57 protein-coding genes and 1 other RNA gene are annotated in these 54,043 nt (G+C 65.4%); 38 read left to right on the forward strand and 20 right to left on the reverse strand.

Annotated features, from left to right (window positions below):
* Nucleotides 1-267 precede the first annotated feature (267 nt).
* Nucleotides 268-855: a hypothetical protein gene (locus ASC68_RS07245; protein WP_055877077.1), complete on the forward strand. Its 588-nt coding sequence runs from the start codon at nt 268-270 to the stop codon at nt 853-855.
* Nucleotides 856-878: 23 nt separating this feature from the next.
* Here ASC68_RS07245 and ASC68_RS07250 read toward each other — a convergent pair whose 3' ends face one another.
* Complete coding sequence (locus ASC68_RS07250) at nt 879-1,793, reverse strand: LysR family transcriptional regulator (RefSeq protein WP_055877080.1); 915 nt, start codon at nt 1,791-1,793, stop codon at nt 879-881.
* Nucleotides 1,794-1,888: 95 nt separating this feature from the next.
* Between ASC68_RS07250 and ASC68_RS07255 the strand changes: the two genes are divergently transcribed.
* The 3 genes from ASC68_RS07255 to ASC68_RS07265 are packed head-to-tail and all read left to right on the forward strand — an operon-like array spanning nt 1,889 to nt 4,341.
* The gene (locus tag ASC68_RS07255) at nt 1,889-2,293 is read left to right on the forward strand and encodes a cupin domain-containing protein (RefSeq protein ID WP_055877082.1); all 405 of its coding nucleotides are present in this window, start codon (nt 1,889-1,891) and stop codon (nt 2,291-2,293) included.
* 32 nt (nt 2,294-2,325) lie between these two features.
* Nucleotides 2,326-3,342: a zinc-dependent alcohol dehydrogenase family protein gene (locus tag ASC68_RS07260; protein WP_055877085.1), complete on the forward strand. Its 1,017-nt coding sequence runs from the start codon at nt 2,326-2,328 to the stop codon at nt 3,340-3,342.
* A 21-nt stretch (nt 3,343-3,363) separates the two neighbouring features.
* A complete protein-coding gene (locus ASC68_RS07265; RefSeq protein ID WP_055877088.1) occupies nt 3,364-4,341 on the forward strand; it encodes an aldo/keto reductase in 978 nt (325 codons plus the stop codon).
* A gap of 31 nt (nt 4,342-4,372) precedes the next feature.
* On the opposite strand, the gene ASC68_RS07270 is transcribed toward ASC68_RS07265, so the two are convergent.
* The gene (locus tag ASC68_RS07270) at nt 4,373-4,858 is read right to left on the reverse strand and encodes an Lrp/AsnC family transcriptional regulator (protein ID WP_055877091.1); all 486 of its coding nucleotides are present in this window, start codon (nt 4,856-4,858) and stop codon (nt 4,373-4,375) included.
* A 91-nt stretch (nt 4,859-4,949) separates the two neighbouring features.
* On the opposite strand from ASC68_RS07270, the gene ASC68_RS07275 reads away from it, so the two are divergent.
* On the forward strand, nt 4,950-5,930 hold the full coding sequence (locus tag ASC68_RS07275) for a DMT family transporter (RefSeq protein ID WP_055877095.1): 981 nt from the start codon (nt 4,950-4,952) through the stop codon (nt 5,928-5,930).
* A gap of 25 nt (nt 5,931-5,955) precedes the next feature.
* Here ASC68_RS07275 and ASC68_RS07280 read toward each other — a convergent pair whose 3' ends face one another.
* The gene (locus tag ASC68_RS07280) at nt 5,956-6,438 is read right to left on the reverse strand and encodes a RidA family protein (RefSeq protein ID WP_055877097.1); all 483 of its coding nucleotides are present in this window, start codon (nt 6,436-6,438) and stop codon (nt 5,956-5,958) included.
* A 189-nt stretch (nt 6,439-6,627) separates the two neighbouring features.
* Between ASC68_RS07280 and ASC68_RS07285 the strand changes: the two genes are divergently transcribed.
* From ASC68_RS07285 to ASC68_RS07295, 3 genes are read left to right on the forward strand one after another with little or no spacing between them, the layout of a single operon-like run.
* The gene (locus ASC68_RS07285; protein WP_055877100.1) at nt 6,628-7,305 is read left to right on the forward strand and encodes a TetR/AcrR family transcriptional regulator C-terminal domain-containing protein; all 678 of its coding nucleotides are present in this window, start codon (nt 6,628-6,630) and stop codon (nt 7,303-7,305) included.
* A 45-nt stretch (nt 7,306-7,350) separates the two neighbouring features.
* Nucleotides 7,351-7,647 carry an autorepressor SdpR family transcription factor gene (locus ASC68_RS07290; RefSeq protein WP_055877103.1) on the forward strand — a complete coding sequence of 99 codons (297 nt, stop codon included), beginning with the start codon at nt 7,351-7,353 and terminating at the stop codon, nt 7,645-7,647.
* Nucleotides 7,644-8,027, forward strand: a complete 384-nt coding sequence (locus ASC68_RS07295) for a hypothetical protein (protein ID WP_055877106.1) — start codon at nt 7,644-7,646, stop codon at nt 8,025-8,027. Before ASC68_RS07290 ends, ASC68_RS07295 begins: the two co-directional genes overlap by 4 nt.
* Nucleotides 8,028-8,090: 63 nt before the next feature.
* On the opposite strand, the gene ASC68_RS07300 is transcribed toward ASC68_RS07295, so the two are convergent.
* From ASC68_RS07300 to ASC68_RS07310, 3 genes are all read right to left on the reverse strand, one after another.
* Nucleotides 8,091-9,647, reverse strand: a complete 1,557-nt coding sequence (locus tag ASC68_RS07300; protein ID WP_055877108.1) for a hypothetical protein — start codon at nt 9,645-9,647, stop codon at nt 8,091-8,093.
* Between the two features lie 148 nt (nt 9,648-9,795).
* Complete coding sequence (locus ASC68_RS07305; protein WP_055877110.1) at nt 9,796-10,737, reverse strand: DUF6384 family protein; 942 nt, start codon at nt 10,735-10,737, stop codon at nt 9,796-9,798.
* A gap of 24 nt (nt 10,738-10,761) precedes the next feature.
* Nucleotides 10,762-11,949, reverse strand: coding sequence for a hypothetical protein (locus tag ASC68_RS07310; protein ID WP_055877111.1), 1,188 nt, complete (start codon nt 11,947-11,949; stop codon nt 10,762-10,764).
* Nucleotides 11,950-12,186: 237 nt separating this feature from the next.
* Here ASC68_RS07310 and ASC68_RS07315 point away from each other — a divergent pair, with 237 nt between their 5' ends.
* The 9 genes from ASC68_RS07315 (at nt 12,187) to ASC68_RS07355 (ending at nt 22,089) form a co-directional block, all read left to right on the forward strand.
* Complete coding sequence (locus tag ASC68_RS07315) at nt 12,187-12,648, forward strand: SRPBCC domain-containing protein (RefSeq protein WP_055877114.1); 462 nt, start codon at nt 12,187-12,189, stop codon at nt 12,646-12,648.
* A 182-nt stretch (nt 12,649-12,830) separates the two neighbouring features.
* The gene (locus ASC68_RS07320; RefSeq protein ID WP_055877118.1) at nt 12,831-13,823 is read left to right on the forward strand and encodes a BMP family ABC transporter substrate-binding protein; all 993 of its coding nucleotides are present in this window, start codon (nt 12,831-12,833) and stop codon (nt 13,821-13,823) included.
* Between the two features lie 76 nt (nt 13,824-13,899).
* The gene (locus ASC68_RS07325; protein WP_055877235.1) at nt 13,900-15,471 is read left to right on the forward strand and encodes an ABC transporter ATP-binding protein; all 1,572 of its coding nucleotides are present in this window, start codon (nt 13,900-13,902) and stop codon (nt 15,469-15,471) included.
* The gene (locus ASC68_RS07330; RefSeq protein WP_055877121.1) at nt 15,468-16,604 is read left to right on the forward strand and encodes an ABC transporter permease; all 1,137 of its coding nucleotides are present in this window, start codon (nt 15,468-15,470) and stop codon (nt 16,602-16,604) included. The genes ASC68_RS07325 and ASC68_RS07330 overlap by 4 nt, the downstream gene beginning before the upstream one ends.
* Before the next feature lie 3 nt (nt 16,605-16,607).
* A complete protein-coding gene (locus ASC68_RS07335; RefSeq protein WP_055877124.1) occupies nt 16,608-17,573 on the forward strand; it encodes an ABC transporter permease in 966 nt (321 codons plus the stop codon).
* Nucleotides 17,573-17,980, forward strand: a complete 408-nt coding sequence (locus ASC68_RS07340) for a cytidine deaminase (RefSeq protein WP_055877127.1) — start codon at nt 17,573-17,575, stop codon at nt 17,978-17,980. The genes ASC68_RS07335 and ASC68_RS07340 overlap by 1 nt, the downstream gene beginning before the upstream one ends.
* Before the next feature lie 59 nt (nt 17,981-18,039).
* Nucleotides 18,040-19,062 carry a deoxyribose-phosphate aldolase gene (gene deoC / locus ASC68_RS07345; protein ID WP_055877130.1) on the forward strand — a complete coding sequence of 341 codons (1,023 nt, stop codon included), beginning with the start codon at nt 18,040-18,042 and terminating at the stop codon, nt 19,060-19,062.
* A gap of 159 nt (nt 19,063-19,221) precedes the next feature.
* Entirely contained in the window at nt 19,222-21,594 is a 2,373-nt protein-coding gene (locus ASC68_RS07350) for an aldehyde dehydrogenase family protein (protein ID WP_055877133.1), read from the forward strand.
* 60 nt (nt 21,595-21,654) lie between these two features.
* Nucleotides 21,655-22,089, forward strand: coding sequence for an endonuclease domain-containing protein (locus ASC68_RS07355; RefSeq protein ID WP_055877135.1), 435 nt, complete (start codon nt 21,655-21,657; stop codon nt 22,087-22,089).
* 13 nt (nt 22,090-22,102) lie between these two features.
* Here the strand turns inward: ASC68_RS07355 and ASC68_RS07360 are convergent, their stop codons facing one another.
* Together ASC68_RS07360 and ASC68_RS07365 are read right to left on the reverse strand one after the other, a co-directional pair.
* Entirely contained in the window at nt 22,103-23,131 is a 1,029-nt protein-coding gene (locus ASC68_RS07360) for an FUSC family protein (protein ID WP_055877138.1), read from the reverse strand.
* A gap of 23 nt (nt 23,132-23,154) precedes the next feature.
* A complete protein-coding gene (locus ASC68_RS07365; protein ID WP_055877141.1) occupies nt 23,155-24,414 on the reverse strand; it encodes an HlyD family secretion protein in 1,260 nt (419 codons plus the stop codon).
* Between the two features lie 109 nt (nt 24,415-24,523).
* On the opposite strand from ASC68_RS07365, the gene ASC68_RS07370 reads away from it, so the two are divergent.
* Complete coding sequence (locus tag ASC68_RS07370; protein WP_162247946.1) at nt 24,524-25,003, forward strand: MarR family transcriptional regulator; 480 nt, start codon at nt 24,524-24,526, stop codon at nt 25,001-25,003.
* A 26-nt stretch (nt 25,004-25,029) separates the two neighbouring features.
* On the opposite strand, the gene ASC68_RS07375 is transcribed toward ASC68_RS07370, so the two are convergent.
* Both ASC68_RS07375 and ASC68_RS07380 read right to left on the reverse strand, forming a co-directional pair.
* Nucleotides 25,030-25,425 (reverse strand): hypothetical protein, encoded by a 396-nt coding sequence (locus ASC68_RS07375; RefSeq protein ID WP_055877147.1) that lies wholly within the window; start codon nt 25,423-25,425, stop codon nt 25,030-25,032.
* Nucleotides 25,426-25,561: 136 nt separating this feature from the next.
* Entirely contained in the window at nt 25,562-25,993 is a 432-nt protein-coding gene (locus ASC68_RS07380; protein WP_055877158.1) for a VOC family protein, read from the reverse strand.
* A gap of 218 nt (nt 25,994-26,211) precedes the next feature.
* Between ASC68_RS07380 and ASC68_RS07385 the strand changes: the two genes are divergently transcribed.
* Nucleotides 26,212-26,952, forward strand: coding sequence for a helix-turn-helix transcriptional regulator (locus ASC68_RS07385; RefSeq protein ID WP_197421121.1), 741 nt, complete (start codon nt 26,212-26,214; stop codon nt 26,950-26,952).
* Here ASC68_RS07385 and ASC68_RS07390 read toward each other — a convergent pair.
* Complete coding sequence (locus ASC68_RS07390; protein WP_055877160.1) at nt 26,949-28,481, reverse strand: serine hydrolase; 1,533 nt, start codon at nt 28,479-28,481, stop codon at nt 26,949-26,951. The genes ASC68_RS07385 and ASC68_RS07390 overlap by 4 nt on opposite strands.
* 323 nt (nt 28,482-28,804) lie before the next feature.
* Here ASC68_RS07390 and deoA point away from each other — a divergent pair, with 323 nt between their 5' ends.
* The 3 genes from deoA to upp are packed head-to-tail and all read left to right on the forward strand — an operon-like array spanning nt 28,805 to nt 31,947.
* Nucleotides 28,805-30,124, forward strand: coding sequence for a thymidine phosphorylase (deoA, locus tag ASC68_RS07395; RefSeq protein WP_055877241.1), 1,320 nt, complete (start codon nt 28,805-28,807; stop codon nt 30,122-30,124).
* The gene (locus ASC68_RS07400) at nt 30,124-31,302 is read left to right on the forward strand and encodes a phosphopentomutase (protein WP_055877163.1); all 1,179 of its coding nucleotides are present in this window, start codon (nt 30,124-30,126) and stop codon (nt 31,300-31,302) included. The genes deoA and ASC68_RS07400 overlap by 1 nt, the downstream gene beginning before the upstream one ends.
* A 15-nt stretch (nt 31,303-31,317) precedes the next feature.
* Nucleotides 31,318-31,947 (forward strand): uracil phosphoribosyltransferase, encoded by a 630-nt coding sequence (gene upp, locus ASC68_RS07405; RefSeq protein WP_055877166.1) that lies wholly within the window; start codon nt 31,318-31,320, stop codon nt 31,945-31,947.
* A 176-nt stretch (nt 31,948-32,123) separates the two neighbouring features.
* Here the strand turns inward: upp and ASC68_RS07410 are convergent, their stop codons facing one another.
* The 4 genes from ASC68_RS07410 to ASC68_RS07425 all read right to left on the reverse strand — a co-directional run bounded on the left by ASC68_RS07410 (nt 32,124) and on the right by ASC68_RS07425 (nt 34,649).
* Entirely contained in the window at nt 32,124-32,741 is a 618-nt protein-coding gene (locus ASC68_RS07410) for an HAD family phosphatase (RefSeq protein ID WP_055877169.1), read from the reverse strand.
* Nucleotides 32,742-32,933: 192 nt separating this feature from the next.
* Nucleotides 32,934-33,485: a TadE/TadG family type IV pilus assembly protein gene (locus tag ASC68_RS07415; protein ID WP_055877171.1), complete on the reverse strand. Its 552-nt coding sequence runs from the start codon at nt 33,483-33,485 to the stop codon at nt 32,934-32,936.
* A complete protein-coding gene (locus tag ASC68_RS07420; protein ID WP_055877173.1) occupies nt 33,482-34,060 on the reverse strand; it encodes a TadE/TadG family type IV pilus assembly protein in 579 nt (192 codons plus the stop codon). The genes ASC68_RS07415 and ASC68_RS07420 overlap by 4 nt, the downstream gene beginning before the upstream one ends.
* Nucleotides 34,061-34,202: 142 nt before the next feature.
* Nucleotides 34,203-34,649 carry a pilus assembly protein N-terminal domain-containing protein gene (locus ASC68_RS07425; RefSeq protein ID WP_055877176.1) on the reverse strand — a complete coding sequence of 149 codons (447 nt, stop codon included), beginning with the start codon at nt 34,647-34,649 and terminating at the stop codon, nt 34,203-34,205.
* 357 nt (nt 34,650-35,006) lie between these two features.
* Here ASC68_RS07425 and ASC68_RS07430 point away from each other — a divergent pair, with 357 nt between their 5' ends.
* The 8 genes from ASC68_RS07430 (at nt 35,007) to ASC68_RS07465 (ending at nt 43,151) form a co-directional block, all read left to right on the forward strand.
* Complete coding sequence (locus ASC68_RS07430) at nt 35,007-35,222, forward strand: Flp family type IVb pilin (protein ID WP_055877178.1); 216 nt, start codon at nt 35,007-35,009, stop codon at nt 35,220-35,222.
* Between the two features lie 133 nt (nt 35,223-35,355).
* Nucleotides 35,356-35,868 (forward strand): prepilin peptidase, encoded by a 513-nt coding sequence (locus ASC68_RS07435; protein WP_055877181.1) that lies wholly within the window; start codon nt 35,356-35,358, stop codon nt 35,866-35,868.
* A 127-nt stretch (nt 35,869-35,995) separates the two neighbouring features.
* Nucleotides 35,996-36,847 carry a Flp pilus assembly protein CpaB gene (gene cpaB, locus ASC68_RS07440; protein WP_055877184.1) on the forward strand — a complete coding sequence of 284 codons (852 nt, stop codon included), beginning with the start codon at nt 35,996-35,998 and terminating at the stop codon, nt 36,845-36,847.
* 17 nt (nt 36,848-36,864) lie between these two features.
* A complete protein-coding gene (locus ASC68_RS07445; protein WP_197421123.1) occupies nt 36,865-38,355 on the forward strand; it encodes a type II and III secretion system protein family protein in 1,491 nt (496 codons plus the stop codon).
* 15 nt (nt 38,356-38,370) lie between these two features.
* Nucleotides 38,371-39,645 (forward strand): AAA family ATPase, encoded by a 1,275-nt coding sequence (locus ASC68_RS07450; RefSeq protein WP_055877190.1) that lies wholly within the window; start codon nt 38,371-38,373, stop codon nt 39,643-39,645.
* Nucleotides 39,646-39,659: 14 nt separating this feature from the next.
* Entirely contained in the window at nt 39,660-41,141 is a 1,482-nt protein-coding gene (locus ASC68_RS07455) for a CpaF family protein (protein ID WP_055877193.1), read from the forward strand.
* A 9-nt stretch (nt 41,142-41,150) separates the two neighbouring features.
* The gene (locus tag ASC68_RS07460; RefSeq protein ID WP_055877196.1) at nt 41,151-42,128 is read left to right on the forward strand and encodes a type II secretion system F family protein; all 978 of its coding nucleotides are present in this window, start codon (nt 41,151-41,153) and stop codon (nt 42,126-42,128) included.
* Nucleotides 42,129-42,137: 9 nt separating this feature from the next.
* Nucleotides 42,138-43,151, forward strand: coding sequence for a type II secretion system F family protein (locus ASC68_RS07465; protein WP_055877200.1), 1,014 nt, complete (start codon nt 42,138-42,140; stop codon nt 43,149-43,151).
* Between the two features lie 76 nt (nt 43,152-43,227).
* On the opposite strand, the gene ASC68_RS07470 is transcribed toward ASC68_RS07465, so the two are convergent.
* Entirely contained in the window at nt 43,228-44,013 is a 786-nt protein-coding gene (locus ASC68_RS07470) for a tetratricopeptide repeat protein (protein WP_055877203.1), read from the reverse strand.
* A gap of 162 nt (nt 44,014-44,175) precedes the next feature.
* On the opposite strand from ASC68_RS07470, the gene ASC68_RS07475 reads away from it, so the two are divergent.
* Nucleotides 44,176-45,519 carry a leucyl aminopeptidase family protein gene (locus ASC68_RS07475; RefSeq protein ID WP_055877206.1) on the forward strand — a complete coding sequence of 448 codons (1,344 nt, stop codon included), beginning with the start codon at nt 44,176-44,178 and terminating at the stop codon, nt 45,517-45,519.
* A gap of 35 nt (nt 45,520-45,554) precedes the next feature.
* Nucleotides 45,555-46,469 carry a helix-turn-helix domain-containing GNAT family N-acetyltransferase gene (locus ASC68_RS07480; protein WP_055877209.1) on the forward strand — a complete coding sequence of 305 codons (915 nt, stop codon included), beginning with the start codon at nt 45,555-45,557 and terminating at the stop codon, nt 46,467-46,469.
* Nucleotides 46,470-46,617: 148 nt separating this feature from the next.
* Here the strand turns inward: ASC68_RS07480 and ASC68_RS07485 are convergent, their stop codons facing one another.
* A complete protein-coding gene (locus ASC68_RS07485) occupies nt 46,618-47,565 on the reverse strand; it encodes a glyoxylate/hydroxypyruvate reductase A (RefSeq protein ID WP_055877211.1) in 948 nt (315 codons plus the stop codon).
* A gap of 73 nt (nt 47,566-47,638) precedes the next feature.
* A complete protein-coding gene (locus ASC68_RS07490; protein ID WP_055877215.1) occupies nt 47,639-48,346 on the reverse strand; it encodes a cytochrome c family protein in 708 nt (235 codons plus the stop codon).
* Nucleotides 48,347-48,750: 404 nt separating this feature from the next.
* Between ASC68_RS07490 and ASC68_RS07495 the strand changes: the two genes are divergently transcribed.
* Nucleotides 48,751-49,581 (forward strand): prephenate dehydratase, encoded by an 831-nt coding sequence (locus ASC68_RS07495; protein WP_055877218.1) that lies wholly within the window; start codon nt 48,751-48,753, stop codon nt 49,579-49,581.
* A 5-nt stretch (nt 49,582-49,586) separates the two neighbouring features.
* Here ASC68_RS07495 and ASC68_RS07500 read toward each other — a convergent pair whose 3' ends face one another.
* A complete protein-coding gene (locus ASC68_RS07500) occupies nt 49,587-49,808 on the reverse strand; it encodes a hypothetical protein (RefSeq protein WP_055877221.1) in 222 nt (73 codons plus the stop codon).
* A 247-nt stretch (nt 49,809-50,055) separates the two neighbouring features.
* Nucleotides 50,056-50,451, reverse strand: coding sequence for a hypothetical protein (locus tag ASC68_RS07505; protein WP_055877224.1), 396 nt, complete (start codon nt 50,449-50,451; stop codon nt 50,056-50,058).
* A 255-nt stretch (nt 50,452-50,706) separates the two neighbouring features.
* Between ASC68_RS07505 and ASC68_RS28605 the strand changes: the two genes are divergently transcribed.
* The 5 genes from ASC68_RS28605 (at nt 50,707) to recR (ending at nt 53,927) form a co-directional block, all read left to right on the forward strand.
* Complete coding sequence (locus ASC68_RS28605) at nt 50,707-50,883, forward strand: hypothetical protein (protein ID WP_156384506.1); 177 nt, start codon at nt 50,707-50,709, stop codon at nt 50,881-50,883.
* Nucleotides 50,884-50,936: 53 nt separating this feature from the next.
* Nucleotides 50,937-51,034, forward strand: an RNA gene (ffs, locus tag ASC68_RS28250) — signal recognition particle sRNA small type.
* An 82-nt stretch (nt 51,035-51,116) separates the two neighbouring features.
* Nucleotides 51,117-52,898 (forward strand): DNA polymerase III subunit gamma/tau, encoded by a 1,782-nt coding sequence (locus tag ASC68_RS07510; protein ID WP_082527992.1) that lies wholly within the window; start codon nt 51,117-51,119, stop codon nt 52,896-52,898.
* Nucleotides 52,895-53,215, forward strand: a complete 321-nt coding sequence (locus ASC68_RS07515) for a YbaB/EbfC family nucleoid-associated protein (protein ID WP_055877229.1) — start codon at nt 52,895-52,897, stop codon at nt 53,213-53,215. The genes ASC68_RS07510 and ASC68_RS07515 overlap by 4 nt, the downstream gene beginning before the upstream one ends.
* 118 nt (nt 53,216-53,333) lie before the next feature.
* Nucleotides 53,334-53,927, forward strand: a complete 594-nt coding sequence (gene recR / locus ASC68_RS07520; protein ID WP_055877232.1) for a recombination mediator RecR — start codon at nt 53,334-53,336, stop codon at nt 53,925-53,927.
* Nucleotides 53,928-54,043: the final 116 nt, after the last annotated feature.

The raw sequence follows: 54,043 nt of genomic DNA on the forward strand, positions 1-54,043 counted from the left end.
CTACGCCTTCGTCGACAGCTACAACAAAACCCGCCTCAAATGCCTCGACTACAAGGCACCCGCAGAGCTCCTCGCCAACCTCACGGGACACAACACGAAAGCAGGGACCCATTTCACAGCCCGAGCCGCAGGAGAGTTGGGTCCCTGCTTTCGCAGGGATGACACCGGAGCATGGGCTCGACCCATGTCCGCCACACCTCCACCATTCCCCCAAGCCCGGGAATCTCGTACCCATCGAACTACGCCCTGGGGGCAGGGGAGGGAAAGTTGATCCGCCGGACCACCCGTATTGCAGCTGCCGCCCTGGCGCTTGCCGCTCTCGCGGCCTGTTCCTCGATTCCCCTCGGCACTGCCGCCAAGCTTCGCGGTCTCGACTACCTTAACGACGATGTCGCGAGCTTGCTGCTGGCCTTCGACCTGCCCCCCTCGCTCGAGCCGGTGCAGGGCGCCTCCACCATCGGCTTCGACATCACCACGCCATCGAGCGGCGAGCGCCACATCAAGGCGACGCTGGTCGCGGCCGATGCCGGTGATCTCGCCGGCACGCTTCCGCCACCCACCGGCGAGCGGAACTACTATCTGTTCGGCTTCTCCGACCCCGACAAGCAGGCGATCCGCGAAGCCCAGGCCTGGGCCAAAACCCTGCCGGCCGGCAACAATGCGCTGTCCATCTCGCTGAGCCCAAAACTCTGCCGCACCGAGCCGATCGATCCGGCCAAAACCACCATCTCCGCCCTCATCGCGCTGCCTGGTGTCCCCGGTCTCGCCCCGCTGCTCAGCAACCAGCCGCTCTCGAGCGTCCTCGCCAGCGCCCCGATCAAGGATGTCCCGCCTTGTACCGGCCATTCGGGGTAGAGCGTTACTGCGCGTGAAGCAGTTCAGCCGGGCGTTTCAGACATCTGGCCTCGATAGCGCAGCGTCTCGACGAAGGCGGTGAAGGCCGGCGAAGGCTGGCGGCGGTTGGGGTAATACAGATGAAAGCCCTGCCAGAGCGGTGACCAGTCGGCCAGCACCTCGACCAGCTCACCACTCTCGATGTACCTGCGCGCCATGAACTCCGGCACGTTGCCGAGCCCATGCCCGTCGAGCGCCGCGTCCAGCACTGGCAGGATGGAGTTGAAGATCAACTGTCCTTCCACCCGCACGTTGAGCTCGCGGCCGTCCTTCCTGAACTCCCAGGCATAGAGGCTGCCGGCACTGGTCAGCCTGAGGTTGATGCACTGGTGCCTGGTGAGCTCGTGCGGCGTCAGTGGTGGCGGGCGCCGCTCGAAATACTCAGGCGTCGCCACCACGCTGAACCGCCAGTCCGGACCGATCCGCACCGCGATCATGTCCTTGGACAGCGCCTCGCCCAGTCGCACCCCGGCATCGAGCCGCTGCTCGACGATATCGACAAAGCCGTTCTGGATCGCCAGTTCCACCGTGATGTCGGGGTACTGCCGAAGGAAGGTCCTCAGCATCGGCCGGAACACCGACGCCACCACCGAGTCGCCGCACGAGACTCGGATGGTGCCGGCCGGCCGGTCGCGTAGCTCGCTGAGCGCCGCGATCTCCGCTTCGATCTGTTCGAAATGCGGCCCGACCGAGTTTACCAGCCGCTGCCCCGCCTCGGTCGGCGACACACTGCGCGTCGTCCGCGACAACAGCCGCAGACCCAGCCGCGCTTCCAGCCCCTTCACCGAATGGCTGAGCGCCGACGGCGTCACTCCCAGTTTCGCCGCCGCCCGGGTAAAGCTCTGCTCCCGCGCCACGGCGAGAAAGGCCTGCATGTCATCGATTGGGCTGCGCGCCATTGCTGAGCCGTGCTCACAACTTCATGGAGATTATTCATCCTAATCGACGGTAGGGCCGCTGGCTACATTGGCCCGTCAGCAAGGAGTGCACTGCCATGGAGATCTATCGCGCCGGCAGCCGGCCCTCGGGCAAGGGACCGACCGACTGGTTCACCGGAACGGTCCGGGTCGATCCGCTATTCAATCCGGCCGCGCCCGATCGCGTGCAGGGCGCCAGCGTCACCTTCGAGCCCGGCGCCCGCACCAACTGGCACACCCATCCGCTCGGCCAGACCCTGGTGGTCACGCACGGCGCCGGTCGGGTGCAGCGCTGGGGCGGCCCGGTCGAAGACATCCGCCCCGGCGATGTCGTCTGCTTCGCCCCCGGCGAGAAACATTGGCATGGTGCCGCCCCGCAAACCGCCATGACCCATCTCGCCATCCAGGAGGTGGCGAACGGCAAAGTCGTCGACTGGCTCGAGCCCGTCACCGAAGCCCAGTACGCGGCGATGACGCGGTAGCCCTGGCCCCCGATTTCCGAAGGACCCCGATCATGCTCGCCACCATCCTCCACGCTCCGGGCGATGTCCGCGTTGAACAGCGCGACGAACCGAAAATCCTCAAGCCCACCGATGCGATCATCCGCCTCTCGGCCACCTGCATCTGCGGCTCCGACCTCTGGCCGTTCCGCGGCGCCAACGAGGTTACTTCGCCCATGGCCATGGGCCATGAATATTGCGGCGTGGTGGTCGAGGTCGGCAGCGAGGTGAGGACCGTGCGGCCGGGCCAGTTCGTCGTCGGCTCGTTCGTCCTCTCCGACAATACCTGCCCGCACTGCCGGCATGGCTTCCAGTCCTCCTGCGAACAGCGCGAGTTCATGACCGGCGGCCAGGCCGAGTTGGCGCGCGTGCCGCTCGCCGATGGTACGCTGATCGCCACTGCCGAGATGCCCCCCGACGACCTGATCCCGAGCCTCCTCGCCGCCTCCGACGTGCTCGGCACCGGCTGGTATGCGGCTGATGCCGCCCGCGTGCAGGCCGGCTCGACGGTGGTCGTCGTCGGCGATGGGGCGGTAGGGCTGATGGGGGTGCTGGCGGCAAAACAGCTCGGCGCCGACCGCATCATCGCCATGAGCCGACACAGGTCGCGGCAGGATCTGGCGCTCGACTACGGCGCCACCGATATCGTCGCCGAGCGCGGCGAAGCCGGCGTGGCGCGGGTCCGCGAGCTCACCCAGCGCATTGGCGCCGACGCCGTACTGGAATGCGTCGGCACGCAGCAATCGATGCAGACGGCCATCGACTGCGCCCGCCCGGGCTCGATGATCGGTTATGTCGGCGTTCCGCACGGCGTGACCTTCGACGGCCAGTCGCTGTTCTTCGCGCAGCGCGGCATGATTGGCGGACCGGCCCCGGTGCGCCGCTTCCTGCCGCAGCTGATGGAGCTGATCCTCACCCGCAGGATCAACCCCGGAAGAGTGTTCGACCTTGAACTGCCGCTCCGCGATGCCGCTCAGGGCTATCGCGCCATGGACGAGCGCCGCGCCATCAAGACGCTGCTCCGTCCGTAACCTCATTCGAAGGAGATCAAGATGCAGAAGCGCAAACTCGGGCAGGGGCTTGAAGTCTCGGCCATCGGCCTGGGCTGCATGGGGATGAGCCAGTCCTATGCCCCGTTCCCGGAGAAATCCGCCTCGATCGCGCTGATCCGCGCGGCCGTCGATCGCGGCCTCACTTTCTTCGACACCGCCGAGGTCTACGGCCCCTTCGACAACGAGGAGATCGTCGGCGAGGCGCTGGCGCCGGTGCGCGACCAGGTGGTGATCGCCACCAAGTTCGGCTTCCAGTACCGGGACGGCAAGTCGAACGGCGTCAACAGCCGGCCCGACCACATCCGCAGCGCGCTGGAGGGTTCGCTACAGCGGCTGCGCCTCGACAGCATCGATCTCTACTACCAGCACCGCGTCGACCCGAACGTGCCGATCGAGGATGTCGCCGGCACCGTCCGCGACCTCATCGCCGAGGGCAAGGTCAGGCATTTCGGCATGTCCGAAGCGGGGCTCGAGACCATCCGCCGCGCCCATGCGGTGCAGCCGGTCACAGCGCTGCAGAATGAATACTCGCTGTGGTTCCAGCGCCCACCGGTGCTCGACCTGCTCGAGGAGCTCGATATCGGCCTCGTCGCCTATAGCCCGCTCGGCAAAGGCTTCCTCGCCGGCAAGATCACTGAGGCCACGACCTTCGAAGCCCACGACATCCGTAACACCATCCCGCGCTTCACCCCCGAGGCCCGGGCCGCCAACCAGGCCATGGTCGATCTCATGGCGCGCATCGGGGTTGGGCTCGGCGCCACGCCGGCGCAGGTGGCGCTCGCCTGGCTGCTGGCCCAGCGCCCCTGGATCGTCCCGATCCCCGGCACCACCAAGCTGCCGCGGCTGGAGGAGAACATCGCTGCCGCATCGCTCGAGCTGCCGCCGGCGACGCTCGCCGAGATCGACGCTGCCGCTGCTGCCATCGAAGTGCATGGCGCCCGCTATAACGAGCAGCAGGAGCGCGCCACCGGGCTCTGACCGTTCCCGCCGCCTTTCGTCGGGGACCGGACTACGGAACGATGATCTCCGCCCCGGTCTTCACCCGATCCAGCGCCACCAGGGTGCGAAAGCTCGCCACCGCCTCGTTCTGTGCGAACAGCCGCCGCGTCGTCGCCTCGTAGCTCACCATGTCGGGCACGACGATGATCAGGACGAAACTGGTGCCGCCGGTGACGTAGTAGCACTGCTGCACTTCCGGCGCGTCGCGGAACAACGTCTTCGCCGTATCCACCGTCTGCAGCCGCTCGTTGCCGAGGTGCACTTCGACGATCGCCGTGATTCCCATTGCCACAGCGCCTGTATCGAGCACTGCGATGTTCTTCTCGATCACCCCCGCCGCTTCCATCGCCGCGATCCGGCGCTGCACCGCCGCCGCGGAGAGGTTCACCGCCTCGGCAATGCTGCGCTGCGGGGTCTTGTTGTCGCGCTGGATGATCCTGAGGATGGCGCGATCGAAACTGTCGAGCTTGCGGGCCGGAACTTTGGCTTGGGTCATGGGTGAGTTTTTGTTGCATTTGGGGGCGCAATCAAGAGCGCAACGCTCGGCTGCCTGATGATATCCCTCGCGCAATTCTTGCGAGGCCAGTTTGAGCACCACCACCGCAGCACCGTCGGGCGCCTACCGGACCTCTCTCGGCCTCGCCTTCGGCGTCGGCGCCGGGGCGCTGTGGGGTCTGGTGTTCCTCGCTCCGGAACTGGTGCGCGGCTTCAGTCCGCTCGAGCTCGCTGCCGGGCGCTACCTCGCCTATGGCGTCATTTCCGCCCTGCTGATCCTGCCGCGCTGGCGCGCGCTGCGCCAGGTCCTCACCCACCGCGACTGGCTCTCGCTGTTCTGGCTCTCGCTGGCCGGCAACACGCTCTACTACATTCTCGTCGCCTCAGCGGTACAGCTCGGCAGCGTCGCCATGGCCTCGCTGATCGTCGGCTTCCTGCCGGTCACCGTCACCCTTATCGGCAGCCGCGATCGCGGTGCCGTGCCGCTGCGTGCGCTGCTGCCTTCGCTGCTGCTCTGCGCGGCCGGTGCCCTCGCCATTGGCTGGCAGGCTATCGGCGCGACCACCGCCGGTACCGAGCTGCTTGGCCTCATCTGCGCCTTCGGGGCGCTCGCCTCGTGGACCGCCTACGCGGTCGGCAACAGCCGCTGCCTCGCCCGGCTGCCGCATCTGTCGGCGCACGACTGGAGTCTCCTCACCGGGGTCGTCACCGGCGCCCAGGCCTTGCTGCTGGTGCCCATCATCGCCCTGATCCAACCGCAGCACGCGCCGGCCGAGTGGCTGCACTTCGCCGGCGTTTCCATCGGCGTCGCCATCCTGGCGTCGATCTGCGGCAACGCGTTGTGGAACCGGATGAGCCGGCTGCTGCCGCTCACCTTGGTCGGGCAGATGATCGTGTTCGAGACGGTGTTCGCGCTGCTCTACGGCTTTCTGTGGGAGCAGCGCTGGCCGCAGCCGCTGGAACTGCTCGCCGGTGCCTTCGTCCTCGCCGGCGTGATCTCGTGTCTCCGGGCGCATCGCGGTCACGGCGCCCCGGCTACGCACGCTGACGCCGAGCAGCGGGCGACAGGCTGAGACCCGCCGCCCTCTGCTTGTCGTCCTACTTCAGCACAACGATGGCTTCGACCTCGAACAGCATCGGATCGATCGCCAGCTTGGGCACCGGCACCAGGGTCTGCGCCGGCAGCGTCTCGCCGAACATCGCCTTGACGGTCTCGGTCAGCACGCCGAGCTTCGACATGTCGTGGCCGACCACGAAAATCGTCAGCTTGGCCACCTGGTCCGGGGTCGCCCCGATCCCCTCCAGCGCCGCACCAAGATTGACATAGGCCTGCTTCACCTGCGCGGCGAAGTCTGGGGACAGACCGCCGGTGCTGTCCTGCCCGCCCTGTCCCGAGATATAGGCGATCCTCGCGCCCGCCGGCACGATCACCGCCGTGCTGTAGCCGTTCGGGGTGGGGTCGAACAGGTTCGGTGGATTGACGATGCTGAGCCTGGTTTCGTCCGCCATCGTTGCGGTGGATGCGCCTGCGGTCATGATGAATAGCCCTCCGATAAGCAGCTGGGTGAGTGTGCGTGACATGGTGTTTCTCGTAGCTCCGCGGACCCGCGACAGGGTCGCGGCCGACAGGGGTTGAGCGTTGATCGATTTCGCCGTACGTGTACTCGTACAGTGTACGAGTGTTTGACATCGTACGATGTACGAGTCAATCGGGCAGGGTCGACATTTGTCGTCGGGCTCGCCTAGATCGACGCCGACAGCGAGGACCACATGCCAGCCAAACCCAGTGGCGCCCCACAGAGGCGCTCCCGCAGCACCGGCGCAGCGACCGCCTCGGGCGGGCCGCCGCTCTCGCTGGAGCGCATCATCGCCACGGCCGTGGAGTTGCTTGATACCCAGGGGGTTGATGGCCTGTCGATGCGCCGGCTGGCCGATCGGCTTGGCGCCGGCGCTATGAGCCTCTATTGGCATGTGGGGAACAAGGAGGAGGTGTTCGACCTCGCGTTAGACGCCGTCCTCGCCTACCACCCGCCTGAAGCTGAAGCCCATGTCTGGCGCGCCAATGTCGTCCACATGCTCGAGGATTGGCGCGCCGCCATGCTGCGCCATCCCTGGTCGGCCGCGCTGTTGCCGCGCCGCGCCCTCGGGCCGAGCATGCTGGGGCGCCTCGAACTGCTGAGCCAGACCCTGTCGCGCGCCGGCGTTGCCGATGCCGACCTGAACGTCGCGATCTGGTCGGTGTGGAACTACGTGATGGGCGCCGCCATCACCCGCGGCAGCTTCGAGCGCTCTCCCGATGACCTCGCTGCGGCGCAACGCCGTCTCACCGAGCTCGGCGAGCGCTACCCCAGCATCGACCGCTCCCGCCTGCTGCTCGACGGCGATTGGGACGGCGCCTTCAAGAAAGGCCTCGACCTGTTGCTCGATGGGCTGACCCCGAAGCGGTGAGGGGCCGACTTGACTTCAATTCGATGATTAGCTAATCATCGAATCATGAGTTTGGTGTTCAAAGCCCTTGCCGATCCGACCCGCCGCCGCGTGCTGCAACTGCTGCAAGCGGGGCCGATGAGTGCGGGTGAGCTCAGCAGACATTTCGACGTCTCCAAGCCCACCATGTCGGCGCATTTCGCCGTGCTGAAGGACGCCGACCTGGTGCATGCCGAAAAGGCTGGCAAGTCCATTATCTATCACCTGAAACTATCGGTGCTCGAAGAGGCGCTGCTGGGTTTTGCGCATTCGTTCGGCATCGGGACCGAGGCAACGCCGACAAAGCTGGAGACCGTGCGATGAAGAAGGAAATCCTCGTAGCCCTCGCCTGGGCAACCGCCATCGTAATCGTGGCGCTGGCCGCACGGTTCGCGCGCGAGCACGGCTACATCGATCAGGAAACGACGAAGCGGGTCGTCGCGATGAACGGACTGGTGATTGCCTATTACGGCAACCGGGCGCCCAAGGCGATCGCGCCCAGCGCACTGGCGCGGCAAGTCGCCAGGTTCTCCGGCTGGGTGCTGGCGCTGAGCGGTCTCGTCTACGCCGGCTTCTGGGCCTTTGCCCCGCTCCCCCTGGCCATGACCATCGGAACCGGCGGCCTCGCCGCCGGCGTGATCATGGTGATTGGCTACTGCATCGGCCTCAGGACCAAGCTCGGCAACGACGGCCGCGCCGCCTGAGGGGTCCGTTCTGACTGGATGCCAACCTTGCACCGGCGGCGCCGGTGCCCGAAGTGAGCTGCCTTAGAACCCGCCACCCGTCTTGAAGCCGCCGCTGGTGCGGTTGCCGCTGGAGCCGGTACGGGGGCGCGAGAAGCCGCCGCCACCACCACTGGAACCGCCGCCGCCAAAGCCGCCACCGCCGCTGCCGGGGAGCCGCCCCCAACCGCCGCCAAAACCGCCGTCGCGACGGCCGCCCGAAGCGCCGCCGCCGAAGCTCGAATCCGGCCAGCTGAAGCCGCCGCCCGAATTGCCGCCCCACGGCGAGTCCTGCCGCTGCTGTTGCGGCTGCACCCCGCCGGTCCAGTTCTGGCTGCGCCGCCACTGGCCCCAATAGTCGGCCGCGGTGATGCCGCCACGCAGAAAATCGTTGAGCAAATCGCCGACCAGCTTGTCCTCGCGGAAGGTCGAGCGCGGGTTATCGAAATTCTGCTTCTTGAACTCGTACTGGATATCCTCGAGCTCGCGCCGCCGCGCTGCCAGCGTCTTCAGCCGGGCTTTCTGCTCGCGGCTGTCGCCGTCTTCCTCGATGGCCCGCTGGCGGGATTCGTCGATCTGCTTGACGATGGTGTCGTCCTGCCCGGTCTCGGTGGCCCGCGCTTCGGCGAGCAGCGTCTGGATGTCCTCGCGGCCCAGCGCTTCGGCCAGCCCGCTCACCGCCGCGCTGAACGCCGGGTCGCTCCCCTGCGCCAGTTCGCGCTGCGCCCGGGCGCGCTCGTCGCGCTTGTCCTCGGCCCCGACCATCTCCTGGTCGATCGCGGCGATCCGCGCCTCGGCCTTCTCCAGCAGCTCGCGCGTCGGCCGCCCACCGGCCGCGTCCACCGCCGCCTTTTCGAGCTTGGTCACTTCTTCCTGCGCCGCCATCGCGATCTGCTCCTGGCGGTCGGCATGCTCACGCAGCCTGAGCGGGATCTCGTTCAGCATGGCGAAATTCGCCCGCGCCTCGGGGAAGCCGACCAGCCCGGCGATCAGGCCGTCGAAATACTGGATCAGGTTGTTCTCGCGGTAGTTCTTGGTCCCGAAGCCGCGCTCCCACAGATACATGAACAGCTGGTCGTCGCGGTAGGGCTTGCCCTTCTGCTCGCGGTCCGCCTCGGCCTGCTGGGTCTTGCGCAGGCTCTCTTCGGCGATGTGCGCCAACTGCTCGGCGGCCTTGCGCCTTTCCGCATATTCAGGGTTCTTCACCGCTTCCACGGCTACCCGGTCGGCCAGCGCCTTCAGCTCGGCCTGCGCCTTGTCGACTGCTGCCGCCTGCTCGGTCCGTTCCTTGGCGAGCGCCGCGATCTGCTTGTCGAGCCCCTTGAGTTCGCCTTCCGCCGCGCTGAGCTCCGCGCCGTGCCGGCTCAGCATCTCGCGTGCCTTTACCTCGGCCTGGCTCAACCGGCCGGCCAGCGCCGCCTGCGAGGCCGGGTCGAGCCGTACTTCGGCCAGCTGCCGCAGCAGCTCGCTCTCGGTTTCCTTGAACTTGGTGACGAGTTCAGCCGAGCGCGCCAGGCGCTTGGCGATCTCGTCCTCCTCGCGGCGGATGTCGCGCAGCGCCTCGTCGAGGGAGCGCAGGGCCTCGGGTCCGGAAAGGCTCATGACAGAACCTGCACAGTGACTCGCTGCGCCGAGTCAGATGGTGCGGAGCACCCGAGAACCGGAGCGGAGCGTATGCCAATACGTGAGCACCGGAAGCGCAGGGTCTCCGTGCCAGATAGCCGGCGCAGTAGCGTCGATGTGCAGGTTCTCACCACCGTGTCACCGCTCCACCCAGCACGGGCATGACGTAGTCGACGTCGAGGAAGCCGTATTCCTTCAGCCCGAGGATATTGCGCTGCAGGATGCCGTCATCCTTCTTGTCGCTCTCCACTGCGCGATAGGTGCTTTCCGGCACCCGCACACCCCAGACGGCGACGTTCTCGGTCTCGCTGTTTTCCTCGTTGGTGACCGGCAGCGTCAGCGGCTTGCCGTCATCGCCGATCGCCTCGACCACCACGTAGTAGTTGGTCGCCGCCGTATTGACCTCGGGGAAGGTCCAGAACCCGGTTTTCTGCCCCTCGCGGTTGACGATCCTCAACTGGTATTCCTGCCGGATCTGGTCGCGCAGCCCGGTGAGCGAGGCGATTGCCTGCTCGGCGCCGGCGCGGTTGCCTTCGGCCGCGGCGGTCTTGCCGCGCCCCCGTATCTGCTCGGCCTCGGTCACCGCCTGCTGCACCTTGGTCTCTTCGAAGATCGACTGGTACAGCGCATCCATCTCGGCCGGCAGCTTCTCGCTGAGCTCGACCCGCGCCCCTTCGACCTGCGCCTGTTGGTACGGCCGGTAGGCGAAGAAATAGCCGCCCAGACCAACCACCAGGATCAGCGCGATCGCCAGTGCCGCCGGGCCCCATTTCTTGCGGCCGACATAGAGCTTGGCGAGGCTGACCCCAAGGCTCGGCTTGGGCGGCGTGTAAACGAAGCGGCTCTCGTCGAGCGCTTTCACGCCCGCCATGAGCACTGCGTCGGTCACCTCGATGCCCTGCTGCTGATAGATCTCGCGCAGCTTTTCGATCAGCTGCTTCTCGCGGGCATCGCCCGCGAGTTCGCGTTCGACCAGGTCCTGCCGGTGACGGAGCGTGTCGACCACGTCCATCGCCAGCATCACCTCGTCCAGCGGGGCCTTCTCGGCGGTCGCCGTCGTCGTGCTCATGGTCGAGCCCGTTCGCGCTCCAAATTAGGCCTTCTTTTCTTCGAGGATCAGCGCGTTGCCGTCGGCAGCCAGCTGCGCCAAACGGCGCTTGCCGTCTTCGACCGCATCGCGGATCTCGGCCGAGTTCTTGGTCGCTGCATCGCGCATCTCGTTGATGATGACGCGCGACTTTTCCTGGAACGTCACCACCGAGTCGACCAGCTTCTTGACCGCATCGGCGCGGATGGTCGGACCGTACCCGGCCCGCACCGCCGCTTCGCCCACCCGGTCGCCGATCTCCGAGAGCGTTTCGAGGCTCTTGGACATGCCTTCCTTCATGGCGTTCAGCGTCTCGGTCGATTCATGCAGGCCGAACAGCCCGGTGAACGAGGCACTGAGCGCGGTGAACACCGTCTCGTTGGTCGAAAAGAACGAAATCGCCTGCTGGTAGACGCGCTCCTTGGCCTGCGTCGTCTGCATCAGCCGCGCCATTACCACTTCGGAAGTGGAGTAGGAGATGGTGAGGTTGTCGCTCAGGTCCTTGGCGATCTGGTAGCGGCGCTCCTCGTTCTGCAGGTCGCGCAGCTTCTCGTCGCGGTCCATCTCGAGCTTGGCGCGATCCGCCGGCGTGCCGGCGGTGAACGCCGCGAGTGCGTCGCCGGCCGCCTTCAGGATCACCTTCTTGTCGTCGAGCTTCTTGGTCGCGACGTCGAGCAGTTCGAGCGCCATCACTTCGGACTGCTTCAGCGCGCCGCGGAAATCGCGATAGGCCTCGAGGATGGTGTGCTCGCGGTCGACCTGGTTCTTGGTCTCCTTGGAGACATCGAGATAGATGTTGCGGATCTTGTCGAAACGCGAGGCGATGTCGCCGCGGCTGACCTTCATCCAGACGTTGGAAACCCGCTCCATCAGGTCGAGCTTGCCGTCGTCGAGCTGGTCGACCATGCCCTTGGCGTCGTCGCGGATCGAGTTGAAGCCGTTGGTGATGTCTTCGTAGCGCTCGCCGACATTCATCGCCGCGACCTGGCTGCGCACCACCTCGTTGAAGGCGCTCGCCTGGGTCAGCGTGCGGCCGATCAGGATGACCTTGTTTTCGTCGAGGCCGGTGATCTCGTTCAACAGCCCGGTAATCGGCTGCTCGCCCGTCTGCTCGGGCCAAATGCCGAGCTGCTTGATCGCCCCCATCGCCTTGTCGAGATACTGCAGGGGCTTTTCCATCACTTCAGTGGCCATTTGGATGCGTTTCCCTCTATCGGTCACCTTGGGGTGACATGATTCACGTTCTCGGCGTCAGTTGCCAATGTTGCTTATATCGGCCGCGCCTGTTTTGCGCGATATGGTGCTTAAAAGCCTCACGAAAAGGGCATCAGCAGAAGTTTGCGACAACCGTTGCAGCGCCGCCGCGGTTGTCCATCCCGATCCCGCGCACTAGCTTGGTTTCGGACGGCACAATGGCGAGGAAATGACGGCATGGAATTCGGCGGCAGGTACCTCGTTTCGGCGCCCCGGCTCGCGGTCTGGCAGGCACTCAACGACACCCAGGTGCTGAAGGCCATCATTCCCGGCTGCCGTCGCATCGACTGGACCGGCGAGACCACGCTGGAGCTGGAGATCGAGGTCAATCTCGGCCTGATGCAGCCGGTGTTTTCCGGCGACCTGGAGCTGCGCAACGTTGTACCGGCCGAGAGCTACACGCTTGCCGGCAAGGGCCGCGGTGGGCTGCTCGGCAAGGCCGAGGCGGCCGCCGACATCGTGCTTTCCGATGCCGGCGAGCACACCCAGTTGGTGTTTACTGCCAATGGCGGGGCCGATGGCGGCATCATGAAACTGGGCAAGTTGCTGATCGGCAACTCCGCGCAGAAGCTCATCGACGGCTTCTTCGAACGCTTCGGCGAAGCCATGGGCGTCGAGGTGAAGCCGATCTCGGGGTGAGGGTGTCATCACCTCGTCGCGCACGCGCGTAAACCTTCCCCGCACGAATTTTGCCCACTTGGTCAAAATTTGCGCAGCTCCCTCTTGCAGAGCGCCGGTTTGCAGGATTGTATTCCTCCCAACGCGCCGGGCTGTCAGGGCGGCATGTGCCGTTGCCGGACGCGATACAGGGAGACTGATCCATGAACTATTTCACCAAGCGCATTTCTGCGCTCGCGGCTGGCGTGGCGCTGTCGGTGCTCGCCGCTGGTGCTGCGCTCGCCGATCCGGCGGTCATTTACGACCTGGGCGGCAAATTCGATAAGTCCTTCAACGAGGCGGCCTATAACGGCGCCGAGGCCTGGAAGAAGGAAACCGGTGGCAGCTTCACCGATCTCGAGCTGCAGAACGATGCGCAGCGCGAGCAGGCGCTCCGCCGCTTCGCTTCGCAGGGCGCCAACCCGATCGTGATGGCCGGCTTCTCCTGGGGCACCGCGCTCGGCACTGTCGCCGCCGAGTTCCCAGATACCCACTTCGTGGTGATCGACGCCGTCGTCGATGCGCCGAACGTGCAGTCGATCATTTTCGACGAGCACACCGGTTCGTTCCTCGTCGGCGCCATCGCGGCGCTGAAGTCGGCTACCGGCACCGTGGGCTTCGTGGGCGGCATGGACGTGCCGATCATCCACAAGTTCTACTGCGGCTACGCCCAGGGCGCCAAGGCCGCCAAGGCCGACGTGAAGATCATCGAAAACTATACCGGCACCACCCCGGCCGCCTGGAACGACCCGGTCACCGCTGGTGAGCTGACCAAGGCGCAGTTCGACGCTGGCGCCGACGTGGTCTTCGCCGCCGCCGGCGGTTCGGGCCTCGGCGTGCTGCAGGCCGCTGCCGACGCGGGCAAGTTCTCGATCGGCGTCGACAGCAACCAGAACTACCTGCACCCCGGCTCGGTGCTGACCTCGATGCTGAAGCGCGTCGACGTCGCCGTGCAGAGCTCGCTCACCGACGCGAACTTCAAGCCCGGCCTTACCGTGCTCGGCCTCAAGGAAAACGGCGTCGGCTATGCTCTCGACGACAACAACAAGGCGCTGATCACCGACGATATCAAGACGGCGGTCGACAAGTTCTCGGCTGACATCCAGTCGGGCGCGATCACCGTCCACGACTACACCGCCGACAACACCTGCCCGTAAGGTCCCTCGCGTGACCGAACCCGTGCAGAACGGCGACAACCTTCAGCAGCGGCCTTCCGGGGCCGCTGCATCTGATCTGGCCCAGACCGATCTGGCGATCGAGCTGATCGGCATCAACAAGCGCTTCGGCGCCGTGCATGCCAATAAGGACATCGACCTGAAAGTCCGTCGCGGCACGGTGCATGGCATCGTCGGCGAAAACGGCGCCGGCAAGTCGACGCTGATGTCGATCCTCTATGGCTTTTACACTGCCGATAGCGGCGAGATCCGCGTCAACGGCACCCCCCATGCCATCACCGACAGCCGCCACGCGCTGGCGCTCGGCATCGGCATGGTGCACCAGCACTTCATGCTGGTCGACAATTTCTCCATCCTCGAGAACGTCGTACTCGGCGCCGAGGACAGCGCGCTGCTCGGCCCCAGCCTCGATCGCGCGAAGAAGGAACTGACCCGCCTCGCCAAGGAATACCGCCTCGACGTCAATCCCGATGCCATCATCGAGGACGTCTCGGTCGGCACCCAGCAGCGCGTCGAAATTCTGAAGGCGCTCTATCGCGGCGCCGATGTCTTGATCCTCGATGAGCCGACCGGGGTGCTCACCCCGGCCGAGGCGGACGACCTGTTCCGCGTGCTCCGCACCCTGCGCGACCAGGGCAAGACCATCATTCTCATCACCCACAAGCTGCGCGAGATCATGGCCATCACCGACTATGTGTCGGTCATGCGCCAGGGCGCCATGGTGGATACGCTCAAGACCTCGGAGACCAACCCCGAGCAGCTGGCCGAGCTGATGGTCGGCCGCCGCGTGCTGCTGCGTGTCGAAAAGACCGCCGCCAAGCCGGGCGATACCTTCCTCTCGGTCGAAAACCTCGTGGTCAAGGACGACCTCGGCGTCACCCGGGTCAAGGATGTGAGCTTCACCGTGCGGGCCGGCGAGATCGTCGGCATTGCCGGGGTCGCCGGCAACGGGCAGTCCGAACTGCTCGAATCCGTCTCCGGCATGCGCGACCAGGCGAGCGGCATTGTCCGCCTGAAGGGCACGCCACTGTCGCTCGAGGGCGATGACGGCGCACATCGTGCCCGCAAGGCCGGTCTTGCCCACGTGCCCGAAGACCGCCAGCGCATGGGCCTGATCACCGCCTTCGAAGAATGGGAAAACGCCATGCTCGGCTACGAGGATGACCCGGCCTATGGCAAGGGCATCATCCTCGACATCCCGGCAGCGCAGGCCCAGGCCCGCGAGCGCATCAAGAAGTTCGACATCCGCCCGGCCAACGAGCGGCTGAAGACCGCCAACTTCTCCGGCGGCAACCAGCAGAAGATCGTGCTCGCTCGCGAGATGGAGCGCAACCCGGACGTCTTGATCGTCGGTCAGCCGACCCGTGGCGTCGATATCGGCGCCATCGAGTTCATCCACAACCAGATCATCAAGATGCGCGATGCCGGCAAGGCGATCCTCGTGGTCTCGGTCGAGCTCGACGAAATCCGTTCGCTGGCCGACCGCATCCTCGTGATGTTCGATGGCCACATCGTCGGCGAAGCCGACCCCGCCACCGCCACCGAAGGCGAGCTCGGCCTGATGATGGCGGGCATCACCGACAGGAAAGCCCCCCAGGCGCGCGTCGCGGCCGAGGGAAAGACGCCATGAGCTCAGCCATCCTCAAACCGCTGCCGCGCTGGGCCGATGTGGTCCTGTTGCCGATCCTCAACCTGGCGCTGGCCTTCATCGTTTCCGGTCTCGTCGTCCTCGCCATCGGTCAGGATCCGCTGGCGGCGCTCAATGCCATTGTCACCGGCGCTTTCGGCAACGGCTACAATTTCGGCTACACGCTCTACTACTCGACCAACTTCATGTTCACCGGCCTCGCCGTGGCAGTCGCCGCGCATGCCGGGCTGTTCAACATCGGCGGTAACGGCCAGGCCTATATCGCCGGCCTCGGCGTCATCGCGGTGGCGCTGCCGCTGCAGTTCCTGCCCTGGTGGATCACCTTCCCGATCGCCATCGTCGCCGGTGCGGCGGTGGGTGGGCTGTGGGGCTTTATCCCCGGCTGGCTGCAGGCCAAGCGCGGCTCGCACGTCGTCATCACCACCATCATGTTCAACTTCATCGCCGCGGCGATCATGGTCTACATGGTGGTGAACGTGTTGAAGCCGGCGGGCATCCTCGCGCCGGAATCGGCGATGATCGCCCCCGAAGGCCGCATGCCGAAACTCGGCGCCTTCATCCCCTGGTTCAAGAATACCGACGTCAACTTCACGCTCGTGCTGGCGCTGATCTGCCTCGTCGGCGCCTATATCCTGATCTGGCATACACGCTTCGGCTTCGCCATGCGGGCGCTGGGCCAGAACCCGACGGCCACGCGCTACGCCGGCATGTCCAACAGCCGCATCATCATGATCGTCATGACCATGTCCGGCGCGCTCGCCGGCATGGTGGCGGTCAACCAGGTGGTCGGCGTGCAGTACCGGCTGGTGCTCGACTATGTCGCCGATGCGGGGTTTGTCGGCATCGCCGTGGCGCTGATGGGCCGCAACCATCCGATCGGCATCCTCCTCGCCGCCGTGCTGTTCGGCGCCCTCTATCAGGGCGGCAACGAGCTGCAATACGTCATCCCGGGGTTATCGAAGGAGATGGTCGTCGTCATCCAGGCGCTGGTCATCCTGTTCACCGGCGCCATGGAAGGGCTGTTCCGCCCCGGCCTGCAGCGCGTCTTCATGACGTTGTCGCCGCGCCAGAAGGCGGCCGCCATCGAAGCCAACAGCGTCAAGTCGGGGAGCTGAGCCATGGATCTCGGTCTCATTCTCTCCACCCTCGACGCGACGCTCCGGCTGTCGACGCCGCTGCTGCTCGCCTGCCTCGCCGGGCTCTATTCCGAGCGCGCCGGCGTGTTCGACATCGGCCTCGAGGGCAAGATGCTGGCCTCGGCTTTCGCCGCTGCCGCCGTCGCCGCGGTCACCGCCAATGTCTGGCTCGGGCTGCTTGCCGGCCTTGCCGTCTCGATCACCACGGCAGGGCTGCAGGGTGCTGCCGCCATCACGCTGCGCGGCAACCAGCTGATCGCCGGCGTCGCCATCAACATGCTGGCGGCCGGCCTCACCACCTTCCTCGGCATCCAGTGGTTCGGGCAGGGCGGTCGTACCCCGCAGCTCCCGGTCACCGGCCGTTTCCAGAACATCGACCTGCCGTTCGCCAACGAACTCTCCGGCGTGCCGGTGCTCGGCCAGATCTATTCCGAGCTGATCTCGGGCCATAACATCCTGGTCTATGTCGCCTTCCTCGCCGTGCCGATCACCTGGTGGGTTCTCTATCGGACCCGTTTCGGCTTGCGGCTGCGCGCCGTTGGCGAAAACCCCAAGGCCGTCGATACCGCCGGCATCTCGGTCATCAAGTTGCGCTATCAGGCGGTGCTGATTACCGGGCTGCTTTGCGGCCTCGCCGGGGCGTTCTTCTCGATCGCCCAGGGGTCGGGCTTCGGCAACAACATGACCGCCGGCAAGGGCTTTATCGCGCTCGCTGCGCTGATCTTTGCCAAGTGGAAGCCGGTGCCGGCGATGTTCACCTGCCTGTTGTTCGGCTTCCTCGATGCGCTGCAGATCCGCCTGCAGGGCGCCGAGATTTTCGGCGTCGGCGTGCCGGTGCAGGCCATCCAGGCGCTGCCCTACCTGCTGACGGTGATCCTCCTGGCCGGCTTCATCGGCAAGGCCGTCGGCCCCAAGGCCGGTGGTGTCGCCTACACCAAGGAACGCTGATGCCTCATCCGCTGGACCCGCAGCTGCTGGCTGCCGCCGAAGCCGTTCGCGCCAAGGCCTACGCGCCCTACTCGAACTTCCACGTCGGCACCGCCATCCTTGCCGATGACGGCAAGATCTATGTCGGCTGCAATGTCGAGAACGCCGCCTATCCGGTCGGCAACTGCGCCGAGCCCTCGGCCATTGCGGCAATGCTCGCCGGCGGCGCCAAACGCATCAAGCGCGTCTACACCACCGGGCCGGGCACGACGCCCGTCACCCCGTGCGGCGGCTGCCGCCAGCGCATCCGCGAGTTCGCCGATCAGGACGTCGTCGTCGTTTCGCACGGCATCGACGGCACGCCGCTCGAGCAGACCATCGCACAGCTGCTCCCGCACTCTTTCGGCCCCGAGTTTTTGGGCCGATAATGCCATTCAACGTACTGCCGCAAAGCCGGGCTAACCGGTAAGGCGCAAGGAGGCCATCCATGGAACTTCGCGTCGTCGACCCCGCTGCTGCAAAGCCCGCGAAATCAAAGCCGATCGAGGCTCCCGCCTCTTCGCACCGCAGAAATCCAGGCTTCCCACTCGATCTCGATTGGGTCGAGCGCGTCCGCATGAACCGTTCGGCGCTCGAGCGTCGCGCCGCGACGCTGCCGGCCCGCCGTACGGTGAAGAAGGACTGGCAGGCTGCCTGGCTGTTGAAGGCCATCACCCTGATGGACCTGACGACGCTCAACTCCGACGACACCCCGGGCCGGGTCGAGCGGCTCTGCGCCAAGGCCCGCCACCCGGTCCGGCAGGATATCATCGACGGTCTTGGCGTTGCCGACCTCGAGGTGAAGCCGGCCGCCGTCTGCGTCTACCACTCCTTCGTCAAGACCGCGGTCGATGCCCTCAAGGGCACCGGCATCAATGTCGCGGCAGTCTCCACGGCGTTCCCGCATGGCCTCGCGCCGCTCTCGACCCGCCTCGCCGAGATCGAGGCTTCGGTGGCTGACGGCGCCAACGAGATCGACATCGTCATCGAGCGCGGCATGGTGCTGCGCGGCGACTGGCAGGCGCTCTACGACGAAGTCCGGGCCATGCGGAAGGCCTGCGGCGATGCTCACATCAAGACCATCCTGGGCACTGGCGAACTGGCGACGCAGACCAATGTCGCCAAGGCCTCGCTGGTCTGCATGCTGGCCGGCGCCGACTTCATCAAGACCTCGACCGGCAAGGAAAAGGTCAACGCCAACCTCCAGACCTCGCTGTCGATGGTGCGGATGATCCGCTGGTTCCACGAGGAGACCGGCATCGAGGTCGGCTACAAGCCGGCCGGCGGCATCGCCACGGCCAAACTGTCGCTCGACTACATGGCGCTGATCAAGGAAGAGCTCGGCACCCACTGGCTGCAGCCGCATCTGTTCAGGTTCGGCGCGAGTTCCCTGCTGACTGACATCGAGCGGCAGCTCGAGCACACGCTGACCGGGCACTACGCCGCCGACTACCGGATGCCGATGGTGTGATGGTTCTGCCCCTCGCCCGGCGCTACGCGCCACCCTCTCCCTCAAGGGGAGAGGGGGACATGACTGAGAACTCTCGGCTCCTCCCTTCTCCCCTTGAGGGAGAAGGTGCCCGAAGGGCGGATGAGGGGCAGGCCACATACTCCCTCGTTGGAGAATGAAATGAACAAAATCCCCGAAATCTTCACCTCCCTCGACTACGGCCCGGCCCCGGAGTCCGCCGATGTCGCCCTCGCCTGGCTTGCCGCGCACGACAACACGTTCGGCCATTTCATCAACGGCGCGTGGACCAAGCCGGGCAAGACCTTTGCCTCCGAGAACCCAGCCAACGGCAAGGTCCTCGCCCAGGTCACCGATGGCACCGCCGCCGACGTCGATGCGGCGGTGAAGGCTGCCCGCGCCGCCTTCAAGCCCTGGGCCGCCCTCTCGGGCTACCAGCGTGGCAAATACCTCTATGCCATCGCCCGGTTGATCCAAAAGCATTCGCGCCTCTTCGCCGTGCTCGAAACCATGGACAACGGCAAGCCGATCCGTGAAAGCCGCGACGTCGATATCCCGCTGGTGGCGCGCCATTTCTACCACCATGCCGGCTGGGCCCAGCACCTCGAGCGCGAGTTCCCCGAGCACGTGCCCTATGGCGTCTGCGGCCAGATCATCCCGTGGAATTTCCCGCTGCTGATGCTGGCCTGGAAGATCGCGCCGGCGCTCGCTGCGGGGAACACCGTGGTGCTGAAGCCGGCCGAGTTCACCTCGCTCACCGCGCTGCTGTTCGCCGAAATCTGCGACAAGGCGCACCTGCCCAAGGGCGTCGTCAACATCGTCACCGGCGAGGGCGATACCGGCGCCGCCATCACCGGCCACCCTGACATCGACAAAATCGCCTTCACCGGCTCGACCGAGGTGGGGAAGATCATCAGGAGGGCCACGGCTGGCACCGGCAAGGGCATCTCGCTCGAGCTCGGCGGCAAGTCGCCCTACATCGTCTTCGATGACGCTGATATCGACTCGGCCATCGAGGGCCTCGTCGATGCCATCTGGTTCAACCAGGGCCAGGTCTGCTGTGCCGGCTCGCGCCTCTTGGTCCAGGAGTCGATCGAGGAGCGCTTCCTCGAAAAGCTGAAGAAGCGCATGTCGACCCTGCGTGTCGGCGATCCGCTCGATAAGGCGGTGGATATCGGCGCCCTCGTCGCCCCGGTGCAGGTCGAACGGGTCCGCGACCTGGTGAAGAAAGGCGTCGCCGAGGGCGGCCAGCTCTACGAGCCCGATATCGACGTGCCGGGCGGCGGCTGCTTCATCAAGCCGACGCTGATCACCAATGTGTCGACCGCCAACACCGTCGCCAACGAGGAAATCTTCGGGCCGGTGCTGGTCGAGATGAGCTTCCGAACTCCCGAGGAAGCGGTGGCGCTCGCCAACAACACCCGTTACGGCCTCGCCGCCACCATCTGGACCGAGAACGTCAACCTCGCCCTCGACATCGCGCCTAAGCTGAAGGCCGGCGTGGTCTGGATCAACTCCACCAACAATTTCGACGCTGCGGTCGGCTTCGGCGGCTACAAGGAATCCGGCTTCGGCCGCGAAGGCGGCCGGGAAGGCATGGCCTTCTACCTGAAGGCGAAGTGGGAGAAGGAGCTGAAACCCTTCGTCGCTGCGGCGGCCAAGTCCGGCAAGTCCGCCAATCCGCTCGACGATGCGGGCGGCATCGACCAGACCGCCAAGATGTACATCGCCGGCAAGCAGGCCCGTCCCGACAGCGGTTACTCCCGGCCGGTCCACGGTCCTTCGGGCGCGCTGGTCGGTGAAGTCGGCGACGGCAATCGCAAGGATATCCGCAACGCCGTAGAGGCAGCCCGCGCGGCACTGGGTTGGGCCACCACCTCGGCGCACAACCGGGCGCAGATCCTCTACTTCCTCGCCGAGAACCTCGAGTATCGCGCTGACGAATTCGCCGCCCGCCTCAGGGCACAAACCGGCGAGGATGGCGCCGCCGAAGTCGCCGCCAGCGTCGAGCGCCTGTTCGCCTTCGCCGGCTGGGCCGACAAATACGATGGCGCCGTGCACAATCCGCCGCAGCGCATGGTGGCGACCGCCATGGTCGAGGCGCTGGGCGCGATGGCCATCCTCGCCCCGCCGTCACGGCCGCTGCTCGGCTCGATTGCCCTCATCGCCCCGGCCCTCGCCATGGGCAACACCGTGGTGCTCGTCCCCTCCGACCGCTCGCCGCTGTCGATGACCGATTTCTACCAGGTGCTCGAAACCTCCGACGTGCCCTCGGGCGTCCTCAACATCGTCACGGGGGAGAGCAAGGTGCTGGCCAAGACGCTCGCCGAACATGACGGCATCGACGCCATCTGGTTCGCCGGCGACGCCGAAACCTCCGCCATGGTCGAAAAGGCCAGTGCCGGCAACGTCAAGCAGACCTGGACCAGCCGCGGCCTCTACTACGACCTGAGCGACAAGGCGAAATTCGAGGGTGATTACTTCCTGCGCCGTGCCACGCAGGTGAAGAACGTGTGGATTCCGTACGGGGCTTAAGCGCGATGGGCGCAGCAGGCGGGGCCAGGGGTGGGGGTCAGCCAGCACCGGAGTTTCGGCATGACGGTTGAGCGCGCCAGAGAACTCCGCCACAAAGCGACCGACCCGGAGCGAAGGCTCTGGGCCATCCTTCGCGTCTTCAGCGAGCGCGGCTACCATTTCCGTCGTCAACAGCAGATCGGCCCGTACTATGCCGATTTCGCCTGCATGCATGCCCAACTGATCATCGAAGCCGACGGCGAAACCCATACCTCCGCTGCCGGCCGGGACCATGATCGCGTCCGCGACGATTACCTGCACGCCCGCGGGTTTCGCGTCCTGCGTTTCTGGAACAACGAGATCACCGAGAACGCCGAAGGTGTTTTCACGATCATTGAGCAGACCCTGGCCACCGTGCCCGCACTGACCCCCMCCCTTGATCCCTCCCCGCAAGGGGGAGGGAGACGCAAGAGCCGCAAGGCTCTGCGCGATCTCGCCATCCGCACCGGCGACTAGACCTGACTTGAGGTCAGGCCGTCGCCACCGCCATCGCCTTCCGCGGCAAAAACACCGCCTCCAGCAGCGACAGCAATGCGATCGCCCCGACCATCGCTCCGCTCGTCAGCACCACGCGTTGCACCACCACTTCGAAGGCATCGCGGGCGCCGAAGGTTGACGACAGCAGCATCACCAGCGCCACCGAGCAGATGTACTGGTAGTAGAGCGGCCGGCTTGCCCCCGTCGTCATCCTGTCGATGAGGAAGAAGGTGATGCTGGCAATCAGCGCCACGAGCACCGGGAATTGCGGCACCACATAGTAGATCGCCATGGCGCCCACTGCCACGACGGCGCCGACGATGGTGCCGCCGCCGCGGTCGATCAGCTGTTGCAGGCGCCCGCCGCGATCGGGTTCGGCGCAGATGAAAGCCAGCATGATCGGCACGATCAAGAGGTTCATGTCGCCCGTCGCATAAGTCATCAGCATGATCGGCACATAGACCGCCATGCGGATCAGCAGCTCGGCAGCCGGGTGCTCGGTTTCGAACGGCTTGGGCTGCTCGATGTGCACGCGGGCAGTCTGCGGCGGGAACAGGATGTTGAGCACCACCGCGGTCACCCCGACGATCAGCCCGCCGGTCGCCATCGAGTCGCGGATCGCCACCAGCGCCTGGTCGCTATAGAGCACCGACATCGACATCATCGCCGGGAACACCGTCAGCATCACCCCCAGCCGCGAACCCTTGAACAGCATCAGCCCGATGCCGGCGCCGGCCAGCGCGATGTTGACCAGAACGAACAGCATCGGCTCGCTCACCGTCGCCGCCGCCAGCCAGCTGAACACGAACGCCATCACCGGCAGCATCACCGGGCCCATGAACGAGCGCAGGTTGAGCGCGCCGCGCTGGTTCGACATCAGGCTCATCCCCAGCACCACCGGCATCATCGGCTGCGTGACGCCGAGCGGGTCGGCAAGGATCACGCAGATCGCGACGCTGAGCGCCGTACGCAGCGCCAGGTACGGATCCTCTTTGGGGTCGACGCGAGTTAGCTCTTCCATCTTCGCCTCCTGGAGAGAAGATCCTAGTTGAGGCCCGACAGCAGGCCGCTGATGCCCATCAGCCCACGAGCGATGTTCGGCACGATCCCGTCTTCTGGCACGATCAGGACGCTCGCTTCCGAGCCGAGCCGCACATTGGCGGGCAGCACGCTCATGTCATCGATGCTGACGCGCACCGGGATTTTCCGTGCCGGCGGGAACCAGCGGGTATCGTTCGACGATTGCGCCAGGCCATTGGCCGTGGTGCGGCCGCTATTGATGCCCCAGGCGATGCTGTGGACCGTGGCTTCGAATTGCTTGCCCGGCGCCGCCTCGAACATCACCACTGCCCTGTCGCCCGGCTGGACGTTGACCAGTTGGTTCTCGCGCAGGTCGGCAATCACCATCTGCGTTTTGGGGTTGATGAAGGTCAGCGCCGGCGTGCCGGCGGCAACGAACTGCCCCTCGGCCAGCGACAGGTTCGACACATAGCCGTCGGCTGGCGCCAGCACCGTGGTGTTGCGGAGCGCGAATTCGGCCTTGTCGACCGCCGCCTGCGCCGCCCGCACGTTGGGGTTGCTGGCGTCTGCCGTGCTGGCCGACGCTTTGATCCGCTCGAGATCGGCCTTTGCCGCCTCGACGTTGAGCGCTGCCGTCCTGGCGTTGGCGTCCGCCGTGTTGAACTTCGCCTGCGACAGCAAGCCCTTGTCGTGGAGCTGCGTGGCGCGCTCCAGTTCCTGCTGCGCAATGGTCAGCGCCACCTCGGTCTGCGCCAGCTTGGCCTCGGCGGCCGGCACCGCCGCGACACCCGAAGTCACGTTGTTCATCGCCTGGTCGAGCTGGCCCCGGGCCTGCGCCACGTCCATCAGGAACGTCGTGTCGTCGATCTCGAACAGCGGCTGGCCGGCTTTCACCTCGGCATTGTCTGATATCAGCACGTGCTTGACCGGCCCGGCGACGCGCGGCGCCACCTGGGTCACCTGCGCCGTGATCGAGGCGCCCGAGGCGAACGGCGCATAGTGATCGGCCAGCGGATACCAGGCGACCACGCCGCCCAGTGTCACCAGGAGGCCGATGCCGAACAGCTTTGCCTTCCTGCGGCTCTTGTTCGGCGCCTCGGTCGGTGCTGCCGCGGCCTCTGCCGCAACGGTGGCGGGCAGGGGAGTCGGCCCGGGTTCCGCCACTCGCTCCACGGGAATGTTCACCACCTTGGACTGGTTCGTCGCGCGCCCAATGGCGGGAAGCCCCGCCTTGTCAGCGTTCACAGCGTCTTTGTGGTCCATCGTCGCCTGTGCCTGTGCCATAGTCCGCTCCATTGGCTGCATTCGTCTGATCCCCATCTAGGGCAGCTGATTTAACTTTGCAACAAAGATACTATGTCGCATAGCTATGTTGCGCGTGAGGAATGAGACGTTGGAACGAAAGCCCGAGATGGATGAGCTGCTGCGCGACCTGACCGCCGAGGTGACGCACGTCTATCGCTGGCTGGCCGAGCAGGCCGGTATCAATCACACCGATCTGATGTGCCTGTTCTTCGTGCGCTCGTCGGGCGGCCAGGCGACGCCCAAAGCCATCTCGCAGCATCTGGGGCTCACCACCGGCGCCACCGCCATCATGCTCAACCGGCTGGAGGCCGCCCGCTTCATCGTGCGCCATCCGCACCCGACCGACCGGCGCGGCGTGCTGATCATGCTCGGACCCGCCACCGAGGAATCGGGTCTCCTGCAGCTGCGCGACTATGTGCTGCGGATGAACCAGCCGGTGATCGCCTCATACTCCGAGGCCGAACTGGCGATCGTCCGCCGCTTCATCGGCGACATGCTGGCCAATACCCGCGATACCCTGCGCAAGACCCGCCTCGACAAAGCCGCTCCGGTGCCCACGGGCGAGTAACGGCCCAGCGCAAGCGCCGGCGGGCCTCAGACTTCGAGCAGCGATTTCAGCGCAGTGAAATCCGTGCGGATCCATTCGAGCGCTGAGGCCAGTTGCTCGTCGTCCATCCCCGGCCGGCGGTAGAACACGAAGGTCACCAGCGTCCGGTTGCCATCGGCGGTGACCCGCAGCGGCATCATCACCGGCTCCTTGCCTGCTTTGTACACCGCATGGTCGAGGATGCCCTCGCCATTGGGTGGGCTGAACCTGACGATGCGCGGCCCGAACTCGGTATCGCCGGCCCACTCGAGCGGGCCGATCTGCCGGAAGGTTGCGGCGTTGATCGCTGCCCAGCGCGGGTAGTTCCACGGCGAAGCAAGGAAGCGGTAGACCTCAGTCACCGGCTTGTCGATATAGGTCTCAATCGCGTGGGGTTCGAGCATGGCGGTCTACCGTTGCCGCCTCACAGGCGGGACGCACCGTAACCCGCCCTGCGTGAACGACGCGTTGACGCCTCGTAACGGAAGACCGCCTGCGCCGAAGCGAACAGGCGGTCTCTGCAGCTAACGCAACCCACGTTCAGGCGGCGCGGGCGGCCAGCATTTCTACATAATGCGGGTTGTACATGATCCCCAGCACGTTGCCGAACGGGTCGACCACCGATGCGGTGACGAAGCCGGTCTCGCCACGCTTGGTGATCGCCTCGTATTCCTTTGCACCCAGCTCCTTCAGCCGGGCGAATGCCGCCTCGATGTCGTCGACATGCCAGAACAGGACCGCGCCACCGGGCCCGGGCTGCATCGCCTCGGGCGCATAGCGGCGATCGATGATGCCGAACTCGTCCTCGGTGTCACCGATGCGGAACTCGATGTAAGCCGGCTTCTCGCGGCTCGGCATCTGGAAGTAGGCTTCGACGCCGAATAGCTCGGCGTACCAGTCGCGGGCCGCGATGAGGTCGTCGGCGAAGAAGCTGACGGTAGCCATGCCGCGCAGGAAGTGCTTGTTGCTCATTTGGAATTTCCTTTCATCGTTGAGCTGATGCCCAGACAATGACCGATGCTCCAACCCCTGTATTTCAGAAATCCGCAGCGGCCGGAGAGACAGGTGCGTCCGGCGCGCCACGCGAGCCCGGGGAGCCACGCGAGCCCGGGGAGCCACGCGAGCCCGGGGAGCCACGCGAGCCCTATGAGGCGCGCGGCCGGCTCGATCCCCTGGGTTTCGACCGTCACGTGCAGTTCCGCACCGTGCCGCCTTCGGCCGATCTCGAGCGCTTCATCGAGCATTTCTGGGTCATCCGCTGGGACAGCTCACTGGGCCCCTACGATTCCGACCAGGTGATGCACCGGCCTTACGTCGATATCTTTCTGTCGGCCCAGGAGTCCGGCATCCAGGGCACCTTCCGCGGCAAGCGCACCTATTCGGCCGCCGGCAGTGGCCGCATCATCGGCGTGCGCTTTCGCCCCGGCGCCTTCCACGCTTTCTGGACCGGCGAAATGGCCGACCTGCAGGACAAGGTAGTGCCGCTGACTGCGGTGTTTCCCTGGGCAGATGCCAAGGGTATCGCCGCCATCCTGGCGCACGACGACGATGCGGTGATCGCCACGCTGCTCGAGCATATTCGCGCTGCCTCGCCTGTGGCCGATGGAACGCTCGAGGAGATCAACACTATTATCACGGCCGTCGAGACCGACGAGAACCTCACCACCGTCGCCGCGGTCGGCGAGGCCTTCAGTCGCAGCGAGCGCTGGCTGCAGCAGGCGTTTCGCGACTATCTGGGGATCGGCCTCAAATGGTTGCTGCAGCGCAAGCGCCTGCTCGCCGCCGCCGCAGAAATCCGTTTGAGCGACGAGCCCGATTGGGTCGGCATCGCCTACGACCTCGGCTACAGCAGCCAGCAGCACTTCATCACCGACTTCCGCACCGTGCTGGGAGCAACGCCGGTGCAGTACCATAAGAGCCTGACCCGCTAGGGCGTCCGGGCGAAGCTCCCTAGCCCGGATTTGTCGAACGCTTCGATCCATACCGAGCGCGCCTTGCCCGCGCCATCGAGCGCGAAGCTCACCCCGCTCAGGCCGGAGGCGTTCTCGCCGATGGTTTCGAAGGTGAACGTGTCGCGGTCGAAATGCGTGAGCCGGAACGAGCGCCGGTTCGGTCCGATCAGCAGGTTGAGCCCGTCGGCGCCGGCGACCACCTCGATGGGGCCGTAAAAGTCATTGGCGAAGCTGCCGATATAGGCCGTGTCTGCGGCTGCGGGACCAGCGTCGGCCGGTGGGGTATCGAAGTTGTGCGAGATCCCGTCCGCCGCCATCTGCGCGAAGATGCCGGTAAACACCTCCTGCCATGGGTAGCGTGGCGCGCCGAGAATGGCGTTGTCCATGAAGGCGTTGGCCAGCGTTTCCGATACGCCCACCGGCGCGCCGTTGGTCAACACGATCACCCCCAGCTTGTCGTCGAGCGAGATGTTGACCGTTGTTCCCGCGCCCATGGCGAAGGCGCCCGAGTGCGAGATCGAGTGCCGCGCGTCGCCGCCATAGCCGACATTCCAGCCCAGCCCGTAGAATGACGGCGTCCCGTTGGGGGCGTAGCCGGTGATCATTACCGGCAGGTGCGCCTCCTCGAGTGGCGCGGCGGCGATCACCTGCTTGCCCTCGAACATGCCGTCGTTCACCAGCAGCCGCACCCACCTGGTCAGGTCGTTCACCGATGAGGAGACGCCGCCGGCCGGCGATTGCGCGTCGGGCTGCCGCTGCTCGACGAAGGCCCATTTGCCGTCGACCCTGATATGGCCGGCGGCGCGGTTGGCCTCCGCCATGAAATCGGCATAGCGCGAGCTGGTCGACGCCATGCCGAGCGGCTTGTAGAGCCGCTCCTCCGACAAGGTTTCCCAGTCCATGCCGGTTGTCGATGCTGCCGCCACTGCGGCGGCGGTGATGCCGAAATTGGTGTAGGCGTAGCCGGAGCGGAAGCTGGTCAGCGGCGGCTGGAAGCGCAGCCGGTGCAGCACCGCCTCGCGATCGTAGCCATAGTCTTCCAAGAGGTCGCCGGCATGGTCGGGCAGCCCCGAGCGATGTGCGTAGAGATCGCGAAGCGTCACCTGGCTTGTCACCCACGGCTCCTGCATGGCGAAACCGGGTGTCAGGTCCATCAGCCGCGTGTCCCAGCTGAGCTTGCCGTCGCCGATCAGGCCCGAGATCACCGTCGAGCCGATCGGCTTCGATACCGAGGCGAGCTGGAACACCGTGTCCGGGTCGACCGGCTCGCCGGTCTCGACATTGCGGACCCCGAACCCCCCGGCAAAGATCACCGCGTCGCCGTGGACAACGGCGATGGCAATGCCAGGCGTCCGGTCGTCGGCTACGGCCTGCTTCGCGTCCGCGGCGAGCGTATCGAGCGCTTGCTGCAATTGCGCCGGCGGCAGCGGCTCACGCTCGCCGGCACGCGCTACGCCGGTCGCAGCGACAACGAGAGCGGCCAGTCCGAAACCAAGGTGGCGAAGCACGATAGATCCTCCAGGCGGGGCAGCTGGCGGTCGACAGGTAATGTCGAGCGAAATCGTCGTTGCCAGCTCACATGTGAACATCAGCTTGCGAGGTGCGACAAGAGCAAGTGCCATCGAGTCTTTAGCTAACGCGACCTCCTGCACCTGAAGTCGGTGGTGCGGGCCGGACTTAGTTCTCATGCCGAAGCAAAGGCGCAGCCGGCGCCGGTTTGTATTTCGACATTGTGTACGGAACCGTACCGAGGCCGCATGCCGGGTGGGTCAGAGCGCCGCCGCCTCATCTTGCCTTCGCCCGGCGGGCAGCGCAAAACACCGGCATGACCCTGCTCCCGCAAGAAACCATCATCCGCAAGCGCGACGGTCTCGCCCTCACGTCAGGCGAAATCTCCGGCTTCATCGGCGGGCTGACCGACGGTTCCGTCAGCCCGGCCCAGGCAGCCGCCTTCGCCATGGCGGTGTATTTCCGTGATATGTCGACCCCCGAGCGCGTCGCCCTCACCGAGGCTATGCGCGACTCGGGCACTGTGCTCGATTGGTCCGATCTCGATGGCCCGGTCGCCGACAAGCATTCGACCGGCGGGGTCGGGGACAACACCTCGCTGATGCTGGCGCCGATCCTTGCCGCCTGCGGCGTCTACGTGCCGATGATCTCCGGTCGCGGCCTCGGCCACACTGGCGGCACGCTCGATAAGTTCGATGCCATCCCCGGCTACAGCACCAGCCCGGATAACGCGTTATTTCGCAAGGTGGTGCGCGAGGCTGGTTGCGCCATTATCGGCCAGACCGCCGATCTCGCTCCGGCCGACAAGGTGCTCTATGCCATCCGCGACGTCACCGGCACGGTCGAATCCATCCCGCTGATCACCGCCTCGATCCTCAGTAAGAAACTGGCCGCCGGCCTCGGCGCCCTGGTCCTCGACGTGAAGACCGGTTCCGGCGCCTTCATGCCGACATTGGAGAAATCCCGCGCCCTGGCCGATAGCCTCGTCTCGGTGGCCAATGGCGCCGGGCTGCGCACCGCCGCGCTGATCACCGACATGAACGAGCCCCTCGCTTCGGCTGCCGGCAACGCTCTCGAAGTGCGCAACGCCGTCAACTTCCTCACTGGCAAAGGGGCGGACGGCCGGCTCTTTGACGTCACCCGGGCGCTCTGCGTGGAGGCCCTGTCGCTGACCGGCGTGGAGCGCAGCGACGCGGGCGCCGCAGTGGACCGCCTCCTCCCCAGCGGCGAGCCGGCGGAGCGGTTTGCGCGCATGGTGACCGGCCTTGGCGGGCCCAGCGATTTCATCGATCGCATGGACGATTACCTGCCCCGCGCCAGCATCGTTCGCGACATCTATCCAGATGAAGCGGGCCAGGTTCAGCAGATCGATACCCGCGCCGTCGGCATGGCGGTGGTGGTGCTCGGCGGCGGCCGTACACGCCCCACCGATAACATCGACCATGCTGTCGGTTTCGACAACCTGGCGCCCATCTGGCGTGTGGTTGGGCCAGGCAGACAACCGATCGCTCGCCTCCATGCCAACGATCCGGCTGTAGCCGACGAAGCCGAGCGCCGCATCAAGTCCGCCTATCGCATCGGCGAGGGGGCACCCGACCCCACGATCATCTACGACCGGATCGGCCCCGAGGAGTTTGCCTGATGCCCCGCGCCATTCTCTGCATCCTCGACAGCTTTGGTATCGGCGGCGCCCCCGACGCAGCCGATTACGGCGACACCGGCGCCGACACGCTCGGCCATATCGCCGCCAACTACCAGCTATCGCTACCGAACCTGGACGCCCTCGGACTCGGCGCCGCGGCCAAACTCTCCACCGGTGAGGTTCCTCGCGGCCTCACGGACCAGCCGAGGGGCGGACGCTGGGGCGTCGGCCGCGAGGTCAGCAAAGGCAAGGACACCCCGTCCGGCCATTGGGAAATCGCCGGCGTGCCGGTGCCGTTCGACTGGGGTTATTTCCCGCTGCAGGAGCCGACCTTCCCGCCCGACCTCATCGCCAAACTGATCGAGAAATCCGGCGTCCCCGGCATCCTCGGTAACAAGCATGCTTCCGGCACCACCATCATCGCCGAACTCGGCGAGGAGTCGATCCGGACCGGCAAGCCGATCTGCTACACCTCGATCGACAGCGTCTTCCAGATCGCCGCGCACGAGAGCCATTTTGGCCTCGAGCGGCTCTACCAGCTCTGCGAAACCGCCTTCGAACTCACTGCGCCACTCAATATCGGCCGTGTCATTGCCCGCCCGTTCGTCGGCGAGACCGCCGCCACCTTCAAGCGCACCGGCAACCGCCGCGACTTCGCCATCGCCCCGCCCGAGCCGACCTTGCTCGATCGGGCCAAGGGTGCGGGGCGGCAGGTCTACGCCATCGGCAAGATCTCCGACATCTATGCGAGGCACGGCGTCACCCACAAGATCAAGGCCACCGGCAATATGGCGCTGTTCGATCGCACCCTCGAAGCGATGGAAATGGCCGCCGACGGCGCCTTCATCATGACCAACTTCGTCGATTTCGATCAGGATTTCGGCCATCGCCGCGATGTGCCGGGCTATGCCCAGGCGCTCGAAGCCTTCGATGCGCGCCTGCCCGAGCTGATCGCGGCACTGCGGCCCGACGATCTCGTCGTCCTCACCGCCGACCACGGCAACGATCCGACCTGGCGCGGTTCCGATCACACCCGCGAACAGACCCCGATCATGGCCTTTTCCCCAGCCCTCACGCCCGGAACCATTGGCATCCGGCCGACCTTTGCGGATATAGGAGAGAGTATCGCCCGCTGGCTCGGCCTTGCGCCCGGCCCCCACGGCAAATCCTTCCTCTAGCCCTTCGAGGTATCCATGCGCGGCGTAACGGTGATCGACCACCCGATGGTGCAGCACAAGCTCACCATCATGCGCGACAAGGATACCTCCATCGCGGGGTTCCGACGCCTGCTGCGCGAGATCGCGCACCTGATGTGCTACGAGGTGACGCGCGACCTGGAACTCGAGATGGTCGAGATCGAGACGCCGATGACCAAGATGGATGCCCCCACCATCAAGGGCAAGAAACTGGTCTTCGCCTCGATCCTGCGCGCCGGCAACGGCCTGCTCGACGGCATGCTCGATCTCGTCCCGGCCGCCCGCGTCGCCCATATCGGCATCTATCGCGACCACGAGACGCTGCAGCCGGTCGAGTACTACTTCAAGGCGCCATCAGAGCTCGACAACCGCCTGATCATCGTCGTCGATCCGATGCTGGCGACGGCCAATTCCTCGATTGCGGCAGTGGACAAGCTCAAGGAGCGTGGCGCCAACAACATCCGCTTCCTCTGCCTGCTCGCCGCCCCCGAGGGTATCGAGAAGTTCTCGACCGCCCACCCCGACGTGGCGATCTTCACCGCTGCAATCGACAGCCATCTCAACGAGAAGGGCTACATCATCCCCGGCCTCGGCGACGCCGGGGATCGGATGTATGGGACCAAGTAGGTCTTCACGCGCTGGTCGCGCTCCAGACGGGGCGCGCCACGCGCGGGGTCCTCGCTACGCTCGTCCAAGGGTGTGAACCGATGCCGCGGCGAATCCTCCCCCGCGCGGCGGGGGAGGGGGACCACCCGAAGGGTGGTGGAGGGGGCAGTCAAAGCCGCAGTAGTCCAAACGGCCCCTTACTTCTTCAGCGGCAGCCCCAGCCCGATCAGCTCCTTGCGGAGCGACTTCGGGTCGGTGAAGTGGATCGCGTGCATGCCGAACTTTCGGGCCGAGATCACGTTCGGCTCGCTGTCGTCGATGAACACGCAGCTGTCCGGCGCAAGGCCGTAGCGCTCGCAGAACACGCGGTAGAGCCGCGGATCGGGCTTCACCAACCCCTCGAGGCCGGACACCACGACGCCGTCGAACTTTTCGAGGAAGGGCCATTCGGGCAGGCAGCTCACCCACTTCTCCCACGAGAAGTTGGTGATGGCGAAGGTCGGAATATCCTCGGCGATCAGCTCGTTATGGATATCGATGGTGCCAGTGATGAACTCGCCGACCGTCTCTTTCCACCTGAGATCGAACGCCTGGATCTCGCGCCAGTAGCGCGGATAGCGGGTGATGAGCTCGGCCACGCCCTCGGCGAAGATGTCGCCGGCGTCGAACTCGAGGTTCCAGTCCTTGGTGCAGATATTGTCCCAGAACCACTGCGCTTCCTCTTCGGTCTCGAAGAGCTTGCGGAACAGGTACATCGGGTTCCAGTCGACGAACACGCCGCCGAGGTCGAAGACGGGGATCAGGGTATCTTGCATCGGGCTGGCCTCGTAGAGCGCTTGCAGGGAAAGTTGCAGACTTTGCCGTGCGAAAGCGCGACAAAGCCAATGACCTCAGGCGTTTCCGCGAAACGCTCTGGCGTTTCGACGTTTCTGTGAAACGGTGAAGCGCTCTGGGGAACGTGAGCCGGGCTATGGCACGCCCGTACTGCCTCGGCAAGCCGCCGCTGGCTACTCCAGCGCGATCTCCCCCTTGAAGCGTGGCAGGAAGTACTGCGTGTGCTTCAGCGTGATCGTGCTTGAGATGACGAGACCAAAAAGTGGCTGGTGCGGGTAGGTGATCTCGGAGGCCACGAGCCAGCCGTTGGCGCCGCGAGCCAGCACATTGATCTTGGCGGTGGCATCCAGCGGGAACGCGCTGGTCGCTTCACGCGCTGTTGCGGCGCCGTGCGCCCGGCTCCACGCCACCGTGGCCACACCGTCGGCGTTGATGCTGAGCAACGAGACGACCTGCGCCAATCCTGAGGTGGTATACGGGGTCATGATGGTTTCGGCCGCGAGAAAGTACTTGTCGAGGGTCGTCGTCGAGATCGTGCCCTTTTCGCGCGATACGAGATCGGCCATCGTGCTCGCGACCGTCGCCACCTTGTGGTCCGCCGAATAGAGCGTTGCCGCTTCGATGGTGCCGAGATAGAGGGTCAGCAGCAGCGGCAGGATCAGTGCGAATTCCACTGCGGCGACGGCCCGGATGTCGTCGCGGAACTGCTGCAGGCGGCGGATCATGTGCAACTCGCGCAGACGAACGGCTCGTTGCGGAATACCCGCGAGGCACCCAGCAAGCGGGTGCCGTCCGGCAGCGTCTGGAAATTGAAGCCCGGCAGGTTCACCACAGTAGGCCATTTGTAATAGGCCTGCACCAGCACCACGTCGCCACCCTTGCCGGGCTTGTAGTCGTCGACGAGCGTCCAGTCGCACTTGTCCTCCTTGCAGTCCTCGCCGGTCTTCAGCGGGTAACCGAGGGCGACGGCGCCAAAATCGGAGACTACCGTCACGCTGACCCGCAATTTGTCGTCGGCCAGATCGCAATCGAACATGCTGTAAAGCCCGTCGCAGATGGCCTCGCGGTACGCCTCGGCATTGTAGGCGGGTGTGCCATTCTGCGCCTGGCCGGTGCGGATCAGCCGCGACGAGTCGTTTACGGCGCTGTCGAGGATCTGGCCGGCGATAAAAACCAGGGCCGTCTCGACGATTGCCAGGATGATGGTGAAGAACGGCAGCGCCAGCAGGCCGAACTCGATCGCCGTCACGCCGCTATCGTTCCGGCCAAAAGCCTGCGCCCGGCGGATTGCCGGCGACATCAGCTTTCTCAGCCATCGGGAGCGTTGAGACATGCGGCCCTGAAGTTTCCATTCGCCGACGGAAACTAGCGGTTCCTACCTAGTGATTGGTTAGTGCCCGCGCCACATTTGCATGCGATGCAGCGGCTTGGTTAACCGGCAGTTAGTTCGCTGCGGTTTCGACCGCATCCGCCGTCTCGATCTTCTCGATGGTGTATGCCTTGTCGTCGCCCAGCATGATGATCGGCTGGCATATAGGCTCACACGCCATGCTGGTCCGCCGCTCGCCCAGGAACACGGTTACGAGGCCAGCCTGCTCCTGCACCACTTCGATCAGGGTGTCGGCAATCGGGTTTCCCTGGGCGTCCAGCACGATCAGGTTGGTCTGGCCATAACTCTTGCCGGTCAGCACCAGGGTCTGCGGATCCTGGATGGCGGCATCGGCGATGCCGGGGTTACCGATGATCACCGTCGCCGCCGGGGCATTGATCCTGAGGATGCGCGCCATGTTTACTTTCACCGTCACCGGGGCGCTTTCAGCCAGCGCGGCGACAGAGCTGGCGAGCACCGAGAGGATGGCAAGGGCGGCGATACTGGGACGAAACGGCATGACGGGCCCTTGGCGGGAGGTATGCTATGGCAAATGGAGTGTTGCGCGGAATGGTGAAGAATTCGCAAATGGCCGAGTGCCGCTCCGCATCCGCCGGCCGCGGTCGTTAGCGATCGGTGTGGCCGGTCGCTCCTCGCGTATTACTTTGCCGGCACTAGGAACAATTTTGCAGGTTGCTTTAACGATCTGCTCAGCATGCCGGAAACCCTTGTAAACCGGGGCGCTCGGGCTTCGACAATTAACTCAATTTCAATCCGCGCCGCCTAGCGTGAGGCCATGTTCGATGTGTGACGTATCGAACGGTGCTGACGCATCACTTGATGCAGTCACAGAATGACGTGTGCAAGGAGCCAAAAAATGAACACTGTCGCTCGTTTCGTGAATGACGAGTCCGGCGCTACTGCGATCGAGTACGGCCTGATTGCCGCGCTCATCGCTGTCGCCATCATCGTGGCAGCCACCGCCCTCGGTGGTAACCTGTCCAACCTGTTCCAGGGGATCTCCAACCGTCTCGGCACTGTTGCCGTCCCAGGCGGCGCTGCCCCCCCGGCTAATCCCCCGGCTACCCCCTGATACTCCTCGGGGCTAGAAGTTCGAAGGGGACCCCGTCGGGGGTCCCCTTCTGCATTCTGGCTTTCTTAACCATATGTCCGCCACACTGTCCTTGGCCCGGGTGTCCGGCGCTTTCGCAAACCGCCGACCACCGATGCCCGCATTCATCACCCTTCCCGCCATGCTCGTGTTTCCGCTGTTGATGGCCTTTGCGGCTTCCTCGGACCTGCTAACCATGCGGATCTCCAACAAGCTGGTGCTGCTGCTCGTGGGCTCGTTCCTCGCTATCGCGTTGCTCGCCGGCTTCTCCTTCGAACTGCTGGGCATGCATGTCGCCGCGGCGGCGCTGGTGTTGGCAGTGTCATTCAGCTTCTTCGCCCTGGGCTGGATCGGCGGTGGCGATGCCAAGCTGATCGCCGCGACCACCCTGTGGTTCGGCTTCGAAAGCATGCTGGCCTACCTCCTCTTCGCGTCGCTGCTCGGTGGGGCATTGACGCTGTCGCTGCTGGCCGTTCGTCGCTGGCCATTGCCACTGCAGCTCAAGCAGGTGCTGTGGATCGATCGGCTGCACGACAGCAAAACCGGCGTCCCCTATGGTATCGCACTGGCGGCCGCCGGCCTGCTCGTCTATCCCAGCAGCCTGATCTTCCAGCGCCTCGTCGGCTGAAGACTTCGAAACTATTCGTTAACCGTCTTCGGCAAGCAAAGATTAACCAAACTTTGACCCTTTGCCGCGATAGTCGACCGCAAGAGTAGCGGGGTTCCTTCGGGCCCGGCATGTGGAGTTTGGGGCGATGGGAGTCTCGCGTATCATCCTGCTGGTCGTTGCGCTTCTGGCAGGCGGGCTCGCAGCCTTCCTGGCCATGCGCGGCACGGCGCCGCAGCAGGTGGTGGTCGAGGGGCCAACTCAGGTCATCGAGGAAAAGAAGGCCAAGGTGCTGGTGGCCAAGGCCCCCATTGGCGTCGGCCAGCGGATCACGGCGGAAACCATCGAGTGGCAGGAATGGCCGGAGTTCGCCGTCCGTCCCGAATATATCAGCGAAGCCGTGCTGCCCGATGCGCCCACCAAGCTGCTCGACGCCGTCGCCCGCTTCGAGTTCTTCCCGGGCGAGCCGATCATCGACAAGAAGCTGGTGCACTCCGACCAGGGCTATCTCTCGGCCGTGCTGACCAAGGGCATGCGCGGCGTCTCCGTGCCGGTCAGCGCCGACGCGGCGGCCGGCGGCTTCGTGCTCCCCAATGACCGCGTCGACATTGTGCTCAGCCGCGGCGGCATCAGCCAGACCATCCTCTCCAACGTCAAGGTGCTGGCCATCGGCACCCGGCTTGGCGAAACCGGCACTACCGGCGAGAAGGCAAACCCCGAAAACCCCAAGGCCGACGTCTTCCAGGGCGGCACTATCGCAACCCTCGAGTTGACCCCGGCCCAGGGCGAGGCGATCATCAACGCCTCCAAGATCGGCGTCCTCTCGGTGGCGCTCCGCTCGATTGCCGACTTCAAGCCATCCCCTGGGGATGATCTGCAGGGCAGCCGCGCCGTCCGCATGATCCGCTTCGGCATCGGCAGCGACGTGATGCCCGGTTCCAGCCCGAATGTTGCCCAGGCGTCCTTCGACGACACCAGCTCAGAAGAGCAGGTGCAATGATGCGTGAGGATTACGTGATGTCTCCGGCTCTCACCACCCGTTCTCCGCGCTCTCTCAGGGCCAGCACTCTGCGCCTGATGGCGGCCGCCGCGCTGATCGGCGCCGCGCTTGGGCTCGCCCCGCTGGGTCTTGGCGAGGCGCATGGCGCCGATTCCAATCACCTGCGCATCGGCGCCAGCGGCTTCGGCTCGACGCAGCCGGTCAGCATCGGCATCAACAAGTCGATGATCATCGACCTGCCGGTCGACGCGCAGGAGGTGATCGTGTCGCAGCCGGGCGTTGCCAACGCCATCCTGCGCAACAAGCGCCGCGCCGTTATCCAGGCCGTGAGTTCTGGCGACACCAACATCTTCTTCCTCGACGGCGCCGGCCGCACCATTGTCGTGGTCGATGTCAGCACCACCGGCGCCGCCAGCACCGGCGGTTCCAACGTCGCCGCGGTCCTGCGCGAAACCTACAGCAAGATCATGCCCAACTCGGACATCCAGGTTGAGGCGGTCACGCTGACCAACGCGGACGGTGCCGTCGTCAACCGTGTCGTACTGTCGGGCAACGCCGGCAGTACTGACGATGCCGACAAGGCGCTAGCGATCGCCGGGCAGTTCGCCGGGGGCGCTGATAATGTCACCAGCGTGATCGCGGTAGCCGGCCCGCAACAGGTGATGCTGAAGGTCACCGTCGCCGAGGTGAACCGCAGTCTCGCCAAACAGTTCGGCATCGACCTGACCGGCAGCTACTCCAGCGGCGGGCTCACCACCAAACTCATCAGCTCGCAGCCGATCGGTGGCGCCTCCAACCTGTTCAGCAACAACGGCCTCGAGGTTGGCCTCGATATCGGCCCCCTCAGCATCGATGCGCAGATCCGCGCCATGGAGCAGCGCGGCGCCGCCCGCACCCTGGCAGAGCCGATCCTGACCGCCATGTCGGGGCAGAGCGCCGATTTCTTCGCCGGCGGCGAGTTCCCTGTGCCGACCAGCGTCACGGACGGCAAAGTGGCGGTCGAATACAAGGATTTTGGCGTCAAGCTTGCCTTTACCCCGACGATCAAGTCCAACGGCAATATCGCGCTTGCCGTCGATACCACCAGCAGTGAGCTGAGCACCGAGGGCAGCATCACCGTCGGTGGCTCGACTCTGCTCGGCATCAAGCGACGCACCGCCAAGACTTCGGTCGAGATCGGCACCGGCCAGACCCTCGCGATCGGCGGCCTGATCGAGGACAAGACCCGCACCCAGATCCATCGTCTGCCGGGGCTCGGCGATATCCCGATCCTGGGTGCGCTGTTCCGCTCGCGTGACTTTATCCGCTCGCAAAGCGAGCTGGTGATCCTGGTCACTCCCTATCTCGCCCAGCCGACCACTAAGAAACCCGAATTGCCAACCGATCGTATGCAGTTTGCTAACGACGCCGAGGCAATCTTCCTGGGCCACATCGAGACGATGTACGGCGTCGGGCCTGCGGGCACCCGCGGCAGCTATGACGGGTCCGTCGGCTTCCTGCTGGATTGATGGAGTGTAGCAGTCATGAGTTTCCTCTCCCGCGACAACGCCAGGCAGGCTGACGAACCCGCGATCGAGATCGCTGCCGGAACGCGGTTGATCCCGCGCATCACCATCCAGGCCTTCTGCGAACACTCCCAGACGGCGCAACTGGTCGAATCTGCGGTGCACGACCGGCGCATGTCGAAGGTGGCGCTGACCACCCACAATGGCGGTCTCGATGGCGCCATCGAGACCTATCGCTCGAACCCGACGCCGAACCTCATCATCGTCGAGACCTCGCTGCAGCCGGAGGAAATCCCCGGTGCGCTGGAGCGCCTCGCCGAGGTTTGCGATGCCTCGACCCGGTTGATCGTGCTTGGGCACATCAACGACGTGCTGCTCTATCGCGAGCTCATCCGCTCGGGCGTTTCCGAGTACATCGTCCTGCCGGCGTCGGCCCAGTCGATCGTCTCCGCCATCAGCGAGCTGTTCGCCGCCGAGGGCGCGGCGCCCATTGGCCGCACCATCGGCTTCATCTCCGCCAAGGGCGGTGCCGGCGGCTCCACCGTTGCGCACAATGTCGCCTGGGCTGTCAGCCAGACGCTGCGCCAGGACACCCTGATCCTCGATCTCGACTTCGCCTTCGGCACCGCCGGGCTGAATTTCAACCAGGATCCGCCGCATGGTATCGCCGACGCCATCGGCTCCAACGCCAAGCTCGACCAGACCATGCTGGACCGGCTGGCCAGCAAGGCCGCCAATCACGTCAACCTGCTCACCGCGCCCGTGGTGCTCGACCGCACCTTCGACTTCGAGGAGCGCGAGTTTGAGCAGATCGTCGAGCTGAGCCAGAAGTCCACGCCGATCGTTATCCTCGATATCCCGCACATCTGGAGCGCCTGGGTCCGCCACACCATCGCGACCGTCGATGAGGTGATCATCGTCGCCGAGCCCGATCTGGCGAATCTGAGGAACGCCAAGAACCTGTCGGACACCATCAAGGCCTTGCGTCCCGCCGAGAGCGAGCCGCTGCTCGTCATCAACAAGGTCGGCATGCCACGGCGTCCCGAGATCGCGGCCAATGAGTTCGCCGCCTCGGTCGAGTGCCAGCTGCTCGGCCAGATCGGCTTCGACGCCGCCACATTCGGTACGGCCGCCAATAACGGCCAGATGGTCGCCGAGGTCGCCGCCAACAATCGCGCCAACGAAGTGTTCCGCCTGATCGGCCTGCACGTCACCGGCCGCAACGCCCCCGAGAAAAGTGCCTCCAAGAAGCCGGGGCTCAAACTCCCGTCTTTCATCAAGAAGCGCGCCTGAAAGGCCAGTCCTAGATGTTCGGCAAGCGTACCAGTTTCGGAGGCAACACTCCCGGCGCCGCGCAGGCCGCGCGCCCGGCGGCCGCTCCGCTTGTCCCCGCCGCGCCCCGTCAGGACGTAGCGCGCGCTGCTGACAACAAACGCAGTGGCGACGATGGCGGCGTGCTCGACGTGCGCAGTCCCGAGGCGGTGGCGCGCGACAAGGAGTACTTCCAGACCAAGTCGGCGATCTTCAACGCGCTGATCGACTCGATCGATCTCAGCCAGCTCGCGACCATGGACCAGGAAGCGGCGCGCGAGGAAATCCGCGATATCGTCGCCGAGATCATCGCCCTCAAGTCGATCATCATGTCGATCTCCGAGCAGGAAGACCTGCTCGAGGACATCTGCAATGACGTGCTCGGCTACGGCCCGCTCGAGCCGCTGCTGGCCCGCGACGACATCGCCGACATCATGGTGAACGGCAGCCAGAAATGCTACATTGAGGTCGGCGGCAAGGTGAAGCTCACCAATGTGCGTTTCCGCGACGACGCGCACCTGATGAACGTCTGTCAACGCATCGTCAGCCAGGTCGGCCGCCGCGTCGATGAGAGCTCTCCGATCTGCGACGCCCGCCTGCCTGACGGCTCGCGCGTCAACGTCATCGCCCCGCCGCTCGCCATCGATGGCGCCGCGCTCACCATTCGTAAGTTCAAGAAGGACAAGCTGACCCTGCAGCAGCTCGTCAAATATGGCTCGATCTCGCCTGAAGGCGCCGAGGTGCTGCGCATCCTTGGTCGGGTCCGCGCCAACATCCTGATCTCCGGCGGTACCGGCTCTGGCAAGACTACCCTGCTCAACTGCCTTACCGGCTTCATCGAGAAAGACGAGCGGGTCATCACCTGCGAGGACTCGGCCGAGCTGCAGCTGCAGCAGCCGCACGTGGTGCGCCTCGAGACCCGCCCGCCCAATCTCGAGGGCGAGGGCGAGATCACCATGCGCGACCTGGTCAAGAACTGCCTGCGTATGCGTCCCGAGCGCATCATCGTGGGCGAAGTGCGCGGGCCCGAGGCGTTCGATCTGCTGCAGGCGATGAACACCGGCCACGACGGCTCGATGGGAACGCTCCACTCCAACAGCCCGCGCGAAGCGCTGTCGCGTCTGGAATCAATGATCACCATGGGCGGCTATTCGCTGCCCAGCCGTACCATCCGCGAAATGATCGTCTCATCGATCGATGTGGTGGTGCAGGCCGCCCGCCTGCGCGACGGCTCGCGCCGCATCACCCACATCTCCGAGGTGCTGGGCATGGAAGGCGATGTCATCGTCACCCAGGACGTGTTCCTCTACGACATCCTCGGTGAAGACTCGAACGGCAACCTGCTCGGTCGCCACCGCTCGACCGGTATCACCAAGCCGAACTTCACCGAGCGCGCCCGCTACTTCAACGAAGAAGCCAATCTCGTCGAGGCGCTGGAGAGGTCCAACGTCGAACAGCACGAGATCCTCGGTGCATAGGCCCCAACGATGACCCCGCTGATCTTCGCCCTGCTCGCTGCCGTCGCCGTGGGAGCCGCCGGATTCGCGCTGGTGCCGGCCATGCTGGGCGGTGATCGCGCCAACAAGCGCATGAAGGCGCTGCAGGGCGACATCCAGGCTAACCGCCGCAACGCTGATGCGACGCGCAACCGCGATACCCGCCGCAAGGAAATCCAGCAGACGCTGCGCGCCCAGACCGTGGCGCTGGAGCGCAAGAAGAAGCACGTCCCGCTGCAGGACCAGCTTTATCAGGCCGGCATGAAGCTGAAGAAGGGCGCCTTCATCCGCAACTCGGTGATCTTCGGCGTCATCGTCTTTGTGCTCTGCTTCGTGCTGCAGCTCGAACTGATCTACTGCCTGATCTTTTCGGTGGCCGGCGGCTACCTGCTGCCGCGCATGTATGTCGGCCGTCGTCGCAAGAAGTATCAGAACGCCTTCCTCGACGAGTTGCCCAATGCCGTCGAAGCCATCGTGCGCGGCGTGAAATCCGGTCTGCCGCTGAACGACTCGATGCGGTTGGTCGCCAAGGAAGCCAAGGAGCCGATCAAGTCGGACTTCCAGCGCATTCTCGACCAGCAGGCGGTGGGCAAGACCATCCAGGAAGCGGTAGTCACCCTCTACGATCGCGTGCCGCTGCCGGAAGTCAACTTCTTCGTCGTCGTCATTACCGTGCAGGCACAAGCCGGCGGCAACCTCTCCGAAGCCTTGGGCAACCTGGCGCGCGTGCTGCGCAACCGCAAGAAGATGAAGGCCAAGGTCAAGGCGATGTCCGCCGAAGCCAAGGCCTCGGCCGGCATCATCGGCTCGCTGCCGATCCTCGTCGCCTTTCTCGTGTCGCTGACTACCCCCACCTACCTGCTGCCGCTGATCGAGACGCCGATCGGCAATCTCATGCTCGGCATCGCTGCCATCATGATGTTCCTCGGCGGGTTCATCATGAACCGCATGATCCAGTTCGATATCTAGGGGCCGGCGATGGAAAATCTCGTCGCGACGCTGACCAACACGCAGTTCCTGGTCGCAGTGCTGGCCGCAGTGGCGGCCGCTGCCGTGGTGTTCTCCATCGGCGCCACCTTCTTTTCAGGTGGCTCGCAGATGCGCCAGCGCATCCGCCGCGTCGCACTCGAGCGCGAAAAGATGCGGGCCGAGGAGATGGCACGCCTCCGCGGCGGTAGCGGAAGCACCGACCAGCAGACCCGAACCATCCGCCAAGCCGCCGGCCGCGATTACATGAAGAACGTCGTCGAGCGCTTCTCGCTCGAAAAGGCGTTCATGGACGACAGCACCGCCGAGAAGCTGTCCCGGGCCGGCTATCGCGGGCAGGCGGCGATGACCACCTACCTGTTCCTGCGTTTCGTTACGCCGGTGGCGCTTTTTGTCATCGCCTTCGCCTACCTCAGCCTGGTGGTTTTCGCTGACAAGCCGCTCTGGCTGAATGCTGTCTACGCACTGGGCATCGGGCTGATCGGCGCCTACCTGCCGTCCGTCCTGCTCAAGAACCAGACCGTCAAGCGCCAGAAGTCGATCAAGCGCTCGTGGCCCGATGCGCTCGACCTGGTGCTGCTCTGCGTCGAAGCCGGCATGTCGGTGGAGCATGCGCTGAAGCGGGTCGCCAAGGAGATTGGCGCGCAGAGTATCGAGCTCTCCGAGGAGATGACGCTGACCACCGCCGAGCTCTCCTTCCTCGAGGATCGTACGCGCGCCTTCGAAAACCTCGGCCGCCGTACCGGCCTCGACAACGTCAAGTCGGTGATGCAGGCACTGATCCAGGCCGAGCGCCACGGTACCTCCGTCGGCTCGGCCCTCCGCGTCATGGCCGAGGAAGGGCGCGAAGCCCGTATGATGGAGGCCGAAAAGAAGGCCGCCTCCTTGCCGCCCATGCTCACCGTGCCGCTGATCGTGTTCTTCCTGCCGGTGCTGTTCATCATCATCCTGTCTCCCGCGATGATCCGTGTGTTCGCGAACAGCTTCATCAACGGCGGCGGCTGAGCCGACGCCCGGATGCCGGAAACGACAAGGGCGCCCGTTGCGGCGCCCTTTGCTTTGGTCGGAATGGGTGAGGGGCTCACCCGGAGTTCTTCACCGCATCCCAGCGGTTCTGCTGCGTCAGCAGCGCCCGGATATAGCTCATGTTGGCCTCCACCTGGTCGGCCGGCAGCTCCGCCGCAAACAGCGCGCGGCTCTCGTCGAACCGCCCCTGCAGCCCAACCACCAATGCGAGGTTCTGCCGGATCTGGCTGTTGGCGCCGCGCAGCTTCACCGCGATACGGAGTTCCGCTTCGGCTTTGTCGAGTTCGTTGGTCATCGAGTAGGAGAGGCCGAGATTGGCGTGCAGCGACGCCTGGTCGGGTGCAATCTTCAGCGCCTGGCCATAAGCCGCGCGGGCCTCCTTGTTGCGACCGCTCTGGTCAAGGATCGCGCCCTTCACCATCAGCGCGTTCCAGTCGGGCGAGGTCGGATTGATCGCCCGTTCGACGACGTTGAGCGCCTGCTCGAAGCGTCCTGTCGCGACCAGCGCCTTGGCGTAGCCGGTGAGGATTTCGGGGTCGTCGCGGAACTTGGCGACGCCGTTTTCGAGCACCGCCACCGCCTGTTCGTTCTGGCCGTTCGCCCTGAGAGCGGCGGCGTAGTAGATGATCGCCGAGCGGTCGCCTGGCGACTTCTTATAGTGCGCGGCGAGTTGCGCCAGTGCCTGCTGCTTTCTGTCCATCGGCTGGCCCGCCTGGTCGCCGCCGATGCTGCCGGTGGTCATCGGGTTCGAAGCGCAGGCGGAAAGCGCCAGGGCGGCCACGCTCACCAACATGAGGGTGCGCAACGGCTTAAGCTTGTTCTGGATCAGGCGGAGTGACACGAAACTCTTCCTCTGGGCAATGCAACTGGCAATTCCCGAGCCCACCAAGCAGCAATAATTGATTAACCCTAATAGGGGGTTAAGGTTCGGCTTCCGAACCGTTGCCACCGCTGCGACCGCGGCGTAAGCAATGCTTCTCGCCCTCGCAACGGATACTCCGAAATGGCCAAGTCGAAGTCGCTGCCGCTCATCGCCGTGGAGCAGGAGGCGTTGCCCGCCACCCTGACGGCGGCCGACCTGCAATGGGCCAAGGCCAATGGTTTCACCGGCCAGCGCGGACGTCTGCTGGCGCTGCCGGGGGAGGGTGGTGGGCTCGGTGGTCACCTGTTCGGTCTCGGCAGACCCGGCGATCGCCCGGCCCTGATTCTTGGGCAGGCCGCGGCAGCGCTGGAGCCAGGCAAGTACGGGCTCGGCGGCAGCTTCGGTGACCCCACGCTTGCCGCACTTGCCTTCCGCCTCGGTGCCTATCGGTTCGACCGCTATCGCAAACCGCGCGATCCGGCGGTGCTGGAGCCGGTCGAGGGTGCGGATGCAGCAGAGGTCGATCGCCTGGTCGACGCCGCCTACCTGGCGCGCGACCTGATCAACACGCCGGCCAATGACCTTGGCCCGGACGCGTTCGAGAAGGAGATCCGGGCCTTCTGCAAGCGTCACAAGCTGGACCTCAAGGTGATCGCCGGCGATGAGCTGCTGAAGCAGAATTTCCCGATGATCCACGCCGTCGGCCGCGCCGCCGCCGAGGCTCCCCGGCTGGTCGAGTTCAGCTGGGGCAAGGCGAGGGATCCAAAGGTCACGCTGGTCGGCAAGGGCGTCACCTTCGATACCGGTGGCCTCGACATCAAGCCGTCGGCCGGCATGCTGCTGATGAAGAAGGATATGGGTGGCGCTGCCAACGTGCTCGGCCTCGCCCACGCCATCATCGATGCCGGGCTGCGTGTGCGGCTGCGTGTGCTGATCCCGATCGTCGAGAATGCCATTTCCGGCCCGGCCTTTCGCCCCGGCGATATCCTGCGCGCCCGCAACGGCTCGACCGTCGAGATCGGCAACACCGATGCCGAGGGCCGGCTGATCCTCGGCGATGCGCTGGCGCTCGCCGATGAAGAGGGCCCGGACCTCATCGTCGACATGGCGACGCTCACCGGCGCCGCCCGTTCGGCGCTCGGCCCCGACCTGCCGCCGCTTTATTCGACCGATGACGCACTGGCCCGTGAGCTGATGGCCACCGGCGCCGCGTCCGACGATCCGCTCTGGCAGATGCCGCTCTGGGCGCCCTACGATGCGATGATCTCCTCCAAGATCGCCGACGTGAACAATGCCGGCGCCAGCCCCTTCGCCGGTTCGATCACCGCGGCCCTGTTCCTCAAGCGCTTCGTCAAACAGGCCAAGGCCTGGGTGCACCTCGATATCTACGGCTGGGCCCCCGAGGCCAGGCCCGGCCGGCCTTTCGGTGGCACCGACCAGGGTATTCGTGCTGTCTATGGCTACCTCAAGCAACGATATAATTGACAAAATCAACGATATCGGCGCCACTGTCATCCATCATGGATGACAAGCAGATTGCCGAGATTCGTCGCTTCAACCGCGCCTTCGCGCGCTGGCTGGGGCTGTTCGATGAGCATTACTCGAAAACCGATTACAGCCCGGCCGAGAGTCGGTTGTTCTATGAGCTCGCCGCGGCCGGCCATACCAATGGCGCCAACCTGGCGCGGTCCATGGGGGTCGACCCCGCTTATCTGAGCCGCATGCTGCAGAAGTTCGTCGCCGAGGGGCTGGTGGCGGTATCGCCCAGTATCTCGGATCGGCGCCGCAACCAGCTGGCGCTCACCCCTGACGGCGACAGGGCCGCCGCCAGTGTCGCGGCAGCTGCCGATGGCGCCATCGCCGATCTGATCACACCCTTGCCCGAAACCGAGCGACGTGAGCTGGTCTCCGCCATGCAGACCATCGCCCGCATCCTCGACCGCGAGGATAGCGGGGCCTCCATCATCCTGAGGCCGCATCGCATCGGCGATGTTGCGCATGTCGTCGCCCGGCAAGCCCAGCTCTACGCTGGTGAGTTCGGGTGGGATGGCAGCTATGAGGCGCTGGCGGCCGAGATCGGCGGCAAGTTCCTGCAGGACTTCGATCCGGCGACCGAGGGCTGCTGGATCGCCGAACGCGATGGCAAGATCATTGGTTCGGTGTTTGTCGTCGATGCCGGGCAGGGCGTAGCGCAACTGCGCCTGCTCTATGTCGAGCCCGAAGCGCGCGGCCTTGGGGTGGGCAAGCTCCTCGTCGACCAGGTCGTCCGCCACGCCCGTGACAAGCGCTATGCGAAGATCCGGCTGTGGACCCAGGCCAGTCTCGTCGCGGCGCGAAAGCTCTACGCCAATGCCGGCTTCACCCTCACCGAGAGCAAACCGCACCACAGCTTCGGCAAGGACCTGATCGGCGAGTACTGGGAGCTGAAGCTGTAACGACCTTGCTCTCCGCCAACCACCGGGTCATTCCCGCGAAAGCGGGAACCTCGCAGCCTGCACCATCGCAAACGGAGGTCCCCGCTTTCGCGGGGATGACGCCGGTGTGGGTGGCGAAGGCGGGAGTGAACGGAAGGCAGCGCTGCCCTCAATACCCCCGGCTGAAGTCGATCACGTTGGGCAGCGGCAGGCCGGATTCGTGGTCCTTGATCACTTTGGAGAAGTAGGCGACGCCGGTCCGCTCGCTGGAGGCGGCGGCGATGTGCGGGGTGATGTAGACATTGTCCATCTCCCACAGCGGCGACTCCTGCGGCAGCGGCTCGACTTCGAACACGTCGAGGCTCGCCGCCTTCAGCGTGCCGTCACCCAGCGCCCGGACGATGTCGGCTTCCTTCTGGTGCCCGCCGCGCGCCGCGTTGATCACCACCGGGCCTTCGTTGTCGATGCCGCCGCGCTTCAGTTTGCTGAACGTGTCGTAGTTGAGGATACCCTGCGTCTCCGCCGTCAGCGGCAGCAGGTTGACGAGGATGTCGGTGCCGGCAAGGAACGTCTCGAACTGCTCGGGCCCAGTGAAGACTTCGACGCCCTCGACGTCTTTTGCGGTCCGGCTCCAGCCGCGAAGCTTGTAGCCGAATACCTTGAGGTGCCGGGCAGCGTCGAGCCCGAGGGCCCCGAGGCCCATGATGCCGACGGTGGCATCCCAGGCCGGCGCCGGGTAGAGCTGCCGCCATTGCTTTTTCGCCTGGTCGCGCTTGAAGCGCGTCAGCAGCCGCTGGTGCATGGTGACCTGCGAGACGACATAGTCGCTCATCCGCTGCGTCAGGTCCTCGTCCATGAAGCGGGCGATCGGCACGTCCCTGGGGCGCGACGGGTTGCGCAGCAGCGCATCGACGCCGGCGCCCAGCGACAGGATCGCCTTGAGCTTGTGCAGACCCTCGAACGCATCGGGTTTCGGCTTCCAGATGAAGATGTACTCCACCTCGTCCGGATCATAGCTGTCGGCGCGCGTCACCACCTTTCGGCCGGGCAGGGCGGCGGCGAAGCCGTCGGCCCAGCGCCGCTCGTTGAAATCGGCGAGGTGCAGCAGCAAGGTCATCGGTCGTCTCCCCAAAAACCAACGAGCCGCACCAGGGGCGCGGCTCGGAAATCAAACGGACCTCAGTCGAGGATCAATGGCTGGCAGCCGGCGCTTCTGCCGCCGGCGCCTCGGCGGCCGGAGCTTCAGCAGCAGGTGCGGCCTCCGCGGCCGGCGCAGCGGCGCCTTCAGCCGGAGCGGCGGCGCCCTCGGCGGGGGCTGCGCCTTCAGCCGCCGGAGCAGCTTCCGCGGCCGGGAACGGCACTGGCGTCGGCGACAACGTCTGCAGGTAGGCGAGGATGTTGGCGCGTTCCTGCGGGTCCTTGACGCCAGCGAAGCTCATCTTGGTGCCCGGGGTGTAGGTCTTGGGCGAGGTCAGGAACGCATCGAGGTTCTCGTAGGTCCAGGTGTCGCCATTGGCCTTATGGGCCAGCATGCCGTCCGAATACGAGAAGCCCTCGTGGCTGCCCTCGACGCGGCCGACGACGCCGTAAAGCAGCGGGCCGGTCTTGTTGGATTCGCCTTCGCCGAAATTGTGGCAGCTCGAGCACTTCTTCACCGAGGCCTGGCCGGCGGTGGCATCGGCGCTGGCCAGCAGCACGCCCAGCGGCACAGCCGGCGCTTCCGGCTCGGCGGCGCCTGCGCCGTGCTCGCCAGGAGCCTCTGCCTCGGCCAGGGTCAGGCCCGGCCCGCGACCTTCGATCGGGTGGTAGATGGCCTCGGCCAGGAACCCCACGCCCATGACAAACAGGAGGGTACCGAGAACGGCGCCAATGATCTTGTTGAGTTCGAACGAATCCATCGCGGGTATCTTTAGCCTTTGACGCCGGTTTGATGAACGGCGGAACAGCGATAGGCCATAGCTGGCCAACCCCGGCGCTTCAAGCCCTGTCCCGACGCGGGCGGAAGATAGTCTGTCCCCACATGGGGCGCAACGGGGCAGAAGCGCACTGCGACAACAGAGCGAGATCAGGAAAGGTTGCAGACCTTTCCGGTTCGATCTCGCGACAAAACAACCACTTGGAGCAGAAGTGCGATGCAACCGCACGCAATCCTGCTCCTATGGAAACAGGATGATTTCCCTCAACATTGACTTGGCTCGCACCGGGTCGCATTAAGGCGCCGCACAGCGCGGGGAGAGGAGAAGTTGCAGGACTTTCCGCCTCGCCGCGCGACCAGAAAAGATCGGCTTCGGAGTTCCAGTACATGTCCAGAAAGATCGCGTTCCAGGGTGAGCCCGGCGCCTTCAGCCACGCGGCGGCACATGCGCTGTTTCCGAGCGACAAGGCGCTGCCCTGCACCACCTTCGAGGATACCATTGCGGCGGTGCAGAACGGCGATGCCGAGTTCGGCGTCGTACCGGTCGAGAACTCGCTCTACGGCCGTATCACCGACATCTATCACCTGCTCCCCAAAAGCGGCCTGTTCATCACCGGCGAGCACTTCCTGCGCGTCGAGATGAACCTGCTCGGCGTGCCCGGTGCGACCCTCTCCGACATCAAGGCGGTGCAATCGCTTTCCGTGGCGCTCGGCCAGTGTCGCAAGTTCATATCCAAGCACAAGCTCAGGACCATCAACGGCGTCGACACCGCTGGCTCGGCCCGCGAAATCGCCGAAAAGGGCGACAAGTCAGTCGGCGCCATTGCCTCGCTGTTCGCCGCAGAGGTCTATGGTTTGAGCGTGCTCGCCCAGAACATCGAGGACGCGGCGCACAACACCACGCGCTTCCTGGTGATTTCGAAACAGGCTGAGGAACCGGCGCCGGATGCCGGTAAGGTGAAGACCACCTTCGTCTTCCGCGTCCGCAACGTGCCGGCGGCGCTCTACAAGGCGATGGGCGGCTTCGCCACCAATGGCGTCAACATGACCAAGCTCGAGAGCTACATGCTCGACGGTTCGTTCACCGCCACGCAGTTCTACGCCGATATCGAGGGACATCCGTCGGATCGGTCGGTGCAGCTCGCCTTCGAGGAGCTGAAGTTCTTCACCGACCACTTCCACGTGCTGGGCGTCTACAAGGCCGCATCAGCGGCCTGACGGTATCAGTAGAAATCGTCGTCCTCGTCGGCGCCGACGGTGAGGCCGCCAGCTGTGACGCCCCAGTCGAGATCGCCGGCCTTGTCTTCTTCGCGACGGGCCTCGGCCTCGAGGATCTGATGCTCGAACGCTGGCAGGTAGAGCGGCGCGCCGACTTCGCGGATGCTGGCGCGCTGCATCTGGCTGAGCGCGACGAGTTCGTGGGGGACGCGGACGGACTTCAACATGACAAGCCTCCTTCAGGCTCGTGAAGTCCTTAGAATGCGCCTCAGTTTGTTAACAAGGTCTGAGGGATGCGTTCAGGGTGGGACGGGGGGTGGCTCGCGCCTGAGTTCACCACCGGCGTCATTCCCGCGAAGGCGGGAACCTAGTGGGATACTTCAGAGCTGGTGGAGGCCGAGAGATCGCACTGGGTCCCCGCCTTCGCGGGGATGACGCCGGGTGGGACGCCTAGCGAGTGCCAGAACCTCAACCCTAGGCCCCGAGCCCCGCATCCTGCTTCAATGCGCTCAGCAGGTACCTGAGCCCGGCGACGGTTCGGCTGGCCTCGATCCGCGGGCCCATCTGCTCGGCCGAGATGGCGATGCTCTCGCTCAGCGCTTGCAGCGCCCATTCGATCTGGAACAGGTCGCGGCGCATGTCGTGGCCCGGGGGCAGGTTGTCGATCAGCCGGTCACAGAGCTCAAGGGCTTCGCGGATGCGCCGGTGGGTGCGGTCGGCTTCGCGCTGCATCTGTGCGCTCACCTGAGCCCGGCCACGCGCCGCATCGCGGTACTCGTCGGCGATGACGTTCCAGTGCCGGATCATGCCCTGCAGCAGCGCGATATGGCGCCGCGCTTCGGTTTCGTCATTGCTGCCTTTGGCGATCATCACCGCCTCCACACTTCGCACCAGCGCAATAACGGTGATCGCGCTGGGCGGGTTGCATCCGGCCCATCCGATCGGAGGGAGCGGCGGCCCTCTCGCGTCGTCATGGTGATGCCTGCGGGGGCTCCGCCTCGTTGCGGCGAGTAAGACGAGAAACCGAATGAAGACGATAAGCCCCTTCGGCTGCGCGGACGCGCAATCATGAAAGCCCCCTGCTGGCTGCAAGCCTGGTGGCGGAAGCGACGGGCGCGCGTCGCCATGTCTCAGATCGCCCAGATGAGCCCCGAGTTCCGGCGCGACCTTGGCCTGGACGGCGCGACGATCGACGATCTGATCGCCTTCGAGAGCGGTGGCGAGTTTGCCGGGGCGCGACAGGCCGTCTTCGGTCCCGGCGCGTCGACGCCGGAGCCCTGCGCACCCGGTACCGTCCCGTGAGAACGCCCGCCGCACGGCCTTGCGTTTGCCGCGATCCTCTTCCATATAGGCGACGGGAGGTTGGTGCGGACGTGTTCCTCGCCAACCGGGTCAGGACCGGAAGGTAGCAGCCCCAACGAGACCTTCACGGGTCGTTGCCAGCCTCCTACTTCCCACATCTTTCTGACCGCGCATCGCCGCTTTGATGGGATGAGCTTTTGCGATCTGCGCCCGCGCTCGCTATATGCTCTGCCATGGCTGACGGAATGTTCCCCGACGATCCCCCTGCGCCCGCCGTTGCGGCGGCGAAGTCGCCTTATCTGGTGCTGGCGCGCAAGTACCGGCCGCTGAGCTTTGCCCAGCTCATCGGCCAGGACGCCATGGTGCAGACGCTCAGGAACGCCTTCAAGTCGGGCCGCATCCACCACGCCTTCATTCTCACCGGCGTCCGCGGCGTGGGCAAAACCACCACGGCCCGCATCCTCGCCCGCGCTTTCAACTACGAGGACGAAACCGGCCGGCACCCGACGCTCGATTTCGACAAGGAAGGCGTCCACGATCGGGCCATCATTGAGGGCCGCCACGTCGACGTGGTCGAAATGGACGCTGCTTCCAACACCGGCATCAACGATATCCGCGAGATCATCGACTCGGTGAAGTACGGGCCCGTATCGGCGCCCTACAAGGTCTACATCATCGACGAAGTGCACATGCTCTCGACCGCGGCCTTCAACGGGCTGCTGAAGACGCTCGAAGAGCCGCCGCCCTACGTGAAGTTCATCTTCGCCACCACCGAGATCAGGAAGGTCCCGGTGACCATCCTGTCGCGCTGCATGCGCTTCGACCTGCGCCGCGTGCCGCCCGAGACGATGACCGCCCACCTCATCGACCTGCTGGCCCGCGAGAACATCGGCTACGAGCCCGAGGCGCTGGCGATGATCGTGCGGGCCGGCGAGGGCTCGGTGCGCGACAACCAGTCTTTGCTCGACCAGGCCATCAGCCACGGCGACGGCAAGGTGACGACGGCTACCGTCAAGGCTATGCTCGGGCTCGGCGACCGGGCGCGGACCATCGACCTGTTCGAGGCGCTGATGGCCGGCCGCATCGGCGATGCGCTCACCAACCTCCGCGAGCTCTACGACGCCGGCGCCGACCCGCAGACCATCGTCGCCGACCTCTGCGATTTCACCCACCTCGTCACCCGCATCAAGGTGGTCCCGGCCGCCGCCGATGACGTGTCCCTGACCCCGGACGAGCGCAGCCGCGGTGCCCAGCTGGCGCAGAAGCTCGGCATGCGCGCGCTGAGTCGTACCTGGCAGATCCTGTTCAAGGGCTATGATGAGGTGCAGCAGGCCGGTAACGCCCTGCAGGCCGCCGAAATGGTGCTGGTCCGCCTCGCCTATGCGTCGGACCTGCCGACCCCGGACGAGCTGATCGCCAAACTCGGCAACCTGCCGCCTCCGGCCCAGCCGCAATCCGCGCCGGTAGCGCGTGGCAATGGCGGCGGTGGTGGCCCGTCCGCCGCTCGCCAATACCAGCCTGAGGTGGCGCCGCGCTTCGATGCCGCTCCGGCGCCGCAGGTCATCCCGCAATCTACCCCGCAGGCCTTCGCCAACCCGCGCACCTACGCCGAGCTCGTCGCGCTGGCGGGGGAGAAACGCGATGTCATCGTCAAGATTGCGCTCGAGCAGTCCCTGCGCCCGGTTTCCATCGGCGATGGCCGGCTCGAAGTGGCGCTGGTCGAAAATGCCGATCCGGGCATCATCCAGACGCTGTCGGCCCGGCTGAAGCTGTGGACCAACCGGCAGTGGATGATCACCCTCAAGACCGACGCCCAGCACGTGCCGACCATGCGCGAGCAGCGCGAGGAGCGGCAGGAGGCAGTGCGCCAGGAGGCCCATCAGGATCCGCTGGTGCAGGCCATCCTCGAGACGTTCCCCGGCGCCACGGTGCGCGTCACCGTCAAGCAGGAACAGATACCGATCGAAGCCTACGCGGACGCCGTCCGCGACAGCGATGAGGAAGACGACGAATGAAAGACCTGATGGGAATGATGAAGGCCGCCCAGGAGATGAAGGGGCGGATGGAGGAGTTCCAGAACAAGGTCGCCGAGATGACCGTCGAAGGCCGCTCCGGCGGTGGTCTGGTGGTGGTGACGCTCAACGGCAAGGGCGAGATGAAGGGGTTGAAGATCGACCCCAGCCTCGTCTCCGACGATGTGTCGGTGCTCGAGGACCTTATCCTCGCCGCCCACAACGATGCCAAGGGCAAGGCCGAGTACGAGATGAACGCCAAGATGCAGGAAATGACGGCGGGCTTGCCGCTGCCTCCGGGCATGAAGTTCCCGTTCTGAAGATGCGGCAATCGGCAGTCGGCAATCGGCAGTCGCCTGACAGTTCTCAAACGTGCGGCAAGCAACGGCGGGGCATCACGACTGCCGACTGCCGACTGCCGATTGCCGTGCACTAGCCATGGCCAACGGCGGACCCGAGATTGAACAGCTGATCCTGCTCTTGGCGCGCTTGCCGGGGCTGGGGCCGCGCTCGGCCCGACGGGCCGTGCTGCAGCTGATCAAGAAAAAGGAACAGCTGATGATCCCGCTGTCGGCGGCGCTCGATCGCGCCGTCGCGGCGGTGACCGTCTGCGAGACCTGCGGCAACGTCGATACCCGCTCGCCCTGCCATATCTGCGCCGATCCGCGCCGCGACAATGGCCTGTTGATCGTGGTCGAAGATGTCGCCGACCTCTGGGCGCTGGAGCGCGCCGGAGTAGGGGCGGTGAAATACCACGTGCTCGGCGGCGTCCTGTCGCCGCTCGACGGCGTCGGCCCCGACGACCTGTCGATCGATGCCCTGCTGCGTCGCGCCCCGGAGTTCTCCGAGATCGTGCTGGCCGTCAACGCCACGGTCGAGGGCCAGACCACGGCCCACTACATCACCGACCGGCTTGCCCCCAGCGGCGTCAAGATTACTCGCCTGGCGCATGGCGTACCGGTGGGCGGCGAACTCGACTATCTCGACGAAGGCACGCTCAGCCAGGCGCTGAAGGCGCGCACCGCGCTCTGATCTGCCCCCCTCCCCTCTGTATAGACCGGGGAGATGGTGGACGGGTGTTCGGAGACATGGTGGACGGATTTGGCATGAAGGGCGGGGAGGCCGGCATGCCATTTTCGGATCGTTCA

Source organism: Devosia sp. Root105 (assembly GCF_001424865.1).
Lineage (GTDB): Bacteria > Pseudomonadota > Alphaproteobacteria > Rhizobiales > Devosiaceae > Devosia_A.

What these genes read in the sequence shown, in the direction of transcription:
- ASC68_RS07250 (WP_055877080.1), bottom strand. Translation starts at nt 1,793, where the DNA reads ATGGCGCGCAGCCCAATCGATGACATGCAGGCCTTTCTCGCCGTGGCG.
- ASC68_RS07255 (WP_055877082.1), top strand. Translation starts at nt 1,889, where the DNA reads ATGGAGATCTATCGCGCCGGCAGCCGGCCCTCGGGCAAGGGACCGACC.
- ASC68_RS07260 (WP_055877085.1), top strand. Translation starts at nt 2,326, where the DNA reads ATGCTCGCCACCATCCTCCACGCTCCGGGCGATGTCCGCGTTGAACAG.
- ASC68_RS07265 (WP_055877088.1), top strand. Translation starts at nt 3,364, where the DNA reads ATGCAGAAGCGCAAACTCGGGCAGGGGCTTGAAGTCTCGGCCATCGGC.
- ASC68_RS07270 (WP_055877091.1), bottom strand. Translation starts at nt 4,858, where the DNA reads ATGACCCAAGCCAAAGTTCCGGCCCGCAAGCTCGACAGTTTCGATCGC.
- ASC68_RS07280 (WP_055877097.1), bottom strand. Translation starts at nt 6,438, where the DNA reads ATGTCACGCACACTCACCCAGCTGCTTATCGGAGGGCTATTCATCATG.
- ASC68_RS07285 (WP_055877100.1), top strand. Translation starts at nt 6,628, where the DNA reads ATGCCAGCCAAACCCAGTGGCGCCCCACAGAGGCGCTCCCGCAGCACC.
- ASC68_RS07290 (WP_055877103.1), top strand. Translation starts at nt 7,351, where the DNA reads ATGAGTTTGGTGTTCAAAGCCCTTGCCGATCCGACCCGCCGCCGCGTG.
- ASC68_RS07295 (WP_055877106.1), top strand. Translation starts at nt 7,644, where the DNA reads ATGAAGAAGGAAATCCTCGTAGCCCTCGCCTGGGCAACCGCCATCGTA.
- ASC68_RS07300 (WP_055877108.1), bottom strand. Translation starts at nt 9,647, where the DNA reads ATGAGCCTTTCCGGACCCGAGGCCCTGCGCTCCCTCGACGAGGCGCTG.
- ASC68_RS07305 (WP_055877110.1), bottom strand. Translation starts at nt 10,737, where the DNA reads ATGAGCACGACGACGGCGACCGCCGAGAAGGCCCCGCTGGACGAGGTG.
- ASC68_RS07310 (WP_055877111.1), bottom strand. Translation starts at nt 11,949, where the DNA reads ATGGCCACTGAAGTGATGGAAAAGCCCCTGCAGTATCTCGACAAGGCG.
- ASC68_RS07315 (WP_055877114.1), top strand. Translation starts at nt 12,187, where the DNA reads ATGGAATTCGGCGGCAGGTACCTCGTTTCGGCGCCCCGGCTCGCGGTC.
- ASC68_RS07320 (WP_055877118.1), top strand. Translation starts at nt 12,831, where the DNA reads ATGAACTATTTCACCAAGCGCATTTCTGCGCTCGCGGCTGGCGTGGCG.
- ASC68_RS07330 (WP_055877121.1), top strand. Translation starts at nt 15,468, where the DNA reads ATGAGCTCAGCCATCCTCAAACCGCTGCCGCGCTGGGCCGATGTGGTC.
- ASC68_RS07335 (WP_055877124.1), top strand. Translation starts at nt 16,608, where the DNA reads ATGGATCTCGGTCTCATTCTCTCCACCCTCGACGCGACGCTCCGGCTG.
- ASC68_RS07340 (WP_055877127.1), top strand. Translation starts at nt 17,573, where the DNA reads ATGCCTCATCCGCTGGACCCGCAGCTGCTGGCTGCCGCCGAAGCCGTT.
- deoC (WP_055877130.1), top strand. Translation starts at nt 18,040, where the DNA reads ATGGAACTTCGCGTCGTCGACCCCGCTGCTGCAAAGCCCGCGAAATCA.
- ASC68_RS07350 (WP_055877133.1), top strand. Translation starts at nt 19,222, where the DNA reads ATGAACAAAATCCCCGAAATCTTCACCTCCCTCGACTACGGCCCGGCC.
- ASC68_RS07360 (WP_055877138.1), bottom strand. Translation starts at nt 23,131, where the DNA reads ATGGAAGAGCTAACTCGCGTCGACCCCAAAGAGGATCCGTACCTGGCG.
- ASC68_RS07365 (WP_055877141.1), bottom strand. Translation starts at nt 24,414, where the DNA reads ATGGCACAGGCACAGGCGACGATGGACCACAAAGACGCTGTGAACGCT.
- ASC68_RS07375 (WP_055877147.1), bottom strand. Translation starts at nt 25,425, where the DNA reads ATGCTCGAACCCCACGCGATTGAGACCTATATCGACAAGCCGGTGACT.
- ASC68_RS07380 (WP_055877158.1), bottom strand. Translation starts at nt 25,993, where the DNA reads ATGAGCAACAAGCACTTCCTGCGCGGCATGGCTACCGTCAGCTTCTTC.
- ASC68_RS07400 (WP_055877163.1), top strand. Translation starts at nt 30,124, where the DNA reads ATGCCCCGCGCCATTCTCTGCATCCTCGACAGCTTTGGTATCGGCGGC.
- upp (WP_055877166.1), top strand. Translation starts at nt 31,318, where the DNA reads ATGCGCGGCGTAACGGTGATCGACCACCCGATGGTGCAGCACAAGCTC.
- ASC68_RS07410 (WP_055877169.1), bottom strand. Translation starts at nt 32,741, where the DNA reads ATGCAAGATACCCTGATCCCCGTCTTCGACCTCGGCGGCGTGTTCGTC.
- ASC68_RS07415 (WP_055877171.1), bottom strand. Translation starts at nt 33,485, where the DNA reads ATGATCCGCCGCCTGCAGCAGTTCCGCGACGACATCCGGGCCGTCGCC.
- ASC68_RS07420 (WP_055877173.1), bottom strand. Translation starts at nt 34,060, where the DNA reads ATGTCGCCGGCAATCCGCCGGGCGCAGGCTTTTGGCCGGAACGATAGC.
- ASC68_RS07425 (WP_055877176.1), bottom strand. Translation starts at nt 34,649, where the DNA reads ATGCCGTTTCGTCCCAGTATCGCCGCCCTTGCCATCCTCTCGGTGCTC.
- ASC68_RS07430 (WP_055877178.1), top strand. Translation starts at nt 35,007, where the DNA reads ATGAACACTGTCGCTCGTTTCGTGAATGACGAGTCCGGCGCTACTGCG.
- ASC68_RS07435 (WP_055877181.1), top strand. Translation starts at nt 35,356, where the DNA reads ATGCCCGCATTCATCACCCTTCCCGCCATGCTCGTGTTTCCGCTGTTG.
- cpaB (WP_055877184.1), top strand. Translation starts at nt 35,996, where the DNA reads ATGGGAGTCTCGCGTATCATCCTGCTGGTCGTTGCGCTTCTGGCAGGC.
- ASC68_RS07445 (WP_197421123.1), top strand. Translation starts at nt 36,865, where the DNA reads ATGTCTCCGGCTCTCACCACCCGTTCTCCGCGCTCTCTCAGGGCCAGC.
- ASC68_RS07450 (WP_055877190.1), top strand. Translation starts at nt 38,371, where the DNA reads ATGAGTTTCCTCTCCCGCGACAACGCCAGGCAGGCTGACGAACCCGCG.
- ASC68_RS07455 (WP_055877193.1), top strand. Translation starts at nt 39,660, where the DNA reads ATGTTCGGCAAGCGTACCAGTTTCGGAGGCAACACTCCCGGCGCCGCG.
- ASC68_RS07460 (WP_055877196.1), top strand. Translation starts at nt 41,151, where the DNA reads ATGACCCCGCTGATCTTCGCCCTGCTCGCTGCCGTCGCCGTGGGAGCC.
- ASC68_RS07465 (WP_055877200.1), top strand. Translation starts at nt 42,138, where the DNA reads ATGGAAAATCTCGTCGCGACGCTGACCAACACGCAGTTCCTGGTCGCA.
- ASC68_RS07475 (WP_055877206.1), top strand. Translation starts at nt 44,176, where the DNA reads ATGGCCAAGTCGAAGTCGCTGCCGCTCATCGCCGTGGAGCAGGAGGCG.
- ASC68_RS07480 (WP_055877209.1), top strand. Translation starts at nt 45,555, where the DNA reads ATGGATGACAAGCAGATTGCCGAGATTCGTCGCTTCAACCGCGCCTTC.
- ASC68_RS07485 (WP_055877211.1), bottom strand. Translation starts at nt 47,565, where the DNA reads ATGACCTTGCTGCTGCACCTCGCCGATTTCAACGAGCGGCGCTGGGCC.
- ASC68_RS07490 (WP_055877215.1), bottom strand. Translation starts at nt 48,346, where the DNA reads ATGGATTCGTTCGAACTCAACAAGATCATTGGCGCCGTTCTCGGTACC.
- ASC68_RS07495 (WP_055877218.1), top strand. Translation starts at nt 48,751, where the DNA reads ATGTCCAGAAAGATCGCGTTCCAGGGTGAGCCCGGCGCCTTCAGCCAC.
- ASC68_RS07500 (WP_055877221.1), bottom strand. Translation starts at nt 49,808, where the DNA reads ATGTTGAAGTCCGTCCGCGTCCCCCACGAACTCGTCGCGCTCAGCCAG.
- ASC68_RS07505 (WP_055877224.1), bottom strand. Translation starts at nt 50,451, where the DNA reads ATGATCGCCAAAGGCAGCAATGACGAAACCGAAGCGCGGCGCCATATC.
- ASC68_RS28605 (WP_156384506.1), top strand. Translation starts at nt 50,707, where the DNA reads ATGTCTCAGATCGCCCAGATGAGCCCCGAGTTCCGGCGCGACCTTGGC.
- ASC68_RS07510 (WP_082527992.1), top strand. Translation starts at nt 51,117, where the DNA reads ATGGCTGACGGAATGTTCCCCGACGATCCCCCTGCGCCCGCCGTTGCG.
- ASC68_RS07515 (WP_055877229.1), top strand. Translation starts at nt 52,895, where the DNA reads ATGAAAGACCTGATGGGAATGATGAAGGCCGCCCAGGAGATGAAGGGG.
- recR (WP_055877232.1), top strand. Translation starts at nt 53,334, where the DNA reads ATGGCCAACGGCGGACCCGAGATTGAACAGCTGATCCTGCTCTTGGCG.